General features: G+C 44.3%; 47 protein-coding genes and 6 tRNA genes (1 of these 53 cut by a window edge). 27 read left to right on the top strand and 26 right to left on the bottom strand.

Annotated elements, in window-relative coordinates; all coding sequences use genetic code 11:
- From OPS25_RS05455 to nadK, 3 genes are all read left to right on the top strand, one after another.
- On the top strand, window positions 1-608 hold the 3' portion of the coding sequence (locus OPS25_RS05455) for an extracellular catalytic domain type 2 short-chain-length polyhydroxyalkanoate depolymerase (RefSeq protein WP_265616625.1). Its footprint begins 400 nt before the window's first position; only the last 608 of its 1,008 coding nucleotides appear in the window; the start codon falls outside the window, past its left edge; it ends in the stop codon at window positions 606-608.
- Window positions 601-1,368 carry a 3-hydroxybutyrate dehydrogenase gene (locus OPS25_RS05450; RefSeq protein WP_265616624.1) on the top strand — a complete coding sequence of 256 codons (768 nt, stop codon included), beginning with the start codon at window positions 601-603 and terminating at the stop codon, window positions 1,366-1,368. The genes OPS25_RS05455 and OPS25_RS05450 overlap by 8 nt, the downstream gene beginning before the upstream one ends.
- A 75-nt stretch (window positions 1,369-1,443) precedes the next feature.
- Window positions 1,444-2,319: an NAD(+) kinase gene (nadK, locus tag OPS25_RS05445; RefSeq protein ID WP_265616623.1), complete on the top strand. Its 876-nt coding sequence runs from the start codon at window positions 1,444-1,446 to the stop codon at window positions 2,317-2,319.
- 20 nt (window positions 2,320-2,339) lie between these two features.
- Here nadK and OPS25_RS05440 read toward each other — a convergent pair whose 3' ends face one another.
- Entirely contained in the window at window positions 2,340-2,897 is a 558-nt protein-coding gene (locus OPS25_RS05440) for a hypothetical protein (RefSeq protein ID WP_265616622.1), read from the bottom strand.
- Between the two features lie 98 nt (window positions 2,898-2,995).
- Window positions 2,996-6,421: a tetratricopeptide repeat protein gene (locus OPS25_RS05435; protein WP_265616621.1), complete on the bottom strand. Its 3,426-nt coding sequence runs from the start codon at window positions 6,419-6,421 to the stop codon at window positions 2,996-2,998.
- Window positions 6,422-6,606: 185 nt separating this feature from the next.
- Between OPS25_RS05435 and OPS25_RS05430 the strand changes: the two genes are divergently transcribed.
- Together OPS25_RS05430 and OPS25_RS05425 are read left to right on the top strand one after the other, a co-directional pair.
- Window positions 6,607-8,613 (top strand): hypothetical protein, encoded by a 2,007-nt coding sequence (locus tag OPS25_RS05430; protein ID WP_265616620.1) that lies wholly within the window; start codon window positions 6,607-6,609, stop codon window positions 8,611-8,613.
- Between the two features lie 245 nt (window positions 8,614-8,858).
- Complete coding sequence (locus OPS25_RS05425) at window positions 8,859-10,001, top strand: alpha/beta hydrolase-fold protein (protein ID WP_265616619.1); 1,143 nt, start codon at window positions 8,859-8,861, stop codon at window positions 9,999-10,001.
- Window positions 10,002-10,037: 36 nt separating this feature from the next.
- Here OPS25_RS05425 and OPS25_RS05420 read toward each other — a convergent pair whose 3' ends face one another.
- Together OPS25_RS05420 and OPS25_RS05415 are read right to left on the bottom strand one after the other, a co-directional pair.
- Window positions 10,038-12,674, bottom strand: a complete 2,637-nt coding sequence (locus OPS25_RS05420) for a serine/threonine-protein kinase (RefSeq protein WP_265616618.1) — start codon at window positions 12,672-12,674, stop codon at window positions 10,038-10,040.
- On the bottom strand, window positions 12,667-13,245 hold the full coding sequence (locus OPS25_RS05415) for an ECF-type sigma factor (protein WP_265616617.1): 579 nt from the start codon (window positions 13,243-13,245) through the stop codon (window positions 12,667-12,669). The genes OPS25_RS05420 and OPS25_RS05415 overlap by 8 nt, the downstream gene beginning before the upstream one ends.
- Window positions 13,246-13,774: 529 nt before the next feature.
- Between OPS25_RS05415 and OPS25_RS05410 the strand changes: the two genes are divergently transcribed.
- On the top strand, window positions 13,775-14,773 hold the full coding sequence (locus OPS25_RS05410) for an NADP-dependent oxidoreductase (protein ID WP_265616616.1): 999 nt from the start codon (window positions 13,775-13,777) through the stop codon (window positions 14,771-14,773).
- 93 nt (window positions 14,774-14,866) lie between these two features.
- Here OPS25_RS05410 and OPS25_RS15970 read toward each other — a convergent pair whose 3' ends face one another.
- On the bottom strand, window positions 14,867-15,181 hold the full coding sequence (locus OPS25_RS15970) for a serine hydrolase (RefSeq protein WP_407080212.1): 315 nt from the start codon (window positions 15,179-15,181) through the stop codon (window positions 14,867-14,869).
- Window positions 15,182-15,227: 46 nt separating this feature from the next.
- Between OPS25_RS15970 and recN the strand changes: the two genes are divergently transcribed.
- The 4 genes from recN (at window position 15,228) to OPS25_RS05390 (ending at window position 19,267) form a co-directional block, all read left to right on the top strand.
- Entirely contained in the window at window positions 15,228-16,913 is a 1,686-nt protein-coding gene (recN, locus tag OPS25_RS05405; protein WP_265616615.1) for a DNA repair protein RecN, read from the top strand.
- Window positions 16,914-17,005: 92 nt separating this feature from the next.
- The gene (locus tag OPS25_RS05400; protein WP_265616614.1) at window positions 17,006-17,362 is read left to right on the top strand and encodes an outer membrane protein assembly factor BamE; all 357 of its coding nucleotides are present in this window, start codon (window positions 17,006-17,008) and stop codon (window positions 17,360-17,362) included.
- Between the two features lie 171 nt (window positions 17,363-17,533).
- Window positions 17,534-18,196: a DUF4097 family beta strand repeat-containing protein gene (locus tag OPS25_RS05395; protein ID WP_265616613.1), complete on the top strand. Its 663-nt coding sequence runs from the start codon at window positions 17,534-17,536 to the stop codon at window positions 18,194-18,196.
- 384 nt (window positions 18,197-18,580) lie between these two features.
- Window positions 18,581-19,267: a hypothetical protein gene (locus OPS25_RS05390; protein ID WP_265616612.1), complete on the top strand. Its 687-nt coding sequence runs from the start codon at window positions 18,581-18,583 to the stop codon at window positions 19,265-19,267.
- 59 nt (window positions 19,268-19,326) lie between these two features.
- On the opposite strand, the gene OPS25_RS05385 is transcribed toward OPS25_RS05390, so the two are convergent.
- On the bottom strand, window positions 19,327-20,625 hold the full coding sequence (locus tag OPS25_RS05385) for a DUF445 domain-containing protein (protein WP_265616611.1): 1,299 nt from the start codon (window positions 20,623-20,625) through the stop codon (window positions 19,327-19,329).
- Window positions 20,626-21,097: 472 nt separating this feature from the next.
- Here OPS25_RS05385 and OPS25_RS05380 point away from each other — a divergent pair, with 472 nt between their 5' ends.
- On the top strand, window positions 21,098-21,871 hold the full coding sequence (locus tag OPS25_RS05380; protein ID WP_265616610.1) for a type 2 periplasmic-binding domain-containing protein: 774 nt from the start codon (window positions 21,098-21,100) through the stop codon (window positions 21,869-21,871).
- A gap of 118 nt (window positions 21,872-21,989) precedes the next feature.
- Here the strand turns inward: OPS25_RS05380 and OPS25_RS05375 are convergent, their stop codons facing one another.
- Genes OPS25_RS05375 through OPS25_RS05350 form a run of 6 tightly spaced genes read right to left on the bottom strand, consistent with a single transcriptional unit; the run spans window position 21,990 to window position 26,546 of the window.
- Window positions 21,990-22,580 carry an HD domain-containing protein gene (locus tag OPS25_RS05375; protein ID WP_265616609.1) on the bottom strand — a complete coding sequence of 197 codons (591 nt, stop codon included), beginning with the start codon at window positions 22,578-22,580 and terminating at the stop codon, window positions 21,990-21,992.
- A gap of 51 nt (window positions 22,581-22,631) precedes the next feature.
- On the bottom strand, window positions 22,632-23,558 hold the full coding sequence (gene rluB / locus OPS25_RS05370) for a 23S rRNA pseudouridine(2605) synthase RluB (RefSeq protein WP_265616608.1): 927 nt from the start codon (window positions 23,556-23,558) through the stop codon (window positions 22,632-22,634).
- A 50-nt stretch (window positions 23,559-23,608) separates the two neighbouring features.
- Window positions 23,609-24,199 carry an SMC-Scp complex subunit ScpB gene (gene scpB, locus OPS25_RS05365; RefSeq protein ID WP_265616607.1) on the bottom strand — a complete coding sequence of 197 codons (591 nt, stop codon included), beginning with the start codon at window positions 24,197-24,199 and terminating at the stop codon, window positions 23,609-23,611.
- Window positions 24,186-25,052, bottom strand: coding sequence for a segregation and condensation protein A (locus tag OPS25_RS05360; RefSeq protein WP_265616606.1), 867 nt, complete (start codon window positions 25,050-25,052; stop codon window positions 24,186-24,188). Before OPS25_RS05360 ends, scpB begins: the two co-directional genes overlap by 14 nt.
- The gene (locus tag OPS25_RS05355) at window positions 25,049-25,669 is read right to left on the bottom strand and encodes an L-threonylcarbamoyladenylate synthase (RefSeq protein ID WP_265616605.1); all 621 of its coding nucleotides are present in this window, start codon (window positions 25,667-25,669) and stop codon (window positions 25,049-25,051) included. Before OPS25_RS05355 ends, OPS25_RS05360 begins: the two co-directional genes overlap by 4 nt.
- A 4-nt stretch (window positions 25,670-25,673) precedes the next feature.
- Window positions 25,674-26,546, bottom strand: coding sequence for a PHP domain-containing protein (locus OPS25_RS05350; protein ID WP_265616604.1), 873 nt, complete (start codon window positions 26,544-26,546; stop codon window positions 25,674-25,676).
- A 268-nt stretch (window positions 26,547-26,814) separates the two neighbouring features.
- On the opposite strand from OPS25_RS05350, the gene OPS25_RS05345 reads away from it, so the two are divergent.
- The 7 genes from OPS25_RS05345 to OPS25_RS05315 are packed head-to-tail and all read left to right on the top strand — an operon-like array spanning window position 26,815 to window position 33,746.
- Entirely contained in the window at window positions 26,815-28,410 is a 1,596-nt protein-coding gene (locus OPS25_RS05345; RefSeq protein ID WP_265616603.1) for an anthranilate synthase component 1, read from the top strand.
- On the top strand, window positions 28,410-29,024 hold the full coding sequence (locus tag OPS25_RS05340) for an aminodeoxychorismate/anthranilate synthase component II (RefSeq protein WP_265616602.1): 615 nt from the start codon (window positions 28,410-28,412) through the stop codon (window positions 29,022-29,024). Before OPS25_RS05345 ends, OPS25_RS05340 begins: the two co-directional genes overlap by 1 nt.
- A complete protein-coding gene (gene trpD, locus OPS25_RS05335) occupies window positions 29,017-30,048 on the top strand; it encodes an anthranilate phosphoribosyltransferase (RefSeq protein WP_265616601.1) in 1,032 nt (343 codons plus the stop codon). Before OPS25_RS05340 ends, trpD begins: the two co-directional genes overlap by 8 nt.
- Window positions 30,041-31,438, top strand: coding sequence for a bifunctional indole-3-glycerol-phosphate synthase TrpC/phosphoribosylanthranilate isomerase TrpF (gene trpCF / locus OPS25_RS05330; protein ID WP_265616600.1), 1,398 nt, complete (start codon window positions 30,041-30,043; stop codon window positions 31,436-31,438). The genes trpD and trpCF overlap by 8 nt, the downstream gene beginning before the upstream one ends.
- A 17-nt stretch (window positions 31,439-31,455) precedes the next feature.
- A complete protein-coding gene (trpB, locus tag OPS25_RS05325) occupies window positions 31,456-32,649 on the top strand; it encodes a tryptophan synthase subunit beta (RefSeq protein WP_265616599.1) in 1,194 nt (397 codons plus the stop codon).
- A complete protein-coding gene (gene trpA, locus OPS25_RS05320; protein WP_265616598.1) occupies window positions 32,636-33,445 on the top strand; it encodes a tryptophan synthase subunit alpha in 810 nt (269 codons plus the stop codon). Before trpB ends, trpA begins: the two co-directional genes overlap by 14 nt.
- Before the next feature lies 1 nt (window position 33,446).
- Window positions 33,447-33,746 (top strand): YciI family protein, encoded by a 300-nt coding sequence (locus OPS25_RS05315; protein WP_265616597.1) that lies wholly within the window; start codon window positions 33,447-33,449, stop codon window positions 33,744-33,746.
- 52 nt (window positions 33,747-33,798) lie between these two features.
- Here the strand turns inward: OPS25_RS05315 and OPS25_RS05310 are convergent, their stop codons facing one another.
- Complete coding sequence (locus OPS25_RS05310; RefSeq protein WP_265616596.1) at window positions 33,799-34,263, bottom strand: pyridoxamine 5'-phosphate oxidase family protein; 465 nt, start codon at window positions 34,261-34,263, stop codon at window positions 33,799-33,801.
- A gap of 252 nt (window positions 34,264-34,515) precedes the next feature.
- Between OPS25_RS05310 and OPS25_RS05305 the strand changes: the two genes are divergently transcribed.
- From OPS25_RS05305 to OPS25_RS05295, 3 genes are read left to right on the top strand one after another with little or no spacing between them, the layout of a single operon-like run.
- Window positions 34,516-34,803 carry a PepSY domain-containing protein gene (locus OPS25_RS05305; RefSeq protein WP_265616595.1) on the top strand — a complete coding sequence of 96 codons (288 nt, stop codon included), beginning with the start codon at window positions 34,516-34,518 and terminating at the stop codon, window positions 34,801-34,803.
- A complete protein-coding gene (locus OPS25_RS05300; RefSeq protein ID WP_265616594.1) occupies window positions 34,803-35,477 on the top strand; it encodes a response regulator transcription factor in 675 nt (224 codons plus the stop codon). Before OPS25_RS05305 ends, OPS25_RS05300 begins: the two co-directional genes overlap by 1 nt.
- A complete protein-coding gene (locus tag OPS25_RS05295; RefSeq protein WP_265616593.1) occupies window positions 35,474-36,808 on the top strand; it encodes an ATP-binding protein in 1,335 nt (444 codons plus the stop codon). The genes OPS25_RS05300 and OPS25_RS05295 overlap by 4 nt, the downstream gene beginning before the upstream one ends.
- Before the next feature lie 306 nt (window positions 36,809-37,114).
- Here OPS25_RS05295 and OPS25_RS05290 read toward each other — a convergent pair whose 3' ends face one another.
- Both OPS25_RS05290 and OPS25_RS05285 read right to left on the bottom strand, forming a co-directional pair.
- Entirely contained in the window at window positions 37,115-41,668 is a 4,554-nt protein-coding gene (locus OPS25_RS05290; RefSeq protein ID WP_265616592.1) for a chemotaxis protein CheB, read from the bottom strand.
- 539 nt (window positions 41,669-42,207) lie between these two features.
- Window positions 42,208-43,248 (bottom strand): AI-2E family transporter, encoded by a 1,041-nt coding sequence (locus tag OPS25_RS05285; RefSeq protein ID WP_265616591.1) that lies wholly within the window; start codon window positions 43,246-43,248, stop codon window positions 42,208-42,210.
- A gap of 87 nt (window positions 43,249-43,335) precedes the next feature.
- Here OPS25_RS05285 and folX point away from each other — a divergent pair, with 87 nt between their 5' ends.
- The 3 genes from folX to OPS25_RS05270 all read left to right on the top strand — a co-directional run bounded on the left by folX (window position 43,336) and on the right by OPS25_RS05270 (window position 45,012).
- Window positions 43,336-43,698, top strand: coding sequence for a dihydroneopterin triphosphate 2'-epimerase (gene folX, locus OPS25_RS05280; RefSeq protein ID WP_265616590.1), 363 nt, complete (start codon window positions 43,336-43,338; stop codon window positions 43,696-43,698).
- 9 nt (window positions 43,699-43,707) lie between these two features.
- A complete protein-coding gene (locus tag OPS25_RS05275; RefSeq protein WP_265616589.1) occupies window positions 43,708-44,604 on the top strand; it encodes a TIGR01777 family oxidoreductase in 897 nt (298 codons plus the stop codon).
- Between the two features lie 213 nt (window positions 44,605-44,817).
- The gene (locus tag OPS25_RS05270; RefSeq protein WP_265616588.1) at window positions 44,818-45,012 is read left to right on the top strand and encodes a CsbD family protein; all 195 of its coding nucleotides are present in this window, start codon (window positions 44,818-44,820) and stop codon (window positions 45,010-45,012) included.
- Window positions 45,013-45,095: 83 nt separating this feature from the next.
- On the opposite strand, the gene OPS25_RS05265 is transcribed toward OPS25_RS05270, so the two are convergent.
- Together OPS25_RS05265 and OPS25_RS05260 are read right to left on the bottom strand one after the other, a co-directional pair.
- Window positions 45,096-47,618: an ABC transporter permease gene (locus OPS25_RS05265; protein ID WP_265616587.1), complete on the bottom strand. Its 2,523-nt coding sequence runs from the start codon at window positions 47,616-47,618 to the stop codon at window positions 45,096-45,098.
- Window positions 47,619-48,317, bottom strand: coding sequence for an ABC transporter ATP-binding protein (locus OPS25_RS05260; RefSeq protein WP_265616671.1), 699 nt, complete (start codon window positions 48,315-48,317; stop codon window positions 47,619-47,621).
- A 21-nt stretch (window positions 48,318-48,338) separates the two neighbouring features.
- Here OPS25_RS05260 and OPS25_RS05255 point away from each other — a divergent pair, with 21 nt between their 5' ends.
- Window positions 48,339-49,013, top strand: a complete 675-nt coding sequence (locus tag OPS25_RS05255; protein ID WP_407080218.1) for an arylesterase — start codon at window positions 48,339-48,341, stop codon at window positions 49,011-49,013.
- A 40-nt stretch (window positions 49,014-49,053) separates the two neighbouring features.
- Here the strand turns inward: OPS25_RS05255 and OPS25_RS05250 are convergent, their stop codons facing one another.
- The 9 genes from OPS25_RS05250 to gltX all read right to left on the bottom strand — a co-directional run bounded on the left by OPS25_RS05250 (window position 49,054) and on the right by gltX (window position 56,995).
- The gene (locus tag OPS25_RS05250) at window positions 49,054-50,328 is read right to left on the bottom strand and encodes an amidohydrolase family protein (protein WP_265616585.1); all 1,275 of its coding nucleotides are present in this window, start codon (window positions 50,326-50,328) and stop codon (window positions 49,054-49,056) included.
- The gene (locus tag OPS25_RS05245; protein ID WP_265616584.1) at window positions 50,325-51,746 is read right to left on the bottom strand and encodes an amidohydrolase; all 1,422 of its coding nucleotides are present in this window, start codon (window positions 51,744-51,746) and stop codon (window positions 50,325-50,327) included. Before OPS25_RS05245 ends, OPS25_RS05250 begins: the two co-directional genes overlap by 4 nt.
- A gap of 155 nt (window positions 51,747-51,901) precedes the next feature.
- Window positions 51,902-52,852, bottom strand: a complete 951-nt coding sequence (gene dusC, locus OPS25_RS05240; protein WP_265616583.1) for a tRNA dihydrouridine(16) synthase DusC — start codon at window positions 52,850-52,852, stop codon at window positions 51,902-51,904.
- Between the two features lie 382 nt (window positions 52,853-53,234).
- Window positions 53,235-54,143 carry a M14 family metallopeptidase gene (locus tag OPS25_RS05235; RefSeq protein ID WP_265616582.1) on the bottom strand — a complete coding sequence of 303 codons (909 nt, stop codon included), beginning with the start codon at window positions 54,141-54,143 and terminating at the stop codon, window positions 53,235-53,237.
- A 349-nt stretch (window positions 54,144-54,492) separates the two neighbouring features.
- Window positions 54,493-54,568, bottom strand: a tRNA-Glu gene (locus OPS25_RS05230).
- A 198-nt stretch (window positions 54,569-54,766) separates the two neighbouring features.
- Window positions 54,767-54,842 (bottom strand) — tRNA-Glu (locus OPS25_RS05225).
- A 273-nt stretch (window positions 54,843-55,115) separates the two neighbouring features.
- A tRNA-Glu gene (locus OPS25_RS05220) sits at window positions 55,116-55,191 on the bottom strand.
- A gap of 235 nt (window positions 55,192-55,426) precedes the next feature.
- A tRNA-Ala gene (locus OPS25_RS05215) sits at window positions 55,427-55,502 on the bottom strand.
- A gap of 83 nt (window positions 55,503-55,585) precedes the next feature.
- Window positions 55,586-56,995: a glutamate--tRNA ligase gene (gene gltX / locus OPS25_RS05210; RefSeq protein ID WP_265616581.1), complete on the bottom strand. Its 1,410-nt coding sequence runs from the start codon at window positions 56,993-56,995 to the stop codon at window positions 55,586-55,588.
- A 222-nt stretch (window positions 56,996-57,217) separates the two neighbouring features.
- Here gltX and OPS25_RS05205 point away from each other — a divergent pair.
- A tRNA-Val gene (locus OPS25_RS05205) sits at window positions 57,218-57,293 on the top strand.
- Between the two features lie 93 nt (window positions 57,294-57,386).
- Window positions 57,387-57,462 (top strand) — tRNA-Val (locus OPS25_RS05200).
- Window positions 57,463-57,671: the final 209 nt, after the last annotated feature.

Raw genomic sequence — 57,671 nt, 5'->3', positions numbered from 1 at the left:
CTTCTGATTTGCTATTTGAGCAATATCAAAGCTGGGTGGGCGCACCGAATGTGACCTACGTGAATGACAAACCCTTTGCACATTTATTTCCTACTAAAGAAAAAGGCGGCTCTTGCTTAACTTCTGATACACCTTACCTGGGAAGTTGCGATTACGATGCCGCCGGCGAAATGCTTACAAAGCTTATCGGTGATTTGGATCCCCCAACAGCTGAGCTCTCGGGTGAACTGCTTGCATTCAATCAACATGCTTTAGCAGGCGAATCGGCTAAGACCATGGCGGACACAGGTTATATTTATATTCCTCAATCCTGTGCTGACGGGAATCTATGCAAGGTGCATATCAGTTTTCATGGCTGTAATCAGTATGCCGAAGCGGTAGGAAAAGCGTATGTGCAAAATACAGGAATAAATGAATGGGCAGACAGCAACAATATGGTCGTGGTGTATCCGCAAACCAAAAAGTCCATGTTTATGCCGCTTAATCCTCAGGGCTGCTGGGATTGGTGGGGATATACCTCCGCGGAATACGCCACCGCCGAAGGTCAGCAAATCAAAGCCGTGATGACCATCGTTGAAAAGTTGAACAATGGGGACACCGATGACTAAACGGAATATTTTGATTACCGGCGGCGCCAGCGGTATTGGTTTTGGTATCGCTGAGCATTTAGCGCAACAAGGTCACCATGTAGTGTTGGCTGATCTAAATCTTCAAGCCGCTTCAGCAGCGAGTGAAAAATTAACGTCTCGTCGTTTAAGTGCCGCATCGATAGCGCTGGATGTAAGCAATGCTGAGCAGGTCCGGCAGACCGCTGAAAACTTGTCAGCCACGCCTATCGATATTTTGATCAATAACGCCGGCATTCAGCATGTTTCCAGACTGGAATCCTTTCCTGCAGATAAATGGCAACAGTTGATCAATGTAATGCTGGTGGGCCCTGCCCTACTCACTCAAGCATTTTTACCAGGTATGCGTGAACGTAATTTTGGGCGAATTATTAACGTAGGTTCAATTCACTCGGTGATTGCTTCACCCTACAAATCGGCTTATGTAGCCGCCAAACATGGTTTGCTTGGCTTTGCAAAAACGGTAGCGCTGGAAACCGGGGATTGTGATGTTACTATCAACACCCTCTGCCCAGCATATGTCAAAACCCCATTGGTGGAACAACAGATAAAAGCTCAGGCCGAAGAAAACGGAATTTCTGAAGAAGACGTGGTGAACAAAATCATGTTGGAACCCATGCCCAAGAAAGCCTTTATAAGTATTGAAGAACTGGCCGCCACCGCAAGCTTCCTGATCAGCAATAATGCTCGTAACATTACTGGTCAGACTATGATCCTGGATGGTGGCTGGACTGCGCGCTAACACTTTCTTTCAACTGGTCATGTGTGCTAATGTCCAAGGTAGCCCCCTGATTTTACTACGGACATCAGCATCTTAATGTTATACAAAACCGTCGGCTTAATTGGCAAACCAAGTCATGAAGCTACCCAGGACAGTCTTGACGAACTTATTGCCTATCTTAAAAACAAAGGTTGCGAAATACTCCTTGAGGAAAGCTTAGCCACCGAGATGACCGATGTGGACGCGCCGTTTGCAAACCTGGTAACAATAGGTAAACAAGCTGATCTTGCTGTAGTGGTAGGAGGCGATGGCAGCATGTTAGGGGCTGCCAGGGTTTTATCTCGCTTTGAAATTCACGTGGTGGGCGTTAACCGAGGTAACCTGGGGTTTCTAACTGATATCAGTCCCGATGAAATTTCATCCCAACTTGATTTGATTTTTGCAGGCGAAACCGTTGTCGAACAGCGTTTTTTACTGGAAGTGGGCGTATATCGCCATGAACAGTTAAAAAGCAATAATTGCGCGGTGAATGAAGTGGTACTTCACCATGGGAAAGTCGCGCACATGATGGAATTTGAAATTTACATCGATAACCAGTTTGTGTTCAGTCAGCGTTCTGATGGGTTGATTGTTGCCACCCCCACAGGTTCGACAGCCTACTCATTATCAGGCGGCGGTCCTATCATTATGCCTAGACTTGACGCATTAACTCTCGTTCCCATGTTTCCTCACACGCTCAGTTCCCGCCCCATAGTGGTAGACGCCAACAGTGAAGTGTCCATGCGCGTATCTAAAGTTAACAGTGACAGCTTACAGGTAAGTTGTGATAGCCATATCGTTTTACCTGTGCTGCCCGGCGATGAAATTCGAGTGCGCAAGAGTGCTGATACCTTGGCACTCGTTCATCCCAAAGGATATAACTATTTCAATGTGCTGCGTAGTAAGCTGGACTGGGGTAGTAAGCTTTACTAAGCGTGCCTATCCATGCGCGATTAATCGCGATTTCTTATCTGGGGATCATGCAAATAGGTTTTTCCGTTCACCGTAAACTTAAGAATATAATCGTGCAACGTCCCTTCTCTAGTACCGTCTCGATTTAAGTTTTGTAAAACCATATTGTGGTTTTTGGGTTCACGCAGATTAAATTCGTGGCCTTTTTGTTGGCTAGACGCTTTACCCTCCCATTGCTTATCAAACGCTTCAATCCCCTGCGCGGGATTGGTTTTATAGAGGTCCATTATTCGCGTCTTATCGGCAACCTCATTCATTTCAAATACACGAATACTGTAGTTGCTGTATTCGGCTGGAAACGCGAACTGAATAAATTTCTTACCCTTCGGAAAGTCAATCACTTCAATTTTTTCGTTTCCCATATATAAAATGAGATCTGCCGGGTTATCCGCAGAGGGTACCAGTTTCACTTCAACTGAATTTTGGTTAGTGGCTCCATCAGCCAACGCAGGTAAACTGCTCGTAGTAAAAAGAATAAAAGCGGCAGTTAAAATTAAAAGTTTAAGTAGCATGGGTTGATTGGGTTTAATGTTACGCATAAAAGCTCCTGTTTTTTTGTTAAGTAAGCACACAATAAATTCATGCTCATCTTCTTTAAAAGCAATGACCTATTCCTACAGCTTGTGTATTTTCCGCACTATTGCTGGGAAAGGCTCAACTCTTTAGGCGGAAGTAAAAGTTTCAGCTCTTTTAAATCAAAATTTTTCCACATTTCTTCTGGGACGTAGGACGCAAGCTTTCGGCTGGTTTCATCATCATTATTGGCAATGGCGTATTCGAGATAGGCAATCAACGCGTCCGGCCCAGCGATGTCTGTTTTTTTCCTGGCGTTTTCAAAATCAACGGGCTGTGCACTTCTGCTTGCATAGCGAATTTGCCAAACTTTAGCTGGTTTGCTCGATAATGACATGATTTGGTTGCCCACTATTTGGGCTTGTTTAGTTTCACCCTGAGCATACAGAAATCGCCAATACCAATAGTGACGCTCAGCGTAATCATCTACCCAGATTCGTTCTATATTTGTTGGCAGGCTAGGAGTAATTCGAAAGCTTCTTTTAAAGTACTGCTTTGCTTTTAACCAGTTTCCCTGCAAAAATTCATTTTTTGCAATGTCGGCCAGCAAAATGACGTGAGTATGACGCCACCGGCTATTGTCGGGATCATGATTTACTAAATACTTAATATCGTTCAGTAACGCATAATACCCTTCGAGCGCTTTGTCATATTGCCCCAGATAACTCTTTAAACCCAAGATACGATTGGTTGCAAGAAGCAAATCGTAGCGATTGTGATAGCTATACGACTGTTTTACTAGCGACTTAAAAACCCGCTGTTCGTCCTGGTAGTATTTCAGCGCTTTTTTTAAATCCAATTGCTTCCGGTAAGCATTGCCTAGCCATGAATTTGCATCGGCCTGTGACCAGAGGGCGTCATCGTGGTCCGGTTCGCGCGCTAATATGGTTTCACTATTGGCAATTGATGCTTGAAAATACTCCTTAGCCAGCTCATGTTTATTCAGACTTCCCGCCATGGTACCAAGATTGGAAAGCGCATAGGAAACTTCCATTTTGGCGCTACTATCATTCGGTTTTAATGCAACTAAATTATTGGCGATATCAAGATACTGCTCAAAAAATTGCTGAGCCTTCGCAAAGTGTTTTCCCAGCCAATAGGTATAGCCGACCCAGTAGGTAGCCTGAGAATATTCGAACAGGTATTCATAATTATCTGGATTTTCCCGGGTCAGTAATTCCAGCAACTTTCTACTTTCAGCGAAGGCTTCAAGGGCTGACTCATGTTGATTCAACTCTATGTAAACGCTACCAATTTGATACAACGTTTTGCTTCGATTAGCGATATCTTCATTCGTCGCGCGTTTGGGATCTAACTCTACGAAATAATTTAACGCTTTTTGACCAATACTTTGCATGACATCCAAGCGGCCAAGCTTACTCAGCTGACTGTATAAATCGCCCACCAAAAAACCTATTAGATCCTGACTTTTTGCCAGGCTTGTTTCTGCTATGCGTTGGCTTTGTGTGGCTGATACTGATGCCCACGTGGCATATAGCGTGATGAGAACCAGCGCCGCAACCGCGCTCCATTGTATGCGTTTATTGTAATTCGCCCGTTTGACCGACAAAAGAATGAGCTGGCGCGCTTCTTTGTCCAGGGCTAATGGGCTTTTAAGTAAAGCCTTCCCGTCTTCCAATGGCTTTCCTGCATTTAGCAGTAAAGCCGGATCTTTGCCGTTGGCCAACCAGCGTTTAACTTGTTGATCAATTTCATTGCGTAAATGCAGAAGTCGTTTGTTTTTTTCCAAATACTCTGCCAAACGTGGCCAGTGACGAAATAGCGATTCATGAACGAGAGTAACCACTTCAATTCCTTTTGGGTTGCACTCAGATACCAGCAAACGCGCCTCTAAAAAACCCTCTACAAGCGCTTTTGAATGCTTGTTACGACATAACTCTGCCAGGTAAGCCCAGTGACGTGAGTAACGACCGTCTGAGACACTGGTAACAAGCTGATTAAAAATAGTGGAAAAACGGGCTTTAACTGCCGGTTTAAACTGTTCGAAAACATGTTCTGCATGACTGGCAATGGCGCCTTCTATTCCGCCTATCGATTCATAGCATGCAAACGTTAGTAGTCCGCTTGCGCTGCGTTTTTCATACAATTGGCTTAAGGTAAATTCCAACAAAGGAAGACTCTCAGGAGATTTAGCCGCACTCTGGGCAATGACCTCATCCAGAGGTAATTCGCCGTCATGCCCTTGCTCAAACTGCAAACCGGCTAACTCTGCAGGCTCTGTTATCATTTGTTTAATATTGAAAAGTGCCGGCGGCTGTAAATCTAGCTGACCACCATCTTGTTTAAGCTCAAGCAGTTCGGGGGTGTCGGTTAAAAAGTGATAACAATCGCTACGCAGCGTCACCACCACCCATACGTTTAGTTGATCAACTAAACGCTGAACTATACGAGCAAAAGCGCGTTGTGTTTCGATATCAATCGAGGAGGCGTTGTAAAGCTCCTCGAACTGGTCAATGCCTATCACCAGTTGACTGTGTGGAGGCCATTTCTGCAACGCGTTGCCCAGATACTCAATAAACTTATCTGACTCATTTTTACACAGCTCAAGCATAGCCGGTTTATCATCATCATCGATAAGGTAACCAGCAGACTTAGCGCTTAGTGCGGATATCAGTCCAGCAAACGGATCGCCCTGAACATCGGCAGGACGCATAATGCCGCGATAGAATTGTTTCACTGCCGGGACCATTTGCGGCGTATATAGGCTGGGTAGAATGCCTGCCCGCAATAAACTCGATTTACCTGACCCACTCATCCCCATTATTAACAAAAAAGGATGACCTTGGGCGGATTTTGATTTTAGCCGTTCGATGCTTTCTGCTACGGCAGCCGCGCGCCCCCGAAAGACATTCGCCTGGGAGAATCTAAAAGGCTTGAGTCCCAGATACGGGTTGCCACTTTGCCATTTTTCAATCTTCAGCAGTTCGTCATCACTAACCGTTGGCAGATTTTCATCGAGCCAAATATTCAGATGTGCTTCCAATTGATATTCAAAGTCAGTAGTCGTATTGAACTGGTGAAATGCTTTAGATAGACGTTGCTGTGAGTCAAGGAAATATTTTTCAAAAAAAATATCCACTTCATCTAAGCCAGATTTCTTATTGGGGTTAATTTTTCGGTATACCCAAATGGTAGGTTTACCCTTATTTTTTTGACTCTTTAATGCGGATAGAAATTCAAACTCAGTGCCCGTAATCGGGCCGTCATACCCATCTGGCAATGCTGAATCGGGCAGCGGTGTGCCAATCCGCTTCCATAGAATGAGCAGAAACAGCTCACACTCTGAAGAAGCCGGCAACTGGGGCTGAAAGGAGTCAGAAGCGTTTAATGGCAGTTGCTCCCATAATATCAATTTGATGTGACTTCTGTGACCAAATTTAGCTTTGAGTCGCTCAACTACACTGCCAACCAGTGTCCTCTCTACAGCAACGTCCCCAGGAGATGATACGAAAATACGGCACTGGGCCATTACGCTCTCGCTGGACAAAAAACATACAACTAGATTAGTACAGTTACTGTTAAATGAAAGGAGTAACTGCTATAAAAAGAAAGAATTGCGGTTTTTTGCATATCAAATTTTGCTGCGCTACCGGAAGTGGATTTTCGTCATCGGTGACATACCTTCTAACTGCCTGTTCGCCCAGGTGCTATATTTTGAAGCTTAATGGAGAAGTGATGGAACATGCTCGCCACGAAAATTCCTATCAGTACTTTGCTAGCACCCCGCTGGTGCCTATGACCCTGAGAGTGGCTGTAGCAGGTCACCGCAAGCATGACAATATTTCAATTACTAACGCTAAGCTAAGTCAACAAATCGAGTCAATATATGATCTAATTTACACAGAGTTGGCAAAATGCTATCAACATCCTCACGCGCGCAGGTTATACGCTGCAACGCCCCCCATCCTTAGAGTAATTTCTTCCTTGGCAGATGGTGCGGACAGGCTATTGGTAGAATCCAGCTTAGTAAAAAATAAGTTTGAACTTTCTTGCATCCTCCCTTTTAAGGCGGAGGAATACGCTACTGATTTCGACGAGGCGTCAAAACAAGAATTTTATGCTTTGTTGCAAGCAGCCGGCTATCAGTCCAAACACAGCCGGGTGCTCGAGTTAGATGGACAAAGAAAAAATGCAGACCAGGCGTACAAAAACTGTGGTGAGTCGTTAATTAAAAACTGTGATCTGGTAGTTGCCTTGTATGACGGGCAAAAACGCGATGGATTCGGTACCACCTATACGGTAGCGCAGGCATACAAAGCCAAGATCCCCGTCATATGGATTGATACTGAACATTCGGATAACGTTCGGCTGATTTTTTCAACCGAAAACGGTCAAAGCCAGGAACCGCTAAATGTTTCTTCGCTCAATCAATGGCTCAATCATATTTTGCTGTTTGATACCATATTAGCCCAGTCTGATCCTCACACCTCGCTGCCGCTGGCAGATAAAATTTTAGCTAAATTTGATACTTACGCCAAAGAATCGGTTGAATGCAAAGAGCATACAGCAGAAGTTGATTTTAACGGTAGTGGCCCAATCGAAATTGAACGCAGCCACTTCAATCCGCTCCACTACGGGTTCTCACTGCTTAAATCGTGGTTTATCTCCACCGATCAATTGAATGAGGAGCTATCTAAGCTAGACAAACAATTGCCTGTTGAAGCCGAAATTAAGACAAATGTCAGCCATATGTGTGAACACTTTCAGAATCTGTCCAGTCACCGCTACTATGCTGCTTATCTGCGCGCAGACCGATTAGCATCTCATTACGCTTCCATACATAGAAGTATCTTTGTCTTCATCTACGTCCTCGCAGCGTCAGCGCTTATTATCGCATCTTTGGCTATCGCCTTTGCTGACAAAAGTAAATACTTTACTCTGCCGCTTATTTTTGCCATCGCTGAAATGAGTATCCTGGTTGTGATTTACTGGCTCTACCGGAAGGACCATAAGCGTAGTCTGCATGACAAATGGCTAGAGTACCGATGCATAGCAGAGTTTTTACGCCCTACCCTGTTTCTGTCGTTCTTTGGAACAAATTATCCTATGCGTCGTTTTCGCGATCGTGAACAAATTGTCGGCCGTAACCTTCTTGGACATGGTGGGCCTGAAAGATGTTGGGCATATCTGTATATTGAGACCGTTGTGCGCTGGGTAGGTTTCTCTGGGCATACCGTCGACAGAGCATACATCAACGATGCTATTCATTTTTCCAGAGGCCAATGGGTGGCCAGGCAATACCAGTATCATACGCAAAATGCTATTTCCATGAAGCTACTGGGACATCGTTTAGCGCATCTCAGCGAACTGATGTTCTGGAGTACAATTCTCATCATCGGCGTAAAAATTCTGCTTGGCATTTGGGGGCCCGAAAGTTATCCCCTGTCTAAATTTTTAGGATTACTGGCCACGTGGCTTCCCATTCTGGGCACTACCGCATTTGCCATTCGTAATCATGCAGAGTTCGAAATTTCCGCGCAGCGTTCGCTCAGTTCTCGCGAAGTATTTCTGATCTACAACAAGCAACTGCTTGAGCTTAAGCGTACTGAGGCCTCAATGTCTGACATAGACGAACTTTTAATGGAATTGACCACAGATTCAATAAGAGAAACCGCAGATTGGCTGGAGATCTACGAAGTAAAAGATACTGAGACTGCATGATTGTATAAACACTTTAGCTCGGATGTATAAAAAAGAGTCGCATCCTCAACCCAATCGTCATATTCACTTTTGCTGTACGCTGCTGTTAGCGTGTTAACCACATTGGAATTATGACCTCCCTGAGTGCCCATAAGCGGATTTTTCTTTTCTTAAAACTAATAAATTTGAACCGTTTTTTTCTTCTTTTCCGCGTTTAGTAACAGTAGGTAGAAGTTTGACTACCTATTACAAACAGAGGAATTGAAATGAAATTTTTAGCAGTAGCGTTAATAATCTTTGCAAGTGGCTATACAGTTGCTGATACTCACTCACAGCAGTCTCTTTTACAAAACAAATCCGATAAATTAAAACACTTCAAGAAGAAACTGGTTATTCCAGACGCAATGGAGCGAAAACTTGAATCTCATTATGTTGATGAAACTTTCAGTATCTATATCCTTCTTCCAGAAAATTATGATGCGAAAAAAGAAGGTGGATATCCAGTTTTTTACTTGTTAGACGCCGACTATTTTGTGCACTCATTAGATCATGCGACCAGTTTCAACTCGATGCTCCCGGATACAATCATCGTCGGTATTGGATATGAGGGGGCTGACTCGGACGGAACCAAAAGAATTCGCGATTACTCTCCAACAACTGTTGTCGAGTACCCCAATTCTGGGGGCGCAGGTAATTTTCGAGCGATGTTGCTGAACGAATTAAAGCCCCGCATCAATCAAAATCTGAACGTGAATACTGAACACGAAACGCTGGTGTCATGGTCTCTTAGCGGACTATTTGCATTGGATACACTTTTCAATCATCAGGCGCTCTTTGATAACTATATCGTAGCTTCACCCTACCTTGCCTGGGACAATTATATGATCTTTAATGAAGAGGCGAAATATGCCTATTCAAATACGGATTTAAACACCAAGTTGTTCCTTAGCGTCGGAGAACTTGAATCCGTAGAAACGACAAAAGCGCCATTTTACGCTTTTGTAAATACTATCGAGGCACGGAGCTATACGAACTTGCTAATTGAAGATCGGGAAATTGAAGGGGAAGCCCATAATACTATGGTCGCCCCATCTTTTAATAAAGGCTTACGGCATGTGTTTAGTGACATCAAAGCACTTAATTTACCTGAAGAGGTATTAAAGGATTACATTGGTACATACGATTTCTTCCCAGGCGTCGCGATGTCAGTGCAACTAAAAGACGATATGCTGGTTGCACAAATAACCGGTTTTAATAGTTTTGAGATGTACCCACAGCAGACAAATTTATTTTTCAGTAAAATGATTCCGGGGTTAACAGTTGAGTTTACTCGCGATGAAGATGGTTACATAAATCGCGTCACTTATGACTCCCCTACATTGGGAGTTTTCTCAGGTACGAAGAGATAGTTTGGTATGGCCCAGCTTCTAGCTGGGCTCACTTAGTCACAAGAGCTGTTCAACTAGATGATTTGCAGTAGCAGATTCTTCTTGCTTGCCAAGAGTTTCATATATTTTAGTCAAATACCGTAAATTTTCATTTAAGATAATCTCGTTTGCGTTCTCCCGTCGCGCAACATTTTTTTGGCTTTTCTGTAAGTATTGTTCTGCTTCGTGTAACTTTTTACTAAAGAAATAGGCGATTCCTATTGCTTGTTGTATTTCGGCAATAGGGTATTCAGTTGAATCATAATTGCCTCGAAAAAAATTTTCTGCCTGAATCAATAACATTACACAATCTTCCAATTTTCCAAGACGACCTTTTGCTACACCCAAGGTCCATTTTGCATAATTCGTAGTATCGTGATTCTCTCCATAATTTATTCTCGCCAATTCTAAAGCGCGCTCTAGTGTCGATTCGGCTTCACTAAATTTTCCGTTTTTCTCAAGTAAACTTCCATAATTAATTAGAAGCCCAGCCATTTTCAAATGCTGTTCGCCATATTTCTTTTCTGTTATGTGAATAGCTAACTCATGGTAGAAAAGTGATTCGTCAATCTTTTTCAGCATGCGTTTTACCGTCGCCATCATTGCAGCGGTATTCACTCTTAAATCTGAATAATCACCATAAAGTAACTTCACTCTGTTTAATTGTTCAGCGAATAAATTTTCTGCTTCTTCCCATCTATTCTGATACCAATATAGAAGACCTATGGTTGCTTGTATTTGGGCATAGTCCGGAGAAAGTGTACGCATCTCGTGCTTAAATTGCTGCTGCAATATGAGTAAAGCTTTTTCCGCCTCTTCAAACGATCGGTTGTAAATTTGCGCTTCGGCAAGAAAAACGTTGTTTCGAATCAATTTTCTTTTAGCATCACCATACGATGAGTAAATGCTTTTAGCCTTCTGATAAGCCATGATAGAGTCATTCCACTGGGCTTTTTTCTGGAAAATTTTTCCTTGCAAGTGATATACATCAGCTAACTGAAGTCTACTTTTGCGTGAATCGCTAGGGTGAATACGCTGATAGGCTTTTTCAGTATAGGCTGTAGCGGACTCTAAGTTACCTAACCCCAACTCCACAGTACCCATTAAAATGTGTTCCTGTACACCTCGGTACGTTGCTTGTTCACTTATGTTGGCCATCGCTCTTGAAAGATGCCACCTTGCTTCTTTATAACTGGACAAATTTAAGTAAACCTCACCAATACTTTTATGCAAGGCAAGTTGAAGGTGGGGGGCCTTTTCATTGAGCGTCATGACTTCAGCACTCGCCAGTTTTAATACATCCTTAGCCGATATTATCTGCCCATTAGCATTATATGGATCAACCTGTTTAAACGCTTTAAGAAGAAGTTCGTTTATTGCTTCCGCTCTTTGCGATTCACTCTTAGCAATATCTCTCTCATATGCCAACTGTTCGTTCTTATAACCCAAGAGCGTTATTGAGGAAACGATTAAAATAGAACAAAAAACAATCATTAAACTGGCAAACTTATGCCGTCGTTGCCAAAGAACTGACCGATGTAATAACCCTGATTTTATCGCCGACACAGGTTTATCATTCAAAAAGCATTTTATGTCGTTTGTGAATTGCGCAATGGTTTCGTAACGCCCGTGAATATCGTAAGACATAGCTTTATTCACGATAGCTTGAAGATCGTTCAAACGCTCGCCCTTATCCAAAAGAGCTAGCCAATTATCACTCTTATTCCTTGATTCCATTATAGGCGCAGGGGGCGCTAAGCGCGTTTTCTCAATATCTGCCGGAGAAAGTGTTGTATGGGGAAATGGTTTGTTCCCTGTTAATAGGGTGTATAAAACAATACCAAGTGAATAGATATCAGTAGCCGTAGTGAGTTTTTTCCCCAATAGTTGTTCTGGGCTTGCATAGGCTGGAGTATAAATATTAGTTGTATCGTGGACCTCTTTCACAAACACCTCATCAGTATTTGTGATTAATCGGACAACCCCAAAGTCTATCAATTTTGGATCGCCTTCTTTCGTAACTAAAATATTATCCGGTTTTATATCGCGGTGGATAACTGAGTGGGAGTGAGCATATTGAACCCCCTCGCACACTTTTATAAAAAGTTTTAGGCGGTCGTGAATTAACAGTCTATTTTCAGTACAAAACTGAGTGATTGGTACGCCATCAATGTATTCCATCACAATATAGGGATTACCTTTATCCGTCGTTCCCCCGTCTAACAATCGACAGATTGCTGTATGTTCAAGATCGGCTAGCGTTTGTCTTTCCAGTAAAAAACGAGCACGGTGATGCTCTGTTTGAAGACGAAACTGTCCTACTTTAATCGCAACTTTTTTTGTAAATTCACCATCATCACGTTCGCCGAGAAATACATTTCCCATACCTCCCTGACCAATCAATTCTTTTACGCGGTAATTTCCGTAACTCGCCTGATAACTAGCTAGCAGACTGGATTCCAATATTGACTCACAAATGGGTGATAAAGCCACCGCTTCTTCGGTCGCATCTTGTTTAATCAATGCCATTACCGTATTGAACAGGGGGGTATTTAGCCCACAACGACCTATTAGCCATGACAGGCTTTTCTTTTCGTTTAATTCTAAATATTCTAAGAAAATAGTCTTTGCGCTTTCGTAGTTCTCATCAAGCATACTTAATTTCTTCATCTAACTGTTGATTAAGCCACGCTCGAGCGAATCGCCATTGCCGTTTAATGGTACTTACCGACAATTTTTTTATTCCAGCTATTTCTTCCAGTGAGAAACCAGCGAAATACCTTAATTCAGTAAGCTCCACAATTTCCGGATCTACATTTCCTAAACTTTCAAGCAGCCGATTAATTGTTAGCCAGAGTTCTTTGTCACTGTTATTAAATGGGAGGCTATCTTCATCAACTGGTACAAGGTTAACCCCCGCCCCCCTTTTTTCGCAGCTTCTTGAACGCAGATAATCGATGACAACTCTGCGTGAAACCCTTGCTAGTACTGAAAAAAAGTGCTCACGATTGTGCCATGAAAAAGATCGTTGTTTATCAAATTCAAGATAAACATCGTGGGCCAGATCTGTGGTATCAATTGTAATTTGGTCTCTATAAGGCTTGATTCTGTTGGCAATAATTTTTTTCATTGAGGGATAAACAATTTCAAGAAGGTTTTTCCAAGCTTCCCGGTCACCCGCTTGTGATTTTTCGAGCAATAGAGCCAGATCTGGAGAATGCGACATGACGTTTCCTTTTTGCTTTTATACGTCTTTATAAAGCTTCAATGCTCTAATCTTCCTTATCCTCCAAAGTTTTCTGAAAAATAGCAAGGGAAAAATTGCTGTCAATTAAATGCTTCGTGAGCAGGAATATTAGGACTATTTTGTACCACTTATAAGCTATGTGTCATTTCAACTAATTATCGATTAATTTAGTTATGAGAAACAAATCAAATCAGACGTTCGTAACTAGCCTGGCGATAGCCCGAAAAGCAACATTGCGCTCTTCGAATCGGCCGTAGAAGACGCCTTTCAAGGGTTAATAACTGAGGCGGATATTGTCGCGCCGGGAGATGTAAGTTCTGAGACTTTTCTTTGTGCTCACGTAGCAGGTTGTGTTCGGGGTCGAATTAGGGGTATACAACGTGATGCGGTATTAATGAAATCATGGCGCATACTTATTAATCCGACGAATGGAGAAATTTTAATCTTGCATCGTTAAGTATTATCCCCACGTCTTTATCACTCATAACAACTAGTAAGGTCATTGTCTGTGTCAAACTATAAGAAACTTGTCTTAGCCCAACGCCCGCAAGACGGCAAAATTGGGGCGCATTTGTTTGCCCAAAAAGAACAGCCTATACCCACACCTGGTGACGGCGAAATACTTATTAAACAAACTTATATGTCGTTGGATCCCGCCATGCTCGGCTGGATGAGTGACGACCGCGAAAGCTATATCCCGCCTGTCGAAATAGGCGAAGTTATGCGTTCAAGCGGGGTTGGTGAAGTTGTCGAATCTAATCATCCCGACTTTAAGGTTGGTGACAAGGTGATGGGTATGACTGGCTGGCAGGAATACCTTATCAGTGACGGCCAGGGCTTTAATAAGCTGCAAGCTGGGGTGAGTGAGGAAATGGCATTATGTGTTTTTGCCCTGCCAGGTTTAACCGCTACCACAGGTTTATATAATTTCGGTAAGCCTAAAGAAGGTGAAACACTTGTTGTTACTGGTGCTGCTGGTTCTGTTGGCTCAATCGTTGGACAACTTGCCAAAGCAGATGGTTTGCATGTCGTCGGTGTGGTTGGCTCGGATGCAAAAGCTGACTGGATAGTAAACGAATTAGGTTTTGATGGCGCAATCAACTACAAGAAGGATGACCTGGCAGCCAAGCTTGAAGAATTAACTCCCGATAAAGTAGATGTGTTTTTTGAAAATACAGGAGGCCCGATCCAACAGCATATATTTAACCGCATGAATGCTCATGGTCGCATAGTGGTATGTGGCATGATTGCAGACTACCAGGCTGAAAAACCGTCCCCTGGCCCGAACTGGATCCCCTTGATTAAAAAACGTATTGCAATCCGCGGATTTGCGATGCCGGACCACTGGGATGAAATTCCAAAAATACTTGAAAAGCTAACCCCCTATGTTCAACAAGGAAAGATAAAATACCGCGCCCACACCGTTACCGGGTTAGAAAATGCAGTAACGGGGCTCAATATGCTGTTTGAAGGTAAAAATACCGGAAAGATGTTGTTAAAACTTTAGTCTGTAATGGATACATGGAAGAAGGGGGAGATACTCTTTGGCCCTCCTTCTGATATGTCTTACCAACTCAGGTATAAGAGTTTTTTACATAGCTTATTCAAGTTGGCTTCTACTGCGATTTAATTTGTCGACTCCCAGGGCGATTTCTTTTAGTTCAAAGACCAATTCATTTATCGCCATCGCATAACTTTTACCAGTTACATTCTTGATCATCATTGCGGCCAGATGATAGTTCAGGTTCGAATATTGATATGCAGTACCCGGTTCAAATGATAATGTTGAACTATTGATAACGGAGCTTCGAATTACTCCACATAGTTTTTTACTTTGGCAAGATGTAGCTGGTAGCTTATTTACCCTTAGCTTAGGTGTAAATAGCTCAAAAAAAACTTTACAATCACTCCACACTGTATATATTTACATGCACTGTATATTTATAAAGTATTGTGAGTATATGTTAGTTCATCTTTCCGTTAAAAATTTCGCTATAGTAAAACAGCTGTCAGTAAGCTTTGAGCAAGGTATGACAGCTATCACCGGCGAGACCGGTGCAGGTAAATCTATTGCTATAGACGCATTAAGCTTGTGTTTAGGTGGTCGTGCTGATGCGAATACGGTACGTAGTGGCGCTGAAAAGGCGGAGATAGTCGCTCATTTTTCGCTCAAAGATAACCAGGCGGCGATTGATTGGCTAGATGAGCTCGAATTACTTTCTGAAGATGAAAGTGATGGATGCTTTATTCGCCGCGTGATTTCCCGTGAAGGCCGTTCAAAAGCATTTATCAACGGATCGCCTGTTTCTTTGCAGCAACTCAAGCAACTAGGGTTGTATTTCATATCCATACACGGCCAGAATGCCCACCTGCAAATGTTGAAGGAAGATCATCAACGTTACTTAGTAGACAGTTTTGCCAAACATGAACATCTTTTGACCGCCGTAAAACAAGCGTTTCGAGAATGGCAGGCGGTTACGTCTGAGTATTCCAGGTTAAAAGATGAGGCTCAGACTCGCGCAGATCGTCAACAATTATTGGCTTATCAAGTTGCAGAATTAGATGAGTTGGGTTTGGCCGACGATGAGTTCGCCACGCTTGAGATAGAACATAAAAGGGTAAGTAACAGTCAGACACTGCTTGAAGAGGCGCAGCACGGTGTGTTTGCGCTGTATGAAAGCGATGACGCAAATGCGTTCGCAATGATCCAAAGCGCGCTTGACGGGCTGGAGCAATTGCAAGAGAGTGATGCTACGCTTTCGCCTATTGTTTCCATGCTTACCGAAGCATCCATTCAGGTCGAAGAGGCGGCAAAAGAATTACGCCGCTACTGCGATAAATTTGATTTAGATCCTGAGGCCATTCAAGAAATTGAAGCGCGATTTGCGAAAGTGATGGAATTATCTCGCAAGCATGCGGTCGCCCCCGAAGACCTATATGTTCATCATCAAACTATCTTATCCGAACTTAAGGGTCTGCAAGACGATGAGTCCAAATTAGAAGGTATGCAACAGCAAGTAGAAGAAGCAAGAGCTCATTATTTTGCCCAGGCTAACCTACTTTCCGTGTCGCGTAAGAAAGCCGCTAAGCTACTAAGTACGCAGGTTGAAAGGCAAATTCAGCAAATGAACATGCCGCATGCGAAAGTGAATATTGAAATTATCAACCGCGAAGACAGTCGCCCTGCATTAAATGGTACGAATGACGTGTCATTTAAAGTTGCCACCAATCCGGGTCAGCCCTTGGAAAAACTGGAAAAAGTGGTTTCTGGTGGAGAGCTTTCACGAATAGGTTTAGCCGTTCAAGTTATTGCTCAGGATAGTCACGTCACACCGACTATGATTTTTGATGAAGTCGATACGGGTATCAGCGGGCCTACTGCGTCAATTGTGGGAAATTCACTGCGCCAGTTAGGTGCAAAATCGCAGGTGATGTGCGTAACCCATCTACCTCAAGTTGCAGCACAGGCTCATAATCAACTTTTTGTGACCAAAGTGAGTACCAAAAATCAGACAGAAACGCGTATCCTTCCTTTAACGAAACAGGATCGTGTTGATGAATTAGCTCGACTGTTAGCGGGAGACAAAGTAACTGATTCTGCATTAGCCAATGCCAGAGAATTGTTGAAAAGTGTAGAATCGAACTAATAAGCAGTTGATTGGTCCTAGCGTAAGGGGTAGCATGCTTCCCCGCTAAATAACAAAATTAACGATAAGGCTAGTCCGCGGATCTGTATATCATGAAGTTGTTACAATCACTGTTTATTATTACCTTTATATGTGGCCTGGCAGGCTGTACTGACTGGATATATCGAATCGATGTGCCTCAGGGTAATTTTCTTGAAGAAAAAGATGTAAAAAAATTGCGAGTGGGGATGTCTAAGGAGCAGGTCATTTATGTTTTAGGACGCCCAGTAGTTAAAGACTCGTTTAATCACGATACCTGGTATTATGTTTATGATATGAAACGAGGTATGAGCAAACGGGGTGAAGACTTTCAAAAACGTCTTATTATCAATTTTGAAGAAGATAAAGTTTCGACCGTAGAAGGTGATTTTGAACTCTCAGAAGATTTTAATACCCCTCTAGATGAATAATTAACCATAGTTGGCCTGAATTACCATTAATTCGGTTTTTAGGCCACCCCGCCTTTCGCAAGTTCCTTCCACGCACACCTAATGCATTGATTTAAAACCAATAAAAGCTTTGGCACACTAGCTGCTCACATCCAAATATCATTTGTATGTTAAAAACAATCAGGAAGTATTATGCAGTCTAAATTAGTTATTCCTCTCGTCGTTTCCGCTATGTTAAGCGGGTGTATTATCCACGTCGGGGGCGATTATCGCGAAAAACCTGGCAGCGACGTTAGCACAGTATTGGGAGGCATCGATATCGATGCCGGCCATACCGTTGGTGACCTGTCAACGGTAAACGGTGGTATAGAATTAGAAGACAATGTAATAGCAAAAGATGTGGACACGGTTAACGGTGGCATTGAGATGGGCGATAATGTCAGTGTTAAAGACGCCAGCGTTGTAAATGGCAATATCGAGGCAGGGGTAAACCTTCATGTAGAAGGGGATATCACTACCGTTAATGGAGATGTTTTACTTAAATCCGGTGCAGATATTCGAGGTGATATCGAGACAGTCAATGGTGACATTACACTGATTGCTGCTAGAGTTGGTAGAAATCTCGTCACTCACAATGGCACTATCGAATTAACTGACGGAACTACTATTAAAGGTAATATTATCTGGCAAGCACGTGATAACAATAGCTGGATAGACCACCACACTATTCCCGTCTTGAAGATAAGTGCAGACAGCTCCGTGGAGGGTGAAATTAAATTATACCGAAAAGTAAAATTAGAGTTGGATAACGATTCGCTTAAGGCGAAAGTCCGTTACCTCTATGCTGGTGAGTAATACAATCCGCGCTGATGTTTGCTCACTCAGTGCGTGAATTTTTACACTTATGATAAGCCAATTGTGTGAAGGTTTAGGGGGTTTAAATCGAACGCAATTGGTGCCTTTGAAAAGTGTAGAAACCGCGTCTAAAGGAAAATAGAGGCGGCTATCTGTTCAACGTTGTATCGGCTCAAAACGCCTTGTATCTTTCACCTTTCCCCAATGCCATTGACTCGATACCTGCCACAATCTCTATGCTGCTCGAATATTCATGCGAATTGATATAAACCAGGGCTAGGATGGGTTGTTTAATTTAAGCCAGACAACTCACTAGCACCAATTTGACTACAAACGTAATCAAAATTAGGATTACGTTTGTAATTATAGTTTATGGACTGAAGTATGTTATCAAAATCGATTCTACTCATTTTAACTTTAATATTCTTATCGGCCTGTTCTACCACCATTATCCATCTGATTTCCCGTTATCTTAATACTACACAACAAACGGACCTGGTGGCCTTACTCGAACGACATAACTTTAAAGTTAAACTCAGTGAGCACCCTTTTCCACTGAGCATTACTGACACGACACTCGTTTTTTCACCATTGCTAACGGATCCGGAAGCCCTCACTACCCTCCATGCGATTTTGCCGATTGCCGGATATCCCTTATCAAGGTCTAGTGCACTAGTAGAAGGGAAGCATTGGTATACCAAAAACAATATTGGATTTTACCCCATCCCAACCGGTGTTGATCCGTTTTCAGATACGTTACCTGCCGCTTTGGCACATGAATATAAAAGTGAAAATTGCGCCAAAAACTTTTCGTTGACGCTCAGTCATTCCGGTAGATTTAGATTAGTTACAGATGCCGGCACTAGGCAGAAAATCAACGGGTTGTGGCGAGTCACGGAGTTCCCCTACCTTGTACTGCAAGGAACTAATCAGTTCAAAAATTTTTACTTTGAAGTGAAACAGGCAAAACTAAAAGACCAAGTTTCACACATTTCCGTGATCACATTAGTACCCTTAAATTCTCACCCTTTAATACCGCCTTGCGATGTGTCGTTTGGCGAGCGGATATAGGGGATTGCATTATCATCACAGCTGCGTCCCGCTTTGGTGGGACGCCTGCTTGATTTTGTTTAGTAAAAATTTTCAATAGTTACCTCAATAAGAAATAACAGCGCACCGATAAATCCTCCTACTAAGGTTCCATTAATGCGCACTTTTTGTAAGTCGCGTCCTATATTCAACTCAATTTGAAAAGCCATATCGCGTTCATCCCAACTTTCGATAGTACGCTGGATGTGGTCTGTAAGAAATTCGGCCAGTTCTGGCGCCATATAACGCCCGGCTTCTGCTATATGACTATTGATGGAAGCGGCGAGTTTCGTGTCCTTATCAATAGCTTTGCCCAGGTTATTTAATGCGCCCGATAAGTGTGTGCGAAAATGTCCATCATGCTCACTTAGATCTTGTTTAATACGACTATTCAAGTCCATCCAAACCTTGGTTAGGTACTTATGCAGTGAAGGGTTTTCTAACAGCTTGACCCGCATTTCATCTAGCTTATGTGCTAGTTCAGGCTCATTACGAACTCGCTCGATATATTCGTGAAGATAATTATCAAATGCGATACGCACTGGATGTTGGGGATCGTCGTTAATATCCATTATCATACTGGAAATAGCCTTAACCGCCACATTGGCCCCTTTTTCGCTCAGCCAGGTAGAGGGTAAAAATTTTTCTAATCGTCGATGCTCCGTGCGCATCCAGTCATGGAGTTTAAGCGCAATCATAGCTTGTGTTTCAGGGTGCTCACAAACCGTCGCAATACGATTAATAACCTGGTCGAGAATTTCCTGATGACGATCATCGCGAGTTAAGACGTTTAACGTACCACTGGCGAGGGGGCCTAAGTCCACCCGATAAATAGCCCGTTTAAAACCCGCAATTAAAAATGCTTGAATAGGTTTGTCATCAATTACATTTAACATTCCGGCTACCATATCGCTCACATACCGGCTGATTTTGGCGGCATTGGCTTCAACAATTAACCAACGTGCCGCTCCTTGAGCAGGTTGACTGTCCGCGATAAGCGTTTCTATCGCTTGCGGGTTAAAAAACTTCTCCTTAACAAACGCAGATAAATTTTCGGCGATAACTGCCTTGTTATTTGCCACAATGTTGGTGTGGGGAATTGGCCAGCGCGAAGGGATGGGTTTAAACAGTGCCGTGACTGCAAACCAGTCTGCTAACCCGCCAACGAGTGCTGCTTCACTGGACATTTTTATCAGACCGATGACAAACCCGAATTCTGTAGCGATAGCGGATTGTTTCAATACACTGGTTAAAAGAAACAAGCTGGCAGCACCGATTAACCATCCCAGCGCTCTACGTTTAGACTTTTTTAGTGCAATTTCTCTTACTGATTGATCCAACCTGCGTTCCTTATAAGGTCAATAACTCACCCCACTAATCCCAACCTGATTTAATCCCCCCAGAAACAAAATCTGGGTCGACTATACGCTTTCCGTTATCCAATTCATTTATCCTTGCAACATCTTTAGAACTAAGGTCAATTGCATGGGAATTATAGTTATGTTGCAAATGTGCTCTGTCGATGGATGAAGGTATACTATATATTTTTTAATCTCTAAGCCATGCAAGAGCCATTGAGGCAGTATCATTATGCCTGTAGCCAACCTCCCCTGCGTACAGCACAAGTTGTCTGGCGTAGTGGCTTTTGAGACTAAACGTTCACACGTCGTCCGATAGCATTGCTTCCATTTAGCCCTTCTATGTTGTTAACGAAATAATGAGCTATATTAGATGTAAAGAATGCTACGTCGATGTAGTCTGATGAGATCCACGCTATTTTTAATCCCGTCGTGAAGGAGCCGTCCTCACCCTATGTTCGTGCGCAAAAAACTGATTTTTATATTGATTAGCCATCTTGTGCTGGTGGGTACTGTCAAAGCCGAGATAAAACCTATTTATCGCATTGGGGTCGAGGACGTATCTTATTACCCTTTACAGAACTTTCAAGCTCGCGAAAACAAGGGTGTTCTGGCGAGTATTTTAAATCTGTTTGCACGTACGGAAGGAATAAATATTGAATTTATCCCTCTCCCTATACATCGCTTTACCGCCTGGTTTGACGAGGGGAATATCGACTTGCGTATCCCAGATCACCCTGTGTGGTCACAATCGCTGCAACCTGAACTCATTTATAGCGCTCCAGTGTTACTTCTTTGCGAATCTACGGTGGTGCTGGCAAAAAATATAGATAAGAGCCAAAGTGCAATAAAAAGCATTGGTATTTTACATGGATTCACACCTTCTCGACGCTGGCGAAAAAGTATAGAGAAGGGCGAGGTCGAGCTCATTTCTGACGCTTCCTTAAAAGTGCTTACCAGGATGCTGATGAACGAAATGGTCGATGGTTTAAATGTTGAATATAGCGCTATTCAATATCAGGTTAAAGAGCTGGGGTACGATCAGAGTAACGTCAAAATCTCCAGACGCATTCCGCAAACACAATTTAGCTATCATATGTCGACTATACGTCACCAGGATATTCTTAAAAAGTTTAACGACTTTTTAGACCGCTATCGGCAAGAGATTATTGCCATTAAAAGAAGCCATGATTTTCTTAGTAACAGGACTTGTCTACCTAGCGATTAAATAAAAACTTACTCAATAAAACCCGAATGCTACCCACTTTGGCCTGTCACTTATCCTACTGACGCCTAAATACGCTTCTACTTTTTAAATTCAGATGCTGATTGAGGCGTCAGGTCAACTACTCCGTTATCCATCCTTTATTCATAGCGATATTTATTTGTTGTTGAGCGTAGTCCCACAGCTTGGGGGCCAGATCTTTCAAATACTGATTTCTGGCAAGCACTTGCGATTTTTTGATTTGATGTTTTGCCCAACTGCCCCCTTCATTCTGCACATTCTGTATTAACGGCAGAATACGATCGATGGCTTTGGCGAAACGACCGTCAGCAGTTTCCGCTTTTTCAAACTCCAGCCATAAGCTAAGCATTGTTTGCGACAGTGCTTCAGGTAATAAACCGAAAATGCGGTGGGCAGCGTTAAGCTCTTTCTCTTCTTGTGCATTCAAGTCAGCTATATCAGCGAAAGCAAACGTATCACCCGCATCAATTTCTACCACGTCATGAATTAGCAGCATTTGCACCACACGGTTGATATCAATTTCTTCTTCAGCATACTCTTGCAGTACGATAGCGGTAAGCGCAATATGCCAACTGTGTTCAGCACTATTTTCCTGGCGGTTGCTATCGCATTTGATTAGCGCTTGACGATGAACGCCTTTAAGTAGATCCAGTTCCCGTATGAAGGCAAGCTGGGCTTCGAGATATTGCAAAATTAAATCCTTTAAATAAAGTAAGAAACCCGCGAAGGTTCTACGAGTTATTTAGCGTGGTTTTCTTCTCTTTTTATCGTTTTTACGAGGCGTTGTGGTGTGCTCGAAGGCCTTGGCGGCTTGTTTCGTCTTGCCTTCTGCGTTGCGAGTACGGTGCTTTTTGACTGAACGACGCATCCGGCTAAGGCGCGCGTGATCAAGCTTGTTCTGACGTGCATCTACCAGGCTGTCTTTTTCGTCAGGAAGCTGAACTAACTTACGCAGCGAGTTGACTTCATCCAAAGGCAATTCTACCCATGCACCCTGCGGCAGTCGCTTTTGTAATTCTATGGTGCCGTATTTAACCCGAATAAGTCTGCTAACTTGTGCCCCTTGCGACTCCCATAAACGTCGCACCTCACGATTTTTACCCTCTGATAATGTGACGTTATACCAGTGGTTCATACTGTCTTCATCAGACGGACGCGCCTTGATGCTGGTAAACTTCGCTTCTCCGTCTTCTAGCTGCACCCCTTTCTGAAGGGTATTTAACGTTTCCTGGCTGACCTCTCCAAAAACCCGTACCGCATATTCTCTTTCCACTTCGCATTTGGGATGCATCAGGCGATTGGCCAATTCACCATCATTGGTAAACAGCAATAAACCACTCGTGTTAATATCTAAACGGCCCACCGCTATCCAGCGGCCAAGGCGGATAGTAGGTAAGCGTTCAAAAACGGTTGCTCGACCCTCTTCATCATGACGCGTACAAATTTCACCTTCCGGTTTGTTGTACATTAACACCCGACAAACAGGTTTCTCAGTCTGGCGCGACAACAGGTGTCCATCCACTCGAATTTGTGCAGTAGCTTCTACCCGATCTCCCAGGCTGGCTACTTTACCATCTACTGACACCCGCCCTTCGTCGATCCAGCGCTCCATCTCCCGACGGGACCCTAAACCTTGATTTGCCAGAACTTTTTGTAATTTTTCGCTCATTGATGATTTGGCTCTTTATTCAAAATAATGAAGACGATAAGAATGCTGTTCTACGTCGCCTCTGTTAATACGTGATTCGCTTTGCCCTGATCAGTATGCTGCTGGGCCAGGGCATCAAATGCGTCAGCAGATGGCAGCTCTGCCAACGAAGCTAATGAAAAATAATCTAAAAAGGCGGTGGTCGTAGCGTATAGCGCCGGACGACCGGGCACTTCTTTGTGACCAACACTGCGCACCCAACCTCTTTCGGTCAGGGTTCTCATTATATTACTGCTGACTGCTACACCACGTATTTGCTCAATTTCACCCCGGGTTATGGGCTGACGGTACGCAATCAGTGCTAGCGTTTCCATCATTGCCCGTGAGTACTTGGGAGCACTTTCTTGCCATAAAAGACTTAAGAAAGGACTTAGACTGTCCAATGACTGAAAACGATAACCCCCTGCAACTTTAACCAGTTGGATACCACGCGGCTGATAATCCAAATGAAGCTCTTTTAATACTTTGCTTAAGGCACGATCACTCACCGAGAATCCTGACAGTACAGTGTCCCTTAACAAGCTTTCTGAAACCGGCTTTTGAGCAACAAATATGGTTGCTTCAACAAGCTGTTTTAATTGCTGGTGATTAATCTTTTTCATGGCTGCCTAATTTAACATGAATCTTGCTGTAAGGCCCTGCCTGAATGCAAATGATTAACTGCTCTTTAACCAGCTCTAAAATAGCCAGAAAAGACACCACTACCCCGGGTTTACCCTCGTTAACCGTAAACAATCTTTCCAGAGGGCTAAATTCGTGTTCGCACAAGGATGCTAAAATTGCCGCCATGCGTTCTCGCGTGCTTAAAGATTCGCGCTCTATGGTATGGTGCTCGAACGCTGCTGCACGTTTTACTGCATGACTAAAAGCCAGTACGAGCTCCTGCAGACTTACGCTCGGTGAAATTTTGATGGGCTGCACCGCATCATCCAGCATCACCTCACATAAAAATATATCTCTTTCCAGGCGTGGCTGCTCGTCCAATTCCTGAGCGGCCTTTTTCACCACTTCATATTCTTTTAAGCGCCGAATTAACTCTGCACGCGGATCCTCTTCATCTTCATTGTCGTCGGCTCGACGCGGTAACAGAAGTCTGGATTTTATTTCCGCCAGAATAGCGGCCATTAACAAATATTCAGCAGCCAATTCCAGCTTGACTGATTTCATCACTTCTACGTATTCCATATACTGGCTGGTAATCTGAGCAACAGGTAACGTGGTGATGTCGAACTTTTGTTTGCGGATAAGGTAAAGCAGTAAATCTAGCGGACCTTCAAACGCTTCAAGAATGACCTCAAGAGCGTCAGGCGGTATGTATAAATCCTGCGGTTTCTCTATTAACGCTTCACCGTTAATAAATGCCAACGGCAATGGTTGCTGTACCGGTTCAGATAAGGACGGCGCCTGCTCTGGCGTCACTTCCTGGACCTGTTCGTCCGACGCATACTCACTCATAGAAACGGCGACGTATCCCCTGCCCCTTCTCGCACAATAACAGGTTCATCTTCTGATAAATCTACCACAGTGGTAGGTTGTTCACCGAGACTGCCACCGTCAATTATAAGTCCTACGCGTTTCTCCAGCTTAGAACGTATTTCTTCAGGATCAGACTCGGCCATCGTTTCCCCGGGTAATATCAGCGATGTCGACATCATGGGCTCGTCAAGCGCTTCAAGCAGACGCTGGGCAATATTGTTACTGGGAACGCGCATACCAATAGTTTTGCGTTTGGGGTTCTGCAGACGTTTCGGCACTTCCCGTGTTGCTTTGAGAATAAACGTGTAAGGCCCAGGGGTGTTGTTCTTCACCAGTCGGAAAACCGTGTTATCCACCTTTGCATATACTGACAATTCAGACATATCTCGACACATCAAGGTAAACTGGTGTTCGATATCAATGCGTCTAACCATGCAAAGTTTGTCCAGGGCTTTTTTATCATCCATCTGACAACCTATTGCATATCCTGAGTCGGTAGGGTAGACCACCACCTCACCTTGCCGAATAAGGTCACAGGCTTGATTAATTAAGCGTTGCTGAGGGTTATCAGGGTGAATTACAAAATACTGACTCATAAGATTATCCAGAGTGGGTAATGTTCCAATTATGCCAGATTGGCGTTAACGCGTCATCAATGAGTAGATTCCTTCCCAGCTCCGTCCATCGCGAAGGAAAGTGAAAATCTGAGCCAGCGGACGCCAGTAAATGGTGTTCTTTTACTAACTCATGAATGATTCGGCGTTTGTCTGCGGAGATCCCAGGTGATGCCGTTTCTATAGCATCTCCCTGAGCTTCGCTAAAATCATGTACTAATCTACGTAACCATTTAGTCGTCATATCATAATGGGCGGGATGAGCTAATACAGCCTGGCCACCCGCTCGATGAATCACGTCGACGGCTTGTGCGATTTCGGGCCAGCGAGCTTTATAAAAAGCCCGTTTCCCTTTACCCAAATACTTTTTAAACACGGTATCGATTGAGGCTATTTGAAAATCAGCGACCAACACTCTGGCAAAATGTGCGCGGGTGACCTGGCCTCGTCCTGCTAGAATCAAGGCTTTCTCTGTTACACCTTCAAAACCACACTTTGCTAACTTCTCACCTATTTTGAATGCACGTTCCCGACGAATGACCGCTTGGTTCGTCAAAAAACGTTGTAAATCAGGGTGCGTCCGATCGAAATTAAGACCTACCACATGAATATCAAACCCATGCCAGCTACAGGATATTTCTACCCCATCCACAATGGTAAGTTGACGCTTCTGCGTGGATTGGAACTTTCGCGCACTATCAAGTGCGGCAACTGTGTCATGATCGGTAATAGCCAGAACATCTATTTGCATAGTATGCGCACGCGTAACTAATTCTTCAGGCGTAAGGTGTCCATCAGAAAACTGAGTATGACTATGAAGATCAATTTTTAACTGTTTACGCAAATTATCGGTTGACACGAGTAGCTTTTTGTTTTCTTCTAATAGTGAAAAGTAAGAAATAACAGTATACGTGCTTAGCGCCTTGGATCCTAACCCCGTTTATTCATTTTTTAGAATTAGGTATTTAATAACCATGCAATCGACCCCGGTCTCTTCAATGACTTTAACTAACTGGTGGTGGCACTCCCTCTCATAGCGGGCGGAGCATGCATTGGTGTGTGTTTTTTAGAAAAAGGCCCGTTTTTAACGGGCCTTTTTTTGTTTCATGATTCAGGAGTAACAGTAAATGAGTTTAGCCGAGTTAGGCGATCAACCCGGGATGGTAGAAACCATCATGCGACCTTGCCCGTATATAAACGACCCTCTGCAAGCGTTTGAAATGCTCTGTGACGATAACAAGCCTTCGTTATTGCTTGAATCGGCTGAAATTGAAAGTAAGGATGAATTACAAAGTCTGCTGCTCGTAGATGCAGCCTTAAGACTCGAATGTAATGGCCATATCATCACCTGTGAGGCGCTAAGTGAGAATGGATTAAGCGTCTTACCCTTATTCAAGCAACATTGTCCAGAGGGCGTATCTGTTGAAGAAAATGAACTATCGGTAAGACTCACGATGCCGGAAGCGCCAACAGATTGCGACGAGGACAGCCGCTTAAAGGCAGTGAGTGTTTTTGATGGCTTAAGAACGCTCTTACACTCATTAACCGCATTGCGCACTCATCCTCATGCGGTGTTTTTAGGAGGTGCATTTGCTTACGACCTGTTGGCTACATGTGAAAAGCTGCCCACGGTGGAAGCCAGTGAAAACACCTGTCCGGACTACGTATTTTACCTGGCAGAAACCTTACTTATCACCAATCATAAGACGCAGGAAACAGAACTTCTGGGTAGTGTATTCAGCGGCAGGAATGTAGCGCAAAGCTATTTTTCAATTTCGCAGAAACTTGAAAATATAGATCAACAACTTCACCAGTTAACCCTTTCAGAGACCCAAGTGGCTTGTGGGGCTCATGTATCACCAGAGGTTAACGTTGATAAGTCAGACGTCACCTTCAAGCGAGATGTGTTAAATCTTAAAGAGCACATACTGGCTGGGGACATTTTTCAGGTGGTCCCTTCGCGAACTTTTTCACTTCCCTGCCCTTCGCCTCGTCAATCTTACGCCCAATTAAAACTATCCAACCCCAGCCCCTATATGTTTTATTTACAGGACAGCGACTTTGTTATTTTTGGTGCATCACCCGAATCGGCGCTAAAGTATGAGAAGCACACTAATCAGGTGGAAATATACCCAATTGCTGGTACCCGACCGCGTGGAAAGAGGCCTGACGGCAGCATCAATGCTGATTTGGACAGTCGAATTGAACTTGATTTGCGCAACGATGACAAAGAAAAGGCAGAGCATATTATGCTGGTGGATTTGGCGCGCAACGATGTCGCTAAGGTGAGTGAACCGGGTAGTCGTTTCGTCAAAGATTTGTTAAAGGTGGATCGCTATTCCCACGTTATGCATCTGGTCTCACGGGTAGTCGGCCAATTGAGGAACGACCTTGATGCGTTACATGCGTACCAGGCTTGTATGAACATGGGCACGTTAGTGGGCGCTCCCAAAATAAGCGCGGCAGCGCTGATCCGTAACGTTGAGCGAAAAAGACGCGGCAGCTACGGCGGTGCGGTCGGCTATATCAATGGACAGGGTGATATGGATACCTGCATTGTAATTCGTTCTGCTTTTGTGCGTAACCAGATCGCCTATATACAAGCAGGAGCAGGGGTCGTGTATGATTCGGATCCTCAGGCAGAAGCTGATGAAACACGTAGCAAGGCGCAGGCAGTCATCAGTGCGGTTCAAGCCACTAACCATGCAGAGGGAGCGGCCTGATGGACCACAACGTTTGTATTTTCCTTATCGACAATGTGGATTCATTTACATACAACCTGGTAGACGAATTACGCGCATTGGACTTTGAGTTAATTATCTATCGAAACACCGTTGATGCCGAGCATATACACGCGAAGATGCAGGAAAAGGCAGTGCAAAAGCCAGTGTTACTAATGCTTTCACCAGGACCTGGCGCGCCTCATCAGGCCGGGTGTGTTCCGCAGTTGTTAACCAAAGTCGCGGGACGATTCCCTGTACTCGGGATATGTCTTGGTCATCAAGCCATTGTAGAGCATTATGGCGGAGTAGTAGGACGTGCCAAGCACGTGATGCACGGCAAAGCTTCAGCTATCGAGCATGATGGTACGGGAGCGTTTAAAAATCTTCCGCAACCGCTAGTGGTGGCACGCTATCATTCGCTTGTCGCCACCACGTTACCACCCACCCTGCAATGTATTGCTCACTACGAGGATAATCCCATGGCTGTGCTGGCTGAAGAAGATAATATGTTGGGGTTTCAGTTTCATCCCGAATCGATCCTGACGGCTACGGGCAGTAAGTTGCTTACGCAAAGTATCCTCTTTCTAACTTCAAAGGAGTTTAACCATGCTTGATGCTTCTCCCATCCTGGACAAATTGTTTGCCCAGGAAAGTTTAACCCAAGCGCAATCATTTTCGCTGTTTAACAGCATCATGCATGGGGAACAGCCTGACACATTACTTGCTGCTGTATTAACCGCGCTGAAGATCAAGACTGAATCTGCTGATGAAATTGCGGGCGCAGTGAATGCAATGATTTCGAATGCAACCCCCTTTCCCACTCCTGATTATCCGTTCGCCGATGTCGTTGGAACAGGAGGGGATGGCCATAACACAATCAATATCTCCAGTGCTGCTGCGGTATTAGCAGCAGCCTGTGGCGTAAAAGTAGCCAAACATGGCAATCGTAGCGTTTCTAGCCGATCGGGTTCCGCGGATCTGTTTCGGGAATGCGGTATCGAGTTAGAAATGCCCCCATCACTGGCGAGAAAATGTTTGGACGAGGCAAATTTTTGTTTTCTGTATGCGCCTGTTTACCACGCAGGAATGCGTCATGCCGCTTCCGTTCGAGCACAGCTTAAAACCCGCACAATCTTTAATATTCTTGGCCCTCTAGCCAACCCCGCCGGGCCAAGTCACGGACTTTTCGGCGTATACAGCCCCGACCTATTGGAAAAATATGCGCAAACACTCATGTTACTCGGTCAGCATCGAGCAATGATTATTCATGGCAACGGTTTGGATGAGCTGGCACTACATGGTGAATCTATTATTTTCGATCTGGAACATGGTGACATCCGCCGTCTTCAGGTAACTCCTGCTGATTTTGGTTTATCCCAGTATCCCATAAGTGCCATCGAAGGTGGCGACCCTGCCGATAATTATAGGATGATCCGCGCAGCGTTAGCTGGCGAAGGTCAAGAAGCACATCGCGCTGCTATTGCGATGAATTGCGCTGCCCTACTAAAGTTAACTGACAAAGTCACTTCATTTAAGGAAGGGACAGAATTAGCCATGTCGACTCTGCAAGCGGGCAAGGCACTAACGACGCTAGAAAACGTCGCCGCAATGTCGCATCAAGAGGTACAGAATGCCTAATATTTTAGAGGAAATTGTTACAAATAAACGTAAGACGCTTACATCCTTAAAGCTTGAATTAGATGTCGTGCAGTTGAAGGCAAGCGTCTCGCCTTCAACTAAGAGTTTGTTTGATGCACTTTGCACACCTCCCACCCGCTTTATTCTGGAATGCAAAAAAGCTTCTCCATCTAAAGGATTAATCCGCGAACCCTTCGATCTTGATGAAATTATTGATGCATATTTACCCTACGCTGATGCTATTTCAGTGCTTACAGATGAACAATATTTTCAGGGTAATTACGAGTACTTGCGTTACATAACCAGCCAAGTCGCGGTTCCTGTCATTAATAAAGACTTTTTCATTGATGAAATTCAGGTATACCTGGCGCGTTATCATAATGCCGATGCGATCTTACTGATGTTAAGCGTTCTCAATGACGAAGAATATTCGTATTTAGCTACTGTGGCTGATTCGCTTAATCTTGATATATTGACTGAAGTAAGTAACGAAGAGGAAATGCAGCGTGCCATTAATCTAAAAGCGAAAATTATTGGCATTAATAACCGTAATTTGCGGGACTTATCTACCGATTTGAATACCACTAAACGCCTGGTACCTATGCTGACAAGCGCACATCATCAGTTTGTAGTGGTATCTGAATCGGGCATCTATACCCACCAGGACGTGCTCTCGCTGGCTCCTTTTTGCAATGGATTTCTGGTTGGCAGTTCTCTCATGGCACAACATGATCTTCTACAAGCCGTGCGTCAATTGGTATTAGGGGCTATAAAGGTGTGTGGGATAACCTCTACGGAAGATGCCCGCACCGCGTTTTCGAATGGGGCGGCCTATGTAGGATTGATCTTTGCTCAGCAATCTCCCCGTTGCATTTCGTTTGACGATGCACAACGAATCACCGCTACTGTGCAGGGACGATATGTGGGCGTGTTCACACACCATTCTGAAGCTGAAATAGCTCATATCGCGCACACGATATCTTTACACGCTGTGCAGTTACATTTTCCAACCACCGCCGAATTCAGACAGAAACTAAAGCACTTGTTACCAGCAGGATGTGAAATATGGCAAGCCATGGGGGTTATCGATACGCTGCCCGAACAATTTGACTCAGTTAATCAATGTAAGTCTGCAGATAAGCTCTTACTCGACTGCCAAGTAAACGAATCATTTGGCGGTACTGGCAGGCAGTTCAACTGGCAACTTATTGAGAATATTAAAGATAAACACAAGATTATTTTGGCCGGGGGGATTACGCCCGATAATTTTAAAGCGGCGGCAGCAACGGGTGTAGCAATTGTGGATGTGAATTCAGGAGTAGAGAGCCAGCCCGGCCAAAAGTCAGCCGATAAAGTCAAGGCGCTGTTCGCCAGCGCACGCGATTATTAGCCATTACAGGATTAAAAATGAACAAACTTAACTCAAGATTCGGCGAATTTGGTGGCATGTATGTACCGGAGTTATTAATTCCTGCGCTTGACCAGTTGGAGCAAGCCTTTATTGATGCTTGCGAAGACGCCTCATTTCAACAAGAATTTACTGCCTTACTCAACGATTACGCTGGCCGTCCCACGCCACTCACGTTAACGAGAAACCTGGTGAGTAATCCGCTGGTGAAACTTTACCTGAAACGAGAGGACTTATTACACGGTGGCGCCCACAAAACTAACCAGGTATTAGGCCAAGCCCTGTTGACTAAGCGCATGGGTAAAACCGAAGTGATCGCAGAAACAGGTGCTGGTCAACATGGCACTGCTACCGCTTTAGCTTGCGCGTTACTCGGTTTGAAAGCCCGTATTTATATGGGAGCGAAGGATGTGGAACGCCAGGCTCCAAATGTATTTCGGATGCGATTAATGGGAGCAGAAGTCATTCCAGTAAGTGCAGGCTCTGGCACGTTAAAAGATGCAGTTAACGAAGCAATGCGTGACTGGTCTGCCAACTATGATAAAGCCCATTACTTGCTAGGCACAGCAGCAGGGCCCCACCCCTTCCCCACCATCGTACGTGAATTCCATCGAATGATAGGCGAAGAAGTCCGCGAACAAGTGATGCAGAAAGAAGGACGTTTACCGGATTCATTGGTAGCTTGTGTGGGAGGAGGATCAAACGCCATCGGTATGTTTGCCGATTTTATTGACCAGCCTGAAGTCAAGCTGATAGGGGTTGAGCCGGCTGGTAAAGGGTTACACACCCATTTGCATGGCGCCACCATCTGTAAAGGCAGTAAAGGCATTCTACATGGTTCTCATACCTTCATAATGCAGGATAAAGAAGGTCAGATTGAAGAAAGCTATTCGGTTTCTGCAGGTTTAGATTATCCAGCAGTGGGCCCCCAGCATGCGCATCTTGCGCAAACTGGTCGTGCTGAATATGTGGCCGTTACCGACGAAGAGGCATTACATGCGTTTCAATTACTGGCTCGAAAAGAAGGCATTATTCCTGCACTTGAGTCCTCTCACGCACTGGCGCATGCCTTAAATATGGCCGACGAAGCCCAACAGGAAACAATTATTGTAGTAAACCTTTCTGGTAGGGGTGATAAGGATCTGGCCCATGTCACCAGTATTTTAGGAGATGAGTTTAATGGACAGATATAAAACACTCTTCAATCAATTAAAGGAACGTCACCAGGGTGCATTTGTCCCTTTTGTTATGATAGGCGATCCTGATCCCCAAAGCTCATTTGAAATTATTTGTCAGCTAATCGACAGCGGGGCAGATGCGTTGGAATTAGGCTTTCCCTACTCTGACCCGATTGCAGACGGGCCGACCATTCAAAAGGCGGCGATTCGTGCACTTAAAGCAGGCGCGACGCCTCCCAGGTGCTTTGAGATTTTAGGAAGAATTCGTGCACGGTACCCCGAAATTCCTGTGGGTCTATTGCTTTATAGCAATCTGGTATTAGCTAAAGGCATTGACAGTTTTTATCTACAGGCAAAAAGTGCGGGGGTGGATTCAATTTTAATCGCGGATGTTCCCCTTAGGGAAATCGATCCATTTAAACACGCTGCCAGCAATGCCGGCATCGCACAGATTTTAATTGCCCCCCCCAATGCATCAGATGACGCCCTACTTAAAATAGCAAAGGCTTCGTATGGTTACACCTATGTTCTCGGGCGAGCTGGTGTTACCGGCGCAGAAACTGACGCCGACCTTGACGCAAAAGAACTGTTAGACAAACTCCAGCAAGCCCATAGTGCTCCATCACTTCTCGGGTTTGGCATCTCACGGCCTGAACAAGTTAAACAAGCATTGAACGCAGGCGCAGACGGTGCGATTAGCGGTTCAGCGACAGTCAATATTATTGAAAAACACTTAAACGATAAGCAGCAAACGCTGGCTGAACTTGACGAATTCGTCCAGTCAATGAAAGCCGCTACAATAAGGGACTAATATGCTTTATATGATCAATGCAACGGATGTTGCGGATAGTCTTGAACAAAGACTGGCATCCCGCCCAGCACATCTTGCCCGTTTGCAAGCGTTAAAAGATGAGGGCAGACTTGTATTAGCCGGCCCGTTTCCCGCTGTTGATAGCAACGATCCTGGGCCAAATGGTTTTAGCGGCTCACTGATTGTGGCAGAATTTGAATCACTGGAAGAAGCTAAAGCGTGGGCAGATGACGATCCTTACCTCAAATCGAAGGTATACCAGTCAGTAGAGGTGAAGCCGTTTAAAATGGTATTACCTTAGTAGACTTTCCAGCTTATCGACGCCCCAAACCGGGGCGTCCCTTGCTGGCTGGTTAAAGGTTCACTTTCTTATGTTCACCCATCTCGTCTTCTTTCATCCGCTTACCCGTCATTAATTTAAACACCCCTTTGATACCGGGATCAGCATTCCAGATTTCAGCGTTATCCAGTTCAAAGCGCATCATCTTAAGGGCGGGATCATTCTTTCCTTCGTCATACCAGGCTTCCACATGGTTTGACCAGTATTTATCGATGATTTCCTGACGGGTTTCCTCTACTAAACGGCCCTTAATACAGGCAAACACATCGTGACTTTGTCCGCTAAAACAGACCATCGCCGGTCCCCCGGGCGCAATACGGTTATCTTTTTTGGTATAAAACCAAAACTCATGATCTGCATCTTTATCAAGTTGGGCATGCATGGGTTCGGCGTGGTCTTTTGAATTCATCAGACTAACCATTACATTCGGGCTTTCAGCCATTGCTTTCCACATTTTCGTTCGAATATCAGTAGACATAACTTGCACTCCTTGTTGAAAAAAGCGTGTTAATAATATTACCTACAGCAATGTAAACGAGAAAACCGACATAACAGATTGCTCAGTTGTGGCTTTTAATCAAACTCAGAATTAAACCCTTCGCGGTTTCGGTAAATTCAGCATATGTTCATCAAAATTTTCTATGCTAGGATTAGCAAATGAGGCTCGTTTGCAAACAAACTGGAATTCGGTCGTCAGGAAGAACGATGTCAGGTTCCATTAAGAGGGGTTATGAAAGCGTTCATTCGGCGTACAATGGTAATCACAATCGTGACGTGCTTGACGAGTATTTCCAGCTATGCGCTGCAACAAGACAATTACAACGAACGCCAGTTAGATAAAGCCCAGGCTGCCGAGCGCGCTACACAACAGGTTAATGGCAGGGTGTTACGCGTAGATAAAAATAAAGATAATTACCGCGTTAAAGTATTGAAGAGGTCTGGCCGTGTGGTATCGGTTGACGTTGACAAGCGCTCTGGTGAAGTCAGCCCTCCACAGGAAAAGGATAGAAAACGTTAATGCGTATTTTGATAGCGGAAGACGATAGCAGATTACTTACGCAACTTGATCGACTCATGCAAACCAACGGCTATAGCGTTGATTTAGCCGATGATGGCGAACGTGCACTTTTTCATTTAAACGAATATCCTTATGATTTGGCTGTCGTCGATATTGGTCTGCCCAAAATGGACGGGCTTGAAGTTATTCAACGCGCCAGACAAAACAATGTGCGCTGTCCTATCCTCATTCTGACCGCCCGCGACAGATGGCAGGAAAAAGTAGAAGGTTTGGACTCAGGCGCAGATGACTATTTAACCAAACCCTTTCACGACGAAGAGTTGCTCGCTCGTGTTAAAGCCCTGATTCGCCGAGCGTCAGGACAGGCTAACCCGGTGATACAGGCAGGGCCAATCGAACTGGATACAGTAAGCGAAGAAATTCGGGTTAATGGTATTTCGTTGGAGTTAACTGCCTATGAATATAAAGTAATGCAGTACTTAATGATGAACCCGCAAAAAGTCATTTCTAAAACTGAATTGACCGAACATATTTATGATCAAGATTTCGATTTAGACAGCAACGTGATAGAGGTGTTCGTTGGGCGACTTAGAAAAAAGCTCGATCCTGAAAATACCATTAAGCCCATCGAAACATTGCGAGGACGGGGTTACAGGATTAATCGTAATCTATGAAGGGTTTATCCCTTCAGCTTCGTGCAATTATTCTTGCTGTAATTGCGTTAACGCTGTTTATTCCGCTTACCGTCTTAACACTTGAGAGAGCGTATACGGCAAGCTTAACCCAGGCTAAACAAAATGAGCTTAAATTGATGAGCCTGGCGTTAATTTCCGCTTTCGAGCTCGATGGCAATATTCCCTATATGCCAGAGCTTTTATATGAAGAGCAATTAAACCTGCCTGATTCGGGGTATGTGGGGCTAATCCAATTTCGCAATAAGACCGTCTGGCAATCGGCTTCAGCATTGCATTATGATATTACTCACCCGCCCCCCTCACCTAATGTTGGGGAGGAACTTTTCTTAGAAGATTATACGGCTCGTTTTGATAAAAAACGTAGTCACTTTGCCTATGCATTCACTGCTGAGTTTGCGGGTGAAAACGATTTTGAGCCGGTACATTTTTATATATTTAATGATAAAACCGACTTCAATCTGGAACGTGATGCATTTTTAAAAACGGTATGGCAATGGTTATCATTGCTTGCTTTTGCTTTATTGGTGTTAATGTTAATTGGTATGGCGTTATTGCTCTCTCCGGTGAGAGAGTTAATTCACGAGATCAGTATGATGGCGAGAGGAAAGCAAGCCCGACTTACTCACCACTATCCAGTTGAATTTTCTGGCCTACAATCCAGTATCAACCAACTTATGCAAATTGAAGAAGATCAGCGCAAGCGTTATAAAAACAGTCTTGACGATTTGGCCCACAGTCTCAAAACGCCGCTGGCGGTTGCATTAGGTACAGCCGATCTACCCGATGAAGCTAGGGAGTCTTTAAAGCAAATTGACCATTTGATTCGACGCCAGTTAAAACGCGCGACGATTGCTAAATCAGGCTGGCAGGCAGGCGTCGATATTTATCCTATTGTAGAAAAAGTCACCCAAGCAATTAAAAAAATCCATAGCGAAAAGTCGCTCTCTGTATCTATTTCTGGAGAGGACATTCAGTTTCACGGTGATAAAACGGATCTGATGGAAATGGTGGGTAATGTGTTAGACAACGCAGCCAAAGCAGCAACGAAAAATATCCTTGTATCCTTGCAACAGAGTGAAAACTGGATCGATATTTGTGTGGAAGATGATGGACCGGGAATCCCAGAGCATTTACGTGAGAAATTGTTACAACGGGGAAAACGACTAGACACCTATGCCGAGGGTCAAGGGATAGGGATGGCCGTGGTGGCGGATCTGGTTACTATTTACCAGGGCAGACTGCTGATAGATAAGTCACGATTCGCAGGAGCCAAGATCACAATGCAATTTCCTACCGTGCCAAATTTCTAATTATTTTATTGCTTTACACATTGTCATCATTAACATTTCGCCCACCACTTAACTTGGTTGCAGAACCGTTGGTTCACCCCGTATGGGCATACCCAAAACCCGCGCAAATTATAAATCGTAGGAGTGAGCACAAATGCTCCAAGCTGTCTGATTAATTTCAAGCAGCAGCTTGAGTTAACGTCTTCCATGATTAATGGGGCTGCAGGGCTGATATTACCCACCAAAAACAAACCCGAGTTGGTGAGCGTGTTAATGATGCGTTAATCTATCCATAAAATGATTGTCTACAGGTAGTATCAGCCATCATCAGAGTGCCTCGGCAAATTTTTCCAATTCATTTAAAATCGTTTCCACACTCACCGGTTTATTAAAGTGTCCATCGAAACCAGCGGCTTGCGTACTTCTTTTTGCTTCGAGGTGACCATAACCAGTGACGGCCAGAAAGAGCGTTTGTTCAGGTAGATTGGGTTTGAGAATTTCAATCAGCTCAATGCCGCTCATATCGGGTAAACCGATATCCAGCAATGCCACATTGGGTTTGAAGGTCAAATAATTTTGGATAGCCTCACTGGCGGTGTTATAAACTCTTACATCGCACCCTTTGAGATCCAAAATCATTCCAAGCCCATCGGCCACCGTTTCGTTATCATCGACTAACATGACACGTAGCTTTTGCATATTTCTTAAGGAGGAATTTTTGTTATTTCCCCCCTGCGGAAATGAGACCGTTTTGTTATCTAAATCTTCAGTTAATAAAGGTAAGGTCAGTGAAACTAACGTACCTTTATGACGGCCTTCACTGTGTATCGACACGGAGCCACCGTGTAAATCAGCTATTTGCTTAACCAATGACAAACCAATTCCTAAACCGGTATTTTTTCTTTCCCCGTCAGCTTTGATTTGTTGAAAAGGTTCAAAGACCTTATCTTTATATTGCATATCCAGGCCGATACCTGAATCTTTCACATTGATTATCACCTGATTATGCGCTCTAGCCAACTCTATCTCGATGGAGCCGTTATCTGGGGTAAACTTGGAGGCGTTATTAATAATGTTATTGATAACCTGTTGGATACGTGTGCGATCTAATGTTGTCCTGATTTCTTCTGGTGGCAACGATAAGTGGATGGATTGCTTATTCTGATGAATTGACGTAGAGAAATTTTCCACGACTTCTTTGAGCAATTGATTAACATTAACCAGTGCCCTGTCCAGTCTCACTTCACCTCTTGATATTCGAGTTAGATCCAACAGTTCATCCAGTAAAGAAGAGACCAGGTTCACATTACTTCGCATCGAATTTAGGGCCCAATCCAGTTTGGTTTTATCGTGCTCAATAATTTGCACGGCACCACTAATCGACGCTAACGGATTACGGATTTCATGTCCCAGCGTAGCCAGAAAATCATTTTTCTTTTCATCTGCCTCTTGAAGTTCTTTGATCGCATTTTTTAGAGAGGCTTCTAATTTTCTCTGTCGGGTAATATCCACCACCATACCAATCATTTTATGTGGCTGTCCGTTACTAAATAACACCTGACCGTTTGCTTCAACCCAGGTCACTTTTTGGGTAATCGAATTAACCACTCTGTAGACGGCATGGTAGTGACCGTCTCGTTTTGGATCCATAGCGGCCTGGATTTCTATCGTTACCGAATCGCGATCTTCTTCATGAACTCCTTTTATAAAATCATCCTGAGACACAGAGCTTCCGCGGATCCCCCAGATTTCATATAACAACTTATCCCAATAGGTTTTGCCGGAATCAATATCCCATTCAAACGCCCCCATGTGGCTGGAGTCTTTGGCAATTCTTAAACGATTTTCGTTACTCTTAAGTTGTTGCTCCATTCCTTTACGATGAAGTGCCACAGACAGAATATTGGCGGCTGACACCAGAAAATGGACATCTTCCTGATTAAATACTCTTTTGTCTTTGGTATGTACTCCTAACACACCGTAAGGTTTATCACCATTTTCGATGATACAGCTGATGCCACTGACCACTTTATGGTCGATAAGCAAATCGGGACCATTAAACCGTTGTTCTGTTGCCAAATCAGTGACGACCACCGGCTCTGGGGTATGCAGTGTAAACCCTGCCTGGGACCCATTATCTGACGGGACCGTAGCATGCCCAACAATACCGCTATTCCAACCGATCCCGGCTTTGACAAGCAGCTGTTCCTGTTCTGGCTGGTATTCTAATACCTTGCAGAAATCGGCTTTTAAGGTATGGGTTACTTCGCGCACCAATTGATCCATAAGATTTGCGGTATCTTCATTGCTCAATGCTTTCATGCCCAATTTGGCAATTACCGCATGTTGCTCACTACTGGATTTGAGTCGGTTAGCTGTGACTTTTAATTTGGTCACATCAATGAAGGTGATCACTACCCCATCAACTTTTCTGGATTCTGTTTGATAAGGGAGAATTTTTCTCACATACCAGCGACTATCAGTATGAATTTGCTTTTCGCTGGATTCTAAGCTATCTAACACGCGCTTGGCTTCTTCAAGAGTGTCTTCATCAATCAAGTCTCGACACAATTCGTTGATGGGTTGATCAATATCTTGTGAACCAATCCTTAATAATCTTTCTGCAGCAGGTGTAAATCGCTTTATTCTCATATCGCTGGAGAGAAAGATAGTCGCCAGGTTAGTGCTTGCAAAAAAATTCTTGATGTCATCATGAGTTGTCGACAACTCATCGATTTTATCTTTTAGTTGCGCGTTAACAGTGGTTAACTCTTCGTTTAAAGAGCGTAGTTCTTCAGTACTTGCTTCGAGTTCTTCGTTAGAAGATTGGAGCTCTTCATTTGTCGAAAGCGCTTCTTCATGGGCAGCTTTTAACTCTTCAGTACTGGTTTCCAGTTCTTCGACAGTATTTTGTAACTCTTCTTTGGTCTCTCTGAGCTCCTTCTCCATCGCTTCAATCATGCTGTCATGATCATGATGATCTATCTGCTGGCTTAATAGATCATGCTCCGCATTGGACAAAGGTATCTCTTCAAAGGTAACGATGACGTTACCTTCACCTCTTCTATCACTAGAGGTGGGTGTAATAATACAACGATAATTGAAGCTGGATTCCGACTCTGTAGCCGGCCGCGGAAGACCGATGCTCACCCGCTCCCCCGTTTTTCTGGCTTTATAAATACCACTTCGCATTCTGGTGCGTAGACCGGGGTCAATCATGCTATAAAGATCTAAGCCGGCGTGACCGTCCGGTAACGCTAAAAATTTATTTACGTTGCCATGAAAATAAGAAACACGGTTCTCTTCATCAACAATGATAGAGGGTTTGACGGCTAACAGTAATGTTCGCAGAGCCCGTTCTTCATCTGCATTCTGCTTATGTGGTTCTTTACTACGCAACCTGCTTTTATCATTTTTATCGTTGAAAAAAGTAGGCAGAATGGATGGATAATTTTTCACTTCGTTTCGCTCTTTTCTACAGTAAATTCGCCATTTCGAAGATAGTGTCGTAAATAGCTCTTTTTTCTCACCCACACTTTCCGAACTACCGAGAAATAAATATCCCTCGGGAATTAGCGAATAAAAGAAAGATTTCAACACTTTTTGTTGAGCACTTTTTTGTAAATAGATTAGTAAGTTACGACAACTCACCAAATGGAGATTCGAAAACGGAGGATCGGTATAAACGTTCTGTTGCGCAAAAGAAATGGTATCGCGAATACTATTTCGAATAGTCGCATAGCCATCACTGGCGACTTCAAAGTATTTATCGATAAAAGGTTTTGGCAGTTCTGCAATTATGCTGCTTGGGTAACTCCCTTTGCGCGCTGTTTGTATGGCATCCATATCGATGTCAGTGGCAAAAATCCGTAAACCAACATCTTTTCCGGATTTTTCAATTTGCTCTGTTAACAAAATTGCTAACGTATAAGCTTCTTCTCCGCTTGCACAACCCGCTACCCAAACCCTGACATCTTCACCTTCATCAATTTCATCGACAATATTAGCCAACACTTTACTGTCCAGTATTTTGAAGGCCTCACGATCACGAAAGAAATCGGTTACATTTATCAGTAAATCGCGTAAGAGTGCGCCCCGTTCACTTTGGCTTTCTCGTAGTAAGGCGATGTAATCTTTAGCGGTCTTTTTTCCTGTTAAGCTCATCCTGCGGAAAATGCGGCGCTTAACCGTACTATCTTTGTATTGTGCGAGGTCGAAATTTTCCTGAGCTTTTAGTAAAGCACGGATTTTATTTAAATCAGTGGACGAAGAGTCGTCCTCACTATTTATTGCGTGATAGGGATGCGTACCGAATTTGATTAACAGATCGGGAATTTTTTCTACGGGTAATATTTCATCTACCACACCAGCGTTTATCGCTGACTTTGGCATGCTGGGATATTCAGCTGTTTCGGGACATTGCACAACTGCGAGGCCGCCAGCCGCTTTCAAAGCTCTTAGACCTGCAGTTCCATCACTGCCCGCACCAGAAAAAAGTAAGCCAACTGCTTTTGACTTATACATCTCAGCCATAGAACGGAACAAGTGATCTATGGCCATCCTCGCACCACGATGCTCAGTCTGCTCAACTAGGCGGATAGTGTGGTCGCAAACCTCTATGAACCTACCAGGTGGAATGATATAGGCATGTCCGGATTCTATTTTCTGACCATCTTCAGCCTGACAAAATTGATAAGATGTTTCGCGCGCTAATATGCTCGCCAACATGCTGTCATGATCAGGGGCCAGATGCTGTACGACGATAAAGGCAATATTCGCATGAGTAGGTACATGATTGAAAAAGTGCTTTAACACATCCAATCCGCCGGCAGAGGCGCCAACGCCTACTATCAATTGCGTTTCTTCTTTAATTTCGCTCATCAAGCTCTCTTAGGCTTACAGCATCCAAAGACAAGTAAAAAGGGTAGCAATTTGTATCTTTAAGGTCTAATGAAATCGATATCGGCCTGCTATATTATCAGGTCGTGCTTTCGCTATTAGTCTCGGCTTGGTTTTAACATTACCTTGCTTATAAGCAAGTAGTGGAAAGAAAGCGGAGGACTGCATGCCTATGAAGCAAAGATACAGTATATAGGTAACCACTCGCGTGAATGTCGTTACTTCATCAACATAGTTATGCGCCGCGTGGCCATTCCTGCGGCCACCACCAGCTTCAGAAGCGTACCCATCGCTCCAGCGCGTCTTTAGCTTGTTCACCACAATTAGGCTTGACTATCCTGGCGTGCATACCCTACCAAAATTCAGGTTGGATAGGCTGGAGATATGTCATCGAAGTCCTTATCTTATAGTATGTTACCTAAGTTAGGGGCAACTACGCACAGTCGTTTCCAACCTGCCTTACGCGTTTAAAAACGGCAGCTTATCGCTACTTGAACGGGGGGCAGCTGATGTAATATGACCTAATAAACCGGACGGGTTTTTTCGCCTTCGCTTGACAGCAGAACCGCAAGCCACCGACTTTCCTCTCTGGATTCGAGTGCAATTTTTACGATCATGGTTAAGGGCACCGAAAGCAACATCCCTACACTTCCTAGCAACCAGCCCCAGAAAATTAGTGATAAAAATACGACCAATGTTGATAGCCCCATTCCTCTGCCTAGCAGCTTAGGTTCCACCATATTACCCATTATAGTATTCACCAGCACAAACCCCAGTGCGACCAATCCTGCTGAAGCCAGGCCATATTGCACAAAAGCGATGATTACAGTTGGGATGGCAGCGATAATTGAGCCGATGTTGGGGATGTAGTTCAACAGAAACGCTAATACCGCCCACAATAAAAAATGGTCAATATCCATTACATACAGCCATACACCAATAAATAATCCTGTGGCTAGACTTACCACTGTCTTGATAGCCAAGTAGCTATTCACAGACTTTATAAAACGATCCACATGCTTCATTTTCATATCAGGATCGGCTAAGGCAATATGTAAACGTTTAGGTATACTGTCTGATTCAAACAGCATAAAGATAACTGTCAGCAGGATCAGCAATAGGTTCGATAAAGCGCCGCCCATTCCACTTATAAAATTTGTCGCCACAGACATAGCCATACCCGGGTCAAGATAAGAAGCAATCAGGTTTCTGTCGATATGAATGTTAAACGCCGCTAACCGCTCTGCGATCCATGAAAATTCATCACCCAGTTTTAATTTATAGGCAGGAAGATTCTGTTTAAAGTCTGCTAAAGACTGCCCTACCAGACCAGCTAGTAGAAAGCCGATAAAAACAATGATTAGGATCACCAGCGTCACTGACACCCATTTGGGGATTTTGCGCCGTGTTGCCCAGTTGATTAAAGGGCTGCACGCGATGGCTATAAAACCTGAGAGGAAAAAGGGTACCATGATAGCACTAGCCGCTTTTATGCCTGCCAATACGATGACCAGTGCCGCCAATACAATTAGCACTTTAGCTGTAGGGGATCGAAGTTCCATATTGTTTGTTATGTTTTTTTGCTATCCTAAAATTCGTTTCCTAATTTACCCCGAGTTGCGGTTAACTACAATTTTTAAGAGAAAACAATGACGTTGAATGAGGCTTCAATAAAAATAAAAAACCTACGTCTGCGAACCTATATTGGTATCAACGAAGACGAAATTGCCAACAAACAGGATGTGGTGGTGAATGCAAAAATCATTTATGACGCAAAGCGTGCAACTGACAGTGATAATATGCAGGATGCGCTAAACTATAAAACGGTGACGAAGGCAATTATCAAGCTGGTTGAGGATAATCGTTTTGCGTTATTGGAGAAACTCACTGCCGATGTTTTAGAAATTGCAGCGTCACATGATTGGGTCACGTTTGCAGAAGTTGAAATTGATAAACCGCATGCATTGCGATTTTCTGATTCAGTGTCCCTCACGTTATCTTGCTATAAGTAAGGAAAAGCAATGCACATCCTAATTACGGGTGGTACAGGATTAATCGGTCGGCATCTTATCAAGGCGCTTGTCAGTAAACACGATATTACCGTGTTGACCCGGAACGCCGAACGTGCATCGGCCATTCTCAAGCAGAATCTATCCTTTGTGCAATCATTAGATGAAATTAGCGATTTTTCAAAATTCAATGCAGTAATTAATCTTGCAGGTGAGCCCATCGCTGATAAACGCTGGACTCAACAACAAAAACAGAAAATCTGCAAAAGTCGCTGGCACATCACTCAACAATTGGTGAATAAAATCAATGCAGCGGCAACTCCCCCCGAAGTTTTAATTTCGGGATCGGCTGTGGGATATTATGGCCGTCAAGGCCAATCTTCGGTAACGGAAGACCAGCATCAGGTAAATGAAGAGTTCACCCACACAGTCTGTAAAGAATGGGAAGCGATCGCTAACCAGGCAACAAGTGAACATACGCGTGTGTGCACTATTCGCACGGGGATAGTACTGGCCAAGGGAGAAGGTGCATTGGGCAAAATGGCCCTGCCTTTTAAATTTGGAGTGGGCGGCAAGTTAGGTGATGGCAAGCAAATGATGTCGTGGATCCACCTTAAAGATGAAGTAGCTGCAATCCTGTTTTTATTGACCAATGACCACTGTTCAGGAGCCTATAATTTAACCGCACCTAATCCTGTCAGTAATGCTGAGTTTTCACAACGACTGGCGCATGCACTACACCGCCCCAACTTATTTACCGTGCCTGCATTTGTATTAAAGATCGTGCTGGGTGAAACTGCAGATTTGCTGCTAACGGGTCAATGCGTTTTACCTGCCCGCTTACTTGCAGAAGGCTTTACTTTTCACTATCCGTCTCTCGACCAGGCTTTACAAGCTGAGTATAGCTAAGCACGGTGCTACATTACGTTAGGATGCTATGAAATAATTACTTAACTACCCCTATTAACTTTTCGTAATGCCAGTAAATTTTTAAATAAAATGCTGAAAATTCATACCCTTACAGCATGCCGAGTAACTCAGCGCGCTTGGTATGTGCCTTGCACTACTGTTATACCATTTGTCAGAATGGTTTTTTTACTGCTATCTACAAGGAGATAGATTATGAATAATGATCGTATTGAAGGTAATTGGAAAGAACTTAAAGGTAAAGTTCAGCAGCAGTGGGGTAAATTGACCAACGACGATTTAGATCGAATCGATGGCAAACGCACTGAACTGGTGGGAAAAATTCAGCAACATTACGGTAAAAGTAAAGAAGAGGCTGAACGTGAGGTAGATAGTTACTTTGCCCACTAATTTCTATGCAGTAAGTAGAAAAGCAAAAGGTGGCTGATCGCCACCTTTTTACTTTTTACTTTTTACTTTTTCTCTGAGTTGGTTTACACCATCCGCCTTAAAAGCGTGGTGGTATTGAGGGTCAGCAATCGCCAGCACCCCAGTGCTCCAAGTAACCCAACGACTAACGCCCCCACAATGGGAGCCAGCAACCAGTATTCCACGTGAATACGCGCATCCATTTGGAAAACCTGTGTTTGCAATAGGTAGAGGCTGAGTTCATTTGCTAAAGCCGCCATCAACCCTGCGACCATCCCAATTATAATAAATTCGAAAATCACACTAAGACGTATGAGTTTACCCTTTGCACCTAGAGTCCTCAGTATAGCTAACTCCTGCTGTCGTTCATCCATACTGGCTTGTACCTGAGCAATAAGCACCAGAGAACCCGCCGCCAGCACTAACACTAAAATAAACTCTACGGCCATCGAGACCTGATCCACGATGTCTCGCAACTGATTGATACTTGCATCTACGTCAAACAGCGTGACTGAAGGAAAAGGCTGCATTAGCGCTGTGATATCTGCTTTTCGCTCTGCTTCCAAATAAAAACTGGTAATATACGTTGGTTCAAATGCCGCCATTGCATCAGGATGAATAATGAAAAAGAAGTTGGGCTGCATGGTTTGCCAATTTACTTTACGCACACTGGTCACCTGAGTTTTTACAATCTCACTACCAATGTTAAATGTAAGTTTGTCCCCCATTTTTATATCCAGCCGTTTGGCAATTTCAGACTCTACAGAGACAGGGAAGGTTCCCTCTTGAGTTTGCCCCCCTTCATTGGCATGCCAAACACCTTCAATTACTTCATTTTCACGCTGCAGTTGATTACTCCATGTAAGATTCGCTTCGCGGCCTAAACCCTCTCTCCCTTCTGAGGGTTCTTCATCCTCTTTACTGACTCGGGTATTAACCTGCTCATCATTCACTGCCACAAATCGCCCACGAACTACCGGATAAAACGACTCAACCCTAACCTCTTTATCAGCAAAATGCTGTTCCAGCTTGTTTTTTTGCTGCGCAGTAATGTTCGACATAAAGTAATTGGGTGTGCCTTCAGGAAGTTGGGCCCGCCACTGCGCTACCATATCATTGCGCATAACCAGTACTACCAACAAAAGCATGATTGTGATTGAAAAACTGATTAACTGAACACTGTTGTCCATCGCCCTACGCCGGATACGCGCCCAAGCTAACTGCCAGGGACCTATTCTTCCAGCCCCCAGTTTGCGGCCTAACCATATTAAACCGAACGTAACGACTAATAAGCTTAATACCAATACGACGCCTGAGATAAATAATATGGCGCTGATTTTAAGATCCTGGCTGTATATCCACATCAACAGAAATACGGCGCCACCAGCGGCACCAAACTGCAATGAGCGTGAGCTTAAGCCCGAGTCCATATCACGTCGCAGTACGCGTAAAGGAGGCACAGAGAAAAGGCGCAATAAAGGATAAAGCGAAAACAAAATTGCACAGACTGCGCCGGTAAAAATGGCAATTAGTAAAGGCCGCCAGTGCCATACAGACAGGGCAACTTCTATCTTATCTGCCAACAGCATGACCACCAGATGCTGGATAGCAAACCCAAATGCGATGCCGAGCACTATCCCTACCACCGCAATAAAGCAGATCTGCATGGTATACACCCGCCTTATCATTTTTTGTGTCGCCCCCAGGGTTTTCATTATAGCCACTGGATCAAAATGACGCTGGCTATACCGTTGTGCGGCTACCGCTATAGAAACGGCTGCAAGAACAATGGCTAACAAACTTGCCAACAAAAAATATCGCTCCGCCGTAGCAACAGAGCGACCGACGGCTGATTCATCATCTTTTATCGTGCTCCAAGCATGCAAATCATCATTAAGTTGGGGTTGTAGCCAGTTGTAGAATCGCTCTATGTCGCCTTCTTCACCGGCAAAATAACCACGGTAGCCAACGCGGCTACCGGGCCCTGTTATTTGCATCGCAGACACGTCTGCCATATTTACCAGTAACAACGGGTCGGTAGCAAACACATTAAATCCCGCATCTGGGATCTCGCTCAGTACTTCACTTACGATAAAGCGTGCATCACCAATTTCAACTTCATCTCCCAATTCCACACGCAGCAACTGGAATAAACGGGATTCTAGCCATACATGGCCGGGTTGAGGGACAGTATTAATCTCTTGTTCGATGCCAAATGGTTTATTGCTAACGGAAATGTGGCCTTTCAAAGGGTAGTTGTCACTGACGGCACGTAAGTCTACTAATGCCATTTTTTCGCCGCCAAATACCATGGAGCGCGCTCGCAGCTGGCGTGAGACTTGCAATTTTTCCGACTGCGCCTTCTCGAACCAAGTTTCCGGGATGGGGTCACTTGAGCGAATTTGCGCATCGGCGGCGAGAAACTCTGCTGATTTGTCAGTTAACGCACTTTGCAATCGTTCACTGAAAAGTGACAGTGATAAAACGGCACTCACAGATAATACAATGGCGAGCAGAATAATAGTAAGCTCACCACGACGCGCCTCGTGTTTGAATAGTCGCCAGGCTAAATTTAACACCATTTTCATTTAACTCGCCTCACGCGAATAGTTGGCTGCATCAGACTTTTTTTCGGTTAACGTCCCAGCTTGCATAACCAACTGACGATCGCATTTTGCAGCAAGCGTTTCATCATGGGTAACCAAAATGAGTGTAGTGCCCTGTTCTTTATTCAAATTAAACAAGAGATCTTCAATCTTGTGGCTATTTACTGCATCAAGGTTACCTGTAGGCTCATCGGCAAAAAGAATCCTGGGTTGCCCGATAAAGGCACGGGCAATGGCCACTCTTTGCTGCTCCCCTCCTGATAACTGATTAGGATAATGGTGTGCTCTATGAGCTAGGCCTACTTGTTCCAATATATTCCTGGCTTTACCTGATGGATCCTTTAGATCCGCAATTTCCGCAGGTAACATAATATTTTCTAGTGCAGTCAGACTTTGCACCAACATAAAACTTTGAAAGATAAAGCCTACTTTAGCCCCGCGCAATTGCGCGCGTCCTTCCTCATCTAAATCATGTAGTGAGACATTATCGAGCCAGATCTCACCGGAACTGACTTCATCCAGCCCCGCAAGCAAACTCAATAACGTGGATTTTCCGGAACCCGACGCCCCCACAATGGCAACCGACTCACCAGGCTTGACCTGAAAGGAAATGGGATGAAGAATCTGCAATTGTCCTTCACTCGTACTAACGGTTTTAGTAATCTCACTGGTTCTAATTATTGAGGAGTTGTTATTGTCGTGTTGGTCTTTCAAAGTCGTCGCCATTTTCAAATTACATTCCTGTTCTTTTTGTTACCGCTACTGGTCTTTTCAGATCATTTACATGCTAATACACAAAATGAAAGCCCATCAAAACCCAAACTGCTTATTCTGGGTGATAGCTTAAGTGCAGCTTATGGATTAAAGCAACATGAAGGTTGGGTTAGTTTGTTACAAAATATCTGGAATAACGAGTCAGTTCAGATTGAAGTGATAAATGCTGCGATCAGTGGCGAGACCACTGATGGGGGGCTGGCTCGTTTACCGCGTCTACTGGATCAACATAAACCGAGTCATCTGTTGATTGAATTAGGGGGTAATGATGGCTTACAAGGGCACCCTATAACCAAAATGCGCGCTAACTTAGCAAAGATGGCTGAGATTGCTAAACAGGCTAATATCCGTGTGATGTTGCAAGATATGGAAATACCAACAAACTACGGCCGAAAGTATACTTCAATGTTTGCTGATAGTTTCGAAGCAGTTGCCGACGAAAAGCAAATTATCCTCATACCGTTTTTTCTTCAAAATGTGGTCAGTGATGAGAATATGATGTTGCGCGATGGTATTCATCCTAATAAAGCCGCCCAACCTGTCATCGCCAAATTCATGAAAGAGCAGCTCACCCCGCTAATTCTGGAATTAGAAAACAATTAGAAAAGGCCCGTGACGGGCCTTTATTTACTAGGATTGACGTTTACGGACGAAGGTATTGCGTTGGCTGCGAATGCGACGCTTTTTGCGAAGAAAGGTATCGGTCGCGCAATTTGGTCTGCCTGGACTCCATTTTTATGGGTTCCCCATTCACGAATACTTGTTCCGCCGCTTGCGTGACTTCCAGTGGGTCACCACTCCAGATAACAATGTCTGCACGTTTGCCTTGAGAAATGGACCCAATAGTATCTTGCATTCCCAATATTTTAGCCGGCGCTGAAGTTAAACTGGCAAGTCCTGCTTCATGTGACAAACCATTTGCCACCGCATTACCCGCGTGTTGAGCGGCAAGCCGAATATTGTGAGTATCCATACCAATAGCAACCATGACCCCTGCTTTTTCAAGTCTGGCAGCGTTAGCAAGTGTGGCCCCAAGTTGGTCAAAGCCTCCAGGCAGATTAAATTCAGGGTCGATGATTACCGGAATATTATTCGCTGCAAGCTGCTTGGCAACGCGCCAGGCTTCTACGCCATGGACTAACACAACCTTGATATCAGGGTGGCGCTTTTTGAACGCGATAACCTGGCGGATATCAGCAGCTCTATCAGCTTGCATAAAAAGGGGCATTTTGCCACTCAATACTTTCTTTAACGCTGCCACGTCGGCACGGGAGTTCATTCCATGCCAATCATCCTGAGCGTTCAATTTACCTTCCACGGAGGCAGCTTCTTCCAGTGCAGTTTCCAGTGCCACCCATAAAGCCGCACGAGAGCCGCCTTCACCTTCGGCCCCATCGCTACCTACATCAACCTTCATGAAAGCATGGGCTTTTAGCAAGGGGTCATCACCTAGCGACATTACTGCGCCCTGTCCGTAAAAAAGTGTGTCAACGCTGGATATAGCTGTTGCTGCAGATGTAATGCCTTCTACACGCGAGATCTTCACCAATGACGAATCTGGGTTGAGGGCATAACTTACATCAAGCGCCGCTCCGGTCTTGGTTACCCCTGCTTTTTTAACGGAACTGTCAACGACACCGGCTGACATGGATACTTCCACTAAGCCCAGCGTCGTCAGCGCGCCTACAAAACCTGGGGTAATCACCTTTCCTGACGCATCGATCTTGCGATAGTTATCAGGTACACGCAGATCCCGGTCTATTTGTGCAATTTTGCCGTCTTTGATAAGGATGGTCGCTTTTTCCATTGTACCCAACTGGGTCATGGTATGAACTTTCCCACCTATTATGGCGATATTTTCTGCCCACACAGAAGTTGAAATTACCGCGCTGGCTAATAAACTGAGCATTAACTTCATTTTTCATCTCCTTCGCCAACCTGACCTAATTCGAAATCACTTACTGGCCAGTGTTCAGGTTTTGCTCTGTCATAGGCTAAACCACCATCTACATAAACTTTTTCTGCCTGTGTGTAAGTAGAGAATGGATCCCCGCTCCACAGCACAATATCAGCATTTTTGCCCACTTCCAGTGAACCAGTCTGGTCATAAATACCTAACGCTTTTGCTGGATTGGCAGACAACCATTGCCAGGCATCTGCCTGTGAAATATCTATTCCAGCACGTCTACCATCAGACCATGCTTTAGCCGCTTCCTGATTTAAACGCTGGATCCCAAGGTCACTATCCGAATGAACGATGGCACATGCGCCTGCCTGATGAACTAATGGAATGTTTTCCCGAATACCATCGTAAGCTTCCATTTTGAAGCCCCACCAATCTGCCCACATTGCCGAGCACACGTTGTTTTCTTTCAACTTGTCAGCAATTTTGTATGCTTCTACTGCATGGTGGAAGGTTCCAATCTTGTAATCAAACTCTTTCATCACATCCATCATAACGGTCATCTCATCTGCCCGATAACAATGCATGTGAACTAAAATGTCCCCTTTCAGTACTCCCGCAAGCGTTTCCAGTTTTAAGTCACGCTTGGGTGGCTTAGGGTTCTTTCCTTTTTCAAACTCCCGCTCGTAACGCTCCCATTGAATAATATAATTCTGAGCATCTGACCAAGCTTGACGATAGCCTGCTACGTTACCCATGCGGGTCATTGGACCACCTTTCTCACCATACACACGTTTAGGATTTTCTCCACATGCCATTTTCAAGCCATGTGGCGCATCCGGGAATTTCATATCCTGCATGGTACGGTTAGGTACGTTTTTTAAAACAACAGAGCGGCCGCCAAACAAGTTGGCAGAACCAGGCAATATTTGCATTGAAGTTACACCGCCCGCCAGGGCTCGACCAAAACCTGGATCCTGAGGCCATACGGCATGTTCTGCCCATACGCCAGCGGTTACCGGATTGACCATTTCATTCCCATCGGAATGAGAGCGAGTGGAGGGATTTGGATACACCCCCAAATGACTATGGGTATCGATAATTCCTGGGGTCACCCATTTTCCTTTTCCGTCAATGACCACAGCATCAGCGGGTTTGTCAATATCCGTACCTAATGCGGCAACTTTGCCATCAGCGAAATAGATAGCACCATTTTCTATCTTTTCCCCCGTTCCCGTTAGGATAGTGACATTAGTAATTACTGTTGGTTGCCCATCGATAGGCGTGTAGGTACTTGGATAAGGGTTAGGTTGAATTGTGACTTTCGTATCACTCGGTTGCTGTTCTTTCTTTGAGGTAGTGCTGCATCCCACTACCGCCAGAGAAAACACACACGCCACCGCAACGCCAAAACGTGAAGGAATTCGCTGCATAGTTTTTCCATTTAGTTGAGTTAACACTCGCCTTCTCTAATTTTTTGAAAGGCTTTCATGTTCTGCTGTATCGTTTGACGCAACAGAATCAGACAACAACTTAATAACGTAGCTGATATGGCAATTTCTAACAAGTTAATGATTGCTAAATGCGGTTAAGCCACATCTGCATGCGAGGACTGACTGGCTAACACTGAGACAATACTCTCTGCATCATTTAATCGTTTGATTTGGTTAAACAACGTATCTGCCTGCGAATACTGCCTGCGAAGATAACCACACCATTGTTTAATTCGGTTTGGATAATAACGTCCCTTATCACCATAAATTTCGTATCCGGAATAAGAAATAAGTAAATCAGCAACTCCTTCCCAAGGCATGGGCTCTTCACCCTGCTTGATAGTTTTCGCTAAATTTGGCATGGCAAGCGCCCCTCTGCCCAACATCAGGTCTTCACAAGCAGACTGCTGAATACACTTGTCGGCCTCGGCAGCATTCCAGATTTCACCGTTCGCTATAACTGGAATAGCAATGCGCTGTTTTATTTTAGCGATATAATCCCAATAAGCAGGAGGGCGGTAGCCTTCTTTTTTAGTTCGCGCGTGCACGACAAGGTGGGTCGCACCAGCTTGCGCTATTGCCATCGCATTATCCACTGCTAATGCCTTGTCTTCATAACCTAGCCTGATTTTAGCGGTGACGGGTAAATTTTCAGGCACCGCTTCTCTAACACTTTTTACAATGTCATAAAGAGTCTGCGTTTCTTTGAGCAGCACTGCGCCCCCTTTACTTTTGTTGACCGTTTTTGCCGGGCAGCCAAAGTTGAGGTCGACGCCCGGGGAACCCAGTTCAACTGCAGTAAGCGCATTTTCCGCTAACCAGGCAGGATGCTGTCCTAATAGCTGCACTCTGACAGGCACCCCAGCCGGGGTTTTGCCACCATGCTCTAACTCGGGGCATAGGCGCAAAAAGGTACGTTTGGGTAATTTCTGGTCCACTACGCGAACAAACTCGGTTACACACAAGTCAAATCCCCCTACTCGGGTGAGCATGTCTCGCATAAGATGATCGACCACGCCTTCCATGGGTGCAAGCATAATTTTCATTGGAGGACTCGTTTGTAATAGTGATGAAAAACCGCGCGGAGTTTAGCAAAAAATTGGTAGCTAGACTATCAGCAAGTAGAAGGTTCGAGGGCAAGCGCGAGGGTAGAATGTATGGAGCTAGTGCGTTGTGGTAAAAAATGAATTAGCTCAATTACTAGCATATTTTTAGACGAAGCTGTAATAAACGAGTATCTCACTGATAAGTTAAATACTGAAAGGTGAGCTTCCATCACCGGGATACCTACGCTTAATTATTCAGAGCTTTATCACTGAGTAGACGCGTCTCATTATGAGCAAAAACAAGACGTAGTCTGCTTCAGATTAACTCATCCAAACAAATTTGATAGAGAGGCCAAATAAATGGCCTCGCAACACCAAGAAGTTATTGTTGTTGTAAATAGTGTAAGGCACCCATGATTGCGGCTACCTGGGCACGATTGCACTCTTCATCTGTCGCGCTCGGGCTGTCTGGATAAACTTCTGTTGTCGTTACAAAGTCAGCTTCGGTCATTCCACCACAAAGAAACAGTTTCTTTTTGTCATAACATATCACGCCATCAGAAACCGTGTCAGCGCCAATGATCTTGCCCTCTGCATCGGGAGGTGCGATGTGCGTCACTCGTTGGACGCTATTGATAATCGCTTTTTGAAAGTCAAGTTGCGGGTTATTGGAATCAGCTACCGTATAAAAACCATCAGGAATTTCCCACTCATCATGAGTAACGCCATCACGAGCGGCTAAAGCGGGTCTGAATTCCGAGTTGTCTGTATCTGTGGTTTCATGAAGATCGATATGTAATTTTATCGGTATATCAAGGGATGCAACAAATTTCATCACTTGAGCAGATTCAGGAGCTGGCGACTCAGGCTTGAATGACCTGTTGGGATCAACTGCGAGGGGATTCCACCGATTAATGGTTTCATAGCCCCAAGGGCTGATGCAAGGTATCACAATGAAGTTGAAATCGTCTGCAAAATTGGATAGATGCTCGTTTACAAAGAGAAGCGCACCTTGTACACCACTGGTTTCGTAACCATGTACTCCCCCCGTGATAAGAACTGTCGGTTTGTGCTTATCTATTGATTCGCTGATCACCGCATAAAGTGGGTAACGCGTCTCATCATATGGTAACGCACCATACTGATGAATAGTAAATCCAGTTTTGTTTTGTGGCAGCTTTGCTAACACTTCGTGCTGATAGCTACGCTTGATCTGCTGCAAATTACGCCACTGTTTTTTTTCTTCAACTGACCAAGGCTCCCCAGGACGACCAATCGGATACTGTACCATTGTTGCTCCTACTTGCTTCGAATCTATTAAAATTGAACCGCCCGCATGCTAACAAGAAAAAGGGTCGGAGTCATTTAACCTACAAAGATGCCTCAACGCCCGTTTACTAAAAACCACAGCCCGTAGGCTGACTTTTTATAGATGGCGTCTCCAAGAGGTTATTACTTACCTCCATGTTCGCAGCCCTATGGGCCATGCTAAATCATGTGCTGCCACGTTCCCGATGTGGCAGCCGAATGCCTTTTATCGCTAAGTTAAGTAGAGGTAGGAGTTTTCACTCTGAATAAGGGCTTTTCCTCCCGGAGCGAACGCATAAAAAAACCAGCCCGTAGGCTGGTTTTTTTATAGATGGCGTCCCCTAGGGGATTCGAACCCCTGTTACCGCCGTGAAAGGGCGGTGTCCTAGGCCTCTAGACGAAGGGGACAAAATTTTTGTTCATCAACGCTTCGCGTTGATAAAATTTTGTAGGGCGAGGTGAGCTTAGCGAATCGAGCGACCTTCTCTACAATAAATCTTGTCGTGGCCTAAACCATTGCAAAGCCAAGCTTTGCTTTTTTATCGCACGAGGTAACAACATTACTCGCTGCGCATTTTCACAGTTACGGACTGTGACACCGTAATATGGCGTCCCCTAGGGGATTCGAACCCCTGTTACCGCCGTGAAAGGGCGGTGTCCTAGGCCTCTAGACGAAGGGGACAAAAAATCTTCTTTGCAAAGCACAGCTTTGCAGATTTTTTGTAAGGCGAAGTGAGCCAGCGAACTGAGCGTCATTATTCGACTTACTTTGATTCTCTGTCAATGACAACATCTTCGTAGGGCGAGGTGAGCTCAGCGAATCGAGCGACCTTCTCTACAACAAATCTTGTCGTGGCCTAAACCATTGCAAAGCCAAGCTTTGCATTTTTATCGCACGAAGTAACAACATTACTCGCTGCGCATTTTCACAGTTACGGACTGTGACACCGTAATATGGCGTCCCCTAGGGGATTCGAACCCCTGTTACCGCCGTGAAAGGGCGGTGTCCTAGGCCTCTAGACGAAGGGGACAAAAAATCTTCTTTGCAAAGCACTGCTTTGCAGATTTTTTGTAAGGCGAAGTGAGCCAGCGAACTGAGCGTCATTATTCGACTTACCTGATTCTTTGTCAGCGACATTTTTTCTGTACGGTGGACCGAGCCACCCTCTTACTTACAGACTTTTTGTCTGACCTCAACCCACTACGTGGATTATTAGTGAAATAACTACTAAAACAACTTTATTTCACTTTTCACTTAAAAATTCTTGGTGGAGCCAGGCGGGATCGAACCGCCGACCTCTTGCATGCCATGCAAGCGCTCTCCCAGCTGAGCTATGGCCCCGCATCATTACAACGTGACACAAGTCAGTTGTGTGACAGCGGGGCGCATTCTAGGCATCGGTAGCCTAGCTGTCAACGGTTTTTTTAGGAATTTTCCCTGTTTGCTATAAAAGTAAGCGCTTTGTTTATTCTCTCAGCAACTTTGTCTTTTGAAAGCAAGTTAAGCGTCACATCTAAAGAAGGTGAATTTCCTCCACCCGTTGCAGCTACGCGCAGTGGCATACCAACTTTACCCATACCAACCTCTAATTCTTCTGCCGTAGCATGAATTGCCTGTTGAATAGACTCGGGCGTCCAGCTATCAAGCGCTAGCAATTTATCCCTTACATTCTCCAAGGCGGCTTTTGCCACAGGTCGCAAATGTTTCTTCGCGGCATTAGCTTCAAAATTTTCAAAATCAGTATAGAAATAGGTACTAATTTGCGCTAACTCTTTGAGCGTTTTCACCCGATCAGCCTGAATTGCGATCACTTTTTCCAATTCTGGGCCTGCCGCCAGGTCAATCCCCTCTTCATCGAAATGCCACTTCGCATGAGATGCAACTTCGCTAGCAGGCAACGTCTTGATGTAATGCTGATTCAACCAAATCAGTTTTTCTGTATTGAACGCAGAGGCGGACTGACCGATGGCGTCTAAACTAAAATGCTCAATCATCTCATTGAGCGAAAAAATTTCCTGATCACCGTGCGACCAACCTAGCCTGACCAGATAATTTAACAGAGCCTGGGGAAGAAAGCCGTCATCACGATATTGCATAACGCCCACCGCACCGTGACGTTTAGATAGTTTCTTGCCGTCATCACCCAAAATCATTGAAACATGTGCGTATTCAGGAATAGGTGCACCCAGTGCTTGTAATATATTTATCTGACGAGGGGTATTATTTATATGATCTTCACCCCGTACCACATGGGTAATTCCCATATCCCAATCATCTACCACCACACAAAAATTATAAGTCGGGGTACCGTCAGAACGCTGTATGATCAAATCGTCGAGTTCACGATTATCAATTTCTATCTTGCCTCGAATATGATCATTAATAACAACTTTGCCTTCAAGTGGGTTTTTAAATCGTATTACATACGGCTCATTTTCAGGATGGTCTGTACGATCACGCCAAGTGCCTGGATAACGGGGTTTTTCCCCACGTAATTTTTGCTGCTCACGAATCTCGTCCAGTTCGCTGGCGGACATAAAACATTTATAGGCTTTACCTTCTTGCAGCAGTTGCTCGATGATTTCTTTATAGCGATCAAATCGGCGTGTTTGATAAATGGGTCCGTGATCCCACGTCAACCCTAACCATTGCATCCCATCCAAGATAGCTTGTTTAGCGTCTTCGGTAGATCGTTCAATATCAGTATCCTCAATACGCAGCACAAATTCACCGCCCGTATTTTTAGCATAAAGCCAGGAATATAATGCTGTACGAGCTCCGCCTACGTGAAGATAGCCTGTTGGGCTGGGTGCAAATCGTGTTACCACCGTCATGAATTGTCTCTAATACGTTAATAATATTCATGCATTTTATCAGTCCAAGGGGATTGGCAAAACCATCTAGGCTATTTTCTTTGTTGAATTGTTCACAAAAAGCACAAGTGTGTACTTTTCATGCAAACAGACGATTAATTATCAATTAGCGGTTGACAGTTTTTATCGCCTCACTATAATACCGCTCCACTTGCCAAGCACGGCAAGAAGATTACACAAGACGGACGCTTAGCTCAGTTGGGAGAGCACCGCCCTTACAAGGCGGGGGTCACTGGTTCAAGCCCAGTAGCGTCCACCAATTTTTGATGTGGGTAATTTGGTAGTCGACGGTTCATTCGGTTGGTGGGCCACCACAAACTTTAATTATCATTCTTGTGTGATGAAAATCTGAGGACGCTTAGCTCAGTTGGGAGAGCACCGCCCTTACAAGGCGGGGGTCACTGGTTCAAGCCCAGTAGCGTCCACCACTCCTTCTCAAGTCAGTTATATCTCAAAGCCTTAATCCTAGTATTCAATAATCACGCTGATCTCAATTAATAAAATTCCAAATCAACCTTTGATATGTGTGTAAAACTCATGCTTAACTGGCAGGGGTCACTGGTTCAACAACGTCGTTGCGAGCCACAGCAGACGTCCACCACTCCTTCTCAAATAAGTTTTATCTCAAATTCTTAAT

The sequence above is a fragment of the Alteromonas aquimaris genome, assembly GCF_026183695.1.
Lineage (GTDB): Bacteria > Pseudomonadota > Gammaproteobacteria > Enterobacterales > Alteromonadaceae > Alteromonas > Alteromonas aquimaris.
Note: the sequence above shows the minus strand (reverse complement) of the source record. Positions and strands in the feature narration are given on the sequence as shown.

Bases quoted from the DNA above. Each gene is read 5' to 3' on its own strand.
- OPS25_RS05305 (WP_265616595.1), top strand. From the start codon at position 34,516: ATGAAAGCGTTCATTCGGCGTACAATGGTAATCACAATCGTGACGTGC.
- recN (WP_265616615.1), top strand. From the start codon at position 15,228: ATGTTAGTTCATCTTTCCGTTAAAAATTTCGCTATAGTAAAACAGCTG.
- OPS25_RS05265 (WP_265616587.1), bottom strand. From the start codon at position 47,618: ATGAAAATGGTGTTAAATTTAGCCTGGCGACTATTCAAACACGAGGCG.
- trpA (WP_265616598.1), top strand. From the start codon at position 32,636: ATGGACAGATATAAAACACTCTTCAATCAATTAAAGGAACGTCACCAG.
- OPS25_RS05340 (WP_265616602.1), top strand. From the start codon at position 28,410: ATGGACCACAACGTTTGTATTTTCCTTATCGACAATGTGGATTCATTT.
- OPS25_RS05450 (WP_265616624.1), top strand. From the start codon at position 601: ATGACTAAACGGAATATTTTGATTACCGGCGGCGCCAGCGGTATTGGT.
- dusC (WP_265616583.1), bottom strand. From the start codon at position 52,852: ATGAAAATTATGCTTGCACCCATGGAAGGCGTGGTCGATCATCTTATG.
- OPS25_RS05380 (WP_265616610.1), top strand. From the start codon at position 21,098: ATGTTCGTGCGCAAAAAACTGATTTTTATATTGATTAGCCATCTTGTG.
- OPS25_RS05400 (WP_265616614.1), top strand. From the start codon at position 17,006: ATGAAGTTGTTACAATCACTGTTTATTATTACCTTTATATGTGGCCTG.
- rluB (WP_265616608.1), bottom strand. From the start codon at position 23,558: ATGAGCGAAAAATTACAAAAAGTTCTGGCAAATCAAGGTTTAGGGTCC.
- trpCF (WP_265616600.1), top strand. From the start codon at position 30,041: ATGCCTAATATTTTAGAGGAAATTGTTACAAATAAACGTAAGACGCTT.
- scpB (WP_265616607.1), bottom strand. From the start codon at position 24,199: ATGAAAAAGATTAATCACCAGCAATTAAAACAGCTTGTTGAAGCAACC.
- OPS25_RS05270 (WP_265616588.1), top strand. From the start codon at position 44,818: ATGAATAATGATCGTATTGAAGGTAATTGGAAAGAACTTAAAGGTAAA.
- OPS25_RS05285 (WP_265616591.1), bottom strand. From the start codon at position 43,248: ATGGAACTTCGATCCCCTACAGCTAAAGTGCTAATTGTATTGGCGGCA.
- nadK (WP_265616623.1), top strand. From the start codon at position 1,444: ATGTTATACAAAACCGTCGGCTTAATTGGCAAACCAAGTCATGAAGCT.
- OPS25_RS05360 (WP_265616606.1), bottom strand. From the start codon at position 25,052: ATGAGTGAGTATGCGTCGGACGAACAGGTCCAGGAAGTGACGCCAGAG.
- OPS25_RS05290 (WP_265616592.1), bottom strand. From the start codon at position 41,668: ATGAGCGAAATTAAAGAAGAAACGCAATTGATAGTAGGCGTTGGCGCC.
- OPS25_RS05300 (WP_265616594.1), top strand. From the start codon at position 34,803: ATGCGTATTTTGATAGCGGAAGACGATAGCAGATTACTTACGCAACTT.
- trpD (WP_265616601.1), top strand. From the start codon at position 29,017: ATGCTTGATGCTTCTCCCATCCTGGACAAATTGTTTGCCCAGGAAAGT.
- OPS25_RS05245 (WP_265616584.1), bottom strand. From the start codon at position 51,746: ATGCAGCGAATTCCTTCACGTTTTGGCGTTGCGGTGGCGTGTGTGTTT.
- OPS25_RS05275 (WP_265616589.1), top strand. From the start codon at position 43,708: ATGCACATCCTAATTACGGGTGGTACAGGATTAATCGGTCGGCATCTT.
- OPS25_RS05315 (WP_265616597.1), top strand. From the start codon at position 33,447: ATGCTTTATATGATCAATGCAACGGATGTTGCGGATAGTCTTGAACAA.
- gltX (WP_265616581.1), bottom strand. From the start codon at position 56,995: ATGACGGTGGTAACACGATTTGCACCCAGCCCAACAGGCTATCTTCAC.
- OPS25_RS05395 (WP_265616613.1), top strand. From the start codon at position 17,534: ATGCAGTCTAAATTAGTTATTCCTCTCGTCGTTTCCGCTATGTTAAGC.
- OPS25_RS05250 (WP_265616585.1), bottom strand. From the start codon at position 50,328: ATGAAGTTAATGCTCAGTTTATTAGCCAGCGCGGTAATTTCAACTTCT.
- folX (WP_265616590.1), top strand. From the start codon at position 43,336: ATGACGTTGAATGAGGCTTCAATAAAAATAAAAAACCTACGTCTGCGA.
- OPS25_RS05310 (WP_265616596.1), bottom strand. From the start codon at position 34,263: ATGTCTACTGATATTCGAACGAAAATGTGGAAAGCAATGGCTGAAAGC.
- OPS25_RS05415 (WP_265616617.1), bottom strand. From the start codon at position 13,245: ATGTCGCATTCTCCAGATCTGGCTCTATTGCTCGAAAAATCACAAGCG.
- OPS25_RS05235 (WP_265616582.1), bottom strand. From the start codon at position 54,143: ATGGTACAGTATCCGATTGGTCGTCCTGGGGAGCCTTGGTCAGTTGAA.
- trpB (WP_265616599.1), top strand. From the start codon at position 31,456: ATGAACAAACTTAACTCAAGATTCGGCGAATTTGGTGGCATGTATGTA.
- OPS25_RS05435 (WP_265616621.1), bottom strand. From the start codon at position 6,421: ATGGCCCAGTGCCGTATTTTCGTATCATCTCCTGGGGACGTTGCTGTA.
- OPS25_RS05355 (WP_265616605.1), bottom strand. From the start codon at position 25,669: ATGAGTCAGTATTTTGTAATTCACCCTGATAACCCTCAGCAACGCTTA.
- OPS25_RS05425 (WP_265616619.1), top strand. From the start codon at position 8,859: ATGAAATTTTTAGCAGTAGCGTTAATAATCTTTGCAAGTGGCTATACA.
- OPS25_RS05345 (WP_265616603.1), top strand. From the start codon at position 26,815: ATGAGTTTAGCCGAGTTAGGCGATCAACCCGGGATGGTAGAAACCATC.
- OPS25_RS05420 (WP_265616618.1), bottom strand. From the start codon at position 12,674: ATGCTTGATGAGAACTACGAAAGCGCAAAGACTATTTTCTTAGAATAT.
- OPS25_RS05295 (WP_265616593.1), top strand. From the start codon at position 35,474: ATGAAGGGTTTATCCCTTCAGCTTCGTGCAATTATTCTTGCTGTAATT.
- OPS25_RS05440 (WP_265616622.1), bottom strand. From the start codon at position 2,897: ATGCGTAACATTAAACCCAATCAACCCATGCTACTTAAACTTTTAATT.
- OPS25_RS05390 (WP_265616612.1), top strand. From the start codon at position 18,581: ATGTTATCAAAATCGATTCTACTCATTTTAACTTTAATATTCTTATCG.